We start from the raw sequence: 46,049 nt of genomic DNA, 5'->3' as shown, positions 1-46,049 counted from the left end.
GCGGACGCCGTAGTAGTTCTGCACCCGCTTCTCGGTGGGCAGCCCGTTGTCGTCCCAGCCGATCGGGTAGAAGACGTGGAAGCCTGCCATCCGCTTGTAGCGCGCGATGCAGTCGGTGTGGGTGTAGCTGAAGACGTGCCCCATGTGCAGCGACCCGCTCGCCGTGGGGGGCGGGGTGTCGATCGAGAAGACGGCCGAGCGCGGTCCCGCGAGGGCGGCCTCACGGTCGAACCGGTACGTCTCCTGCTCCTGCCACACCGCGCCCCACTTGTCCTCGAGGCCGTCGAGGGACGGCCGGTCCGGGACGGAGGCAGCGCGCAGCGTGGAGAGGTGCTCGGTCATGCGCGACATCCTCCCATCCCGCGACGGGCGGCCTCACCCGGGTTCACCCCGTCGGACGGCGCCGGAGCAGGCGGACGAGGGCGAGGCCGAGGACGGCGCCCACGCTCGCCACGGCGACCCAGACGACCTGCTGCCGGTCGCCGACGAGCGGGTCGGCGACCGGGGCGATGGCGAGCCGCTCGCTGCCGGGCGTGGCGGAGGGACGTGGCGCGGCGCCGGGGGCCAGGGGACCGGCGACGCTGTCGTCGAGCACCGCGGTGAGGGCCTCGACCGGCTGGACCAGTCCCCAGCCCGCGCGGTCGTCGCGGGCGTCGCGGCGGTCGCGGGCGGCGGTCGCCTCGAGGCGGTGCTTCCACCGGGCCGGTCCGTCGGCGTGGAATCGCTCGGCGACGAGGGCGGCCGCGGCGCTCACGTACGCCGTCGCGTAGCTCGTCGAGGCGCCCTCTTGGCTGAGGTAGCAGTCGCCCCACGCGCCCCAGGAGGTGAGGACGTCGCGGCCGGGGGCGGTGAGGTCGACGTGCTCGCCGTGGACGGAGTCCTCGGTGACGCGGTCGTCCGGGCCGGCGGCGGCCACGGCGACCGCCTCGGGGTAGGCCGCCGGGTAGCGCGGGCCGTCGGTGGGGTCCTCGGCGGTGCGGCGGTTGCCCGCGGACGCCACGACGAGCGCCCCCCGCCCCGTGGCGAACCGCACGGCGGAGCGGAGGCGGGGGTCGTCGGTCGTCGTGCTCAGCGAGACGTTGATGACGTCGGCACCCTCCTCGGCCGCGTACCGGATGCCGCGGGCGAGCGCGGCGACCCCGACCTCGCCGTCCTCCTCCCGCTGGTCGTCGGGGACGACCTTGACGGGCAGGACTCGGGCGCCGCGGGCGAGGCCGACGACACCGGAGCCGTCGACGGGCCGGGCGGCGACGATCCCGGCGACGGCGGTGCCGTGGGTGCGCTCGTCGGAGCGCGCCGAACCGCCGACGAAGGACCGGCCGCCGACGAGCACGCCGTCGGGGAAGTGCCGGTTGCGTTCGGCCACACCGGAGTCGACGACCGCGACGACGACACCGCGCCCCGTCGCCAGCTGCCATGCCCGGTTGGCGCCGAGCCGGGTCAGCGCCGACGGGGTGTCGGCGACGTAGCGCGTGGTGCCCTCGACGCACGCCTCGGGAGCGGCCGCGGAGGCCGGCAGTGGCACGACGACGGCCGCGGCCGCCAGGGCCGCCACGGCACCGGTGCGGCGACCGGCGCGGGGGAGCGGGCTCATGACCGGCCGGAGACGACCGTCTTGGCCGCCGCGGCGCCGAGGACGGGCCCGGGCCGGAGCAGCTCGGCCCAGGCCTGCGGGACCGGCGCGACGTCGGACGGTCGGTAGCCGAGGCGCGCGAGCAGCTCGTCGTCGGCGCCCTCGAGCGCATAGGCGGTGGCCGTCTGGTCGACCGCGAGCACGGGACCGCGGCCGAGGACCTGGCCCGACACGGCCCGGACCAGGGCGCCCTCACCGGTGTCGACGACCGTGCGGCCGCGCTCGCCCTCGGGGACCGGGGTGGAGCGCGTGCCGAGCGCGACCTCGGGCTGGGTGCCCGCCGCCGCGGTGAGGGTGGCGCAGGGCGCCTCGGTGATCGCCGTGGGGATCGCGGTGGGCCAGTCCGGCGGGGCGAACTGCTGCGGGCGCACCTCGAGCTGGCGGATCTGGGCGGCCTGCACCGGCACGTCGCGTCCCGAGGCGCCCGAGCCGAGGCGGTACATCTCGAACGCCACCTCGGGCAGCGCCTCGAGGTCGCCGGTCGGGAGGACGACGTAGCGGCGGTCGCCGTCGAGGGTGAGTACCGACCCGACGGTGGCGCCGGCGGGCAGCCCGGGCAGCGACCTCCCGAGGTCGTCGATGGTCAGCGGCGCCAGGGCGGGGGCCTCGGGGAAGAGGTTGAGCCAGGTGGCCGGGGCGACGATCGGCGGCCGGCCGTCGAGGCGCAGGGCGACGGTGACCGCGGAGACGTCGCGGTCCGCGACCGGGTAGCGGCGGCCGTCGGCCACGACGAACGTCCGCCCGCCGCTGCGGACGACGACCGCGCCGTCCGGCTGCTCGGTGGTGGTGCGGCGGCTGCCGATCGAGGTCGAGACCTCCTCGCCCTCGCCGAGGCACGAGGTCCAGCCGGAGTTGACGAGCCGGTCGGCCGGGGTCAGCGAGTCGGGCGCGCCGAGGATGCCGAGCGTCGGCCCGCGGTCGATGTCGGCGAGCTGGTCGTCCGGGACGGCGAGCACCTTGAACTCGCTCGACGGGATGAGCAGCCGCGCGCTCGTCGTGTTGACGACCGGGTGCAGCGTGCCCCCGAGGGAGACGTACCGGGCCCCGCTGTCCTCGGCGATGATGAGCCGGTTGTTCTCCCAGTCCTGCGGGAGCGCCGAGCGCAGCCAGCCGAACGCCATGCTGCCCAGGACGAGCACCGCGGTGAGCGCCAGCCCGCCGGCCACGGCCCGCAGCGGCCGGTGCGGCTCGACCTCGCGCCCGCCCGGGGCGCCACTGACGAAGGCAGTGGTGAGGCGGCGCCGGCTGAACGACTGCGCGTCGACGAGGTCCTTCTTGGTCGCCACGGGTCAGAGCACCCCGATGGTGGCGGCGGCGAGCGGGAGGAGGGCAACGAGGACGACACCGTCGAGGGTGTCGGCCACCCGGCCCAGCCCGACCCGTGTGCGCGGGGCGAGGACCGCGAGCGAGACGACGACCGCGGCGCCGGCGCCGAGGACCACGGCGAGGGCGGGGCGCCACGTGGGGTGCAGCTGGGCGGCGGCGACGGCCGCGACGGCGAGGCCGAGGATCCCGGAGCCCATGGCGAGCAGGACCGCGGTGCGGGTGCGGCTGTGCCGGGTGCGCAGGAGCGTCGCGACGTGCCCGGCGACGACGAGGGCCGTCCCCGCGAGGCCCGAGGCCACGAGCTGGGGGGTGGTGAGGAGGGCGATCGCTCCGGAGGCGAGCGAGACGGCGACCATGACGTCGTGGCCGCGCGCGACCTGCGCGCGGACCTGGCCGCGGTCGACCTCCGGGGCGTCGGCGGTGATCTCGGCCTCGGTGCGCGGCGCGTGGGACGACAGCCGGCTCGAGGAGATCCCCACCCACGGCAGGACGTTGCCGAGGACGACCGCGACGACGAACACGACCGCGGCGACGGTCGTCATCGGGACGTCGGTGACGGTCGTGACGGCGCCGAGGAGGACCATCGCCGCGCCGAGGACCGAACCGGCCGCGAGGACGAACCGATGGCGCCCCAGCGAGACGGCGGCGAGGGCGCCGACGACCGCGACGGCGGCCCCGGCGTGGAGCAGCCCCTCGCCCCACAGCGGCGCCGACGGCTCGACCGCCGACCCGGCGACCGCGGCGTGCACGAGCGCGGTGCCCGCGAGGGCGACGGCACCGGCCGAGCGCGTCCGGGCGTGGAGGACGGCCGCCGTGCCGACGAGGAGGAGGGCCACCGCACCCGCGACGGCGGCCACGAGCAGGCCCGAGGCGCGGGCGGTGAACAGGGCCCACGCGGCGCACAGGAGGAAGACGGTGGCCGCGCCGAGGGCGGTGCCGGCGCTGTGCCGGGCCGTCCACGGCGCGAACTGGGTCTCGACGACGTCCGCGACGGCCTCGACGACGTCGTCGTAGACCTTCTCGGTCGTGACGTCGACGGTCTCGAGGGAGAGGACGGTCCCGTCGGTGACTCCCTGCGCGGCGAGGCTGCGGTCCGGGTCGAGGAGGACCCCGCCGCGGACGACGAGCCGGTACCCGTGCGAGGCGCTCGTCGTGTCGAGGACGCCCAGCTCGCGGGCGAGCTCGGGGACGAGCTCGACGACCGGGATGCCGCCCGGGACACCCAGGTCGGCGCGGCGGGTGCCGGACGAGACGGACACGCGCACGAGCGACGCGGCGGTGCTGACCTGGCTCACGACTCGACCTCTCCCCTTCGGCGGCGGCGCGGATGACGGCGGCACGGGCTGGTCCCCCCGGCGTCCTCCCGCGGCTCCCCGAGCATAGACGGCTGGCGCGCCGGGGAGTTCTCCCCATTGGGCTGCCCCTTCCCACCCCGTAGTGTCTGTGGGGCGAGACCACGGGAGGGCCGGATCCGGGGTCGGGAGCGGGACCTCCGGTCAGGGGAACACACGGACAGCGCGACGGCGGGACCCGGCGTCGCTCGACGGAAGGAACCAGCATGGCTGACCAGTTCAGCGCCGGCGAAGGCGTGGTCAAGAAGAGCGCCGAGATCGTCAGCACGGCGCGCGCCGACCTGCGCACGCAGATCAACGGCCTGCGCGGCCAGATGGAGCAGGTCAAGGCCCACTGGGAGGGGCAGGGCGCGCGCAGCTTCGACCAGGTCAGCGAGGCCTGGAAGATCCAGACCCAGGACATCGTCGACGTCCTCGACACCTTCGAGGCCAACCTCACCGGCTCGCAGCGCCAGTACGACGCCGACGACGCGTCCGCGGCGTCGAGCCTCTCCAAGTACTCCAGCATGCTCGGCAAGTGAGCGGGAAGGACACCATCATGAGTGGCGGCATCAAGGTCGGCGGGGCCGGCATCGACACCCTCGTCAACGACATGAAGAAGGGCCTGACGGATCTCGAGCAGCGGCTCGAGACCATGAAGGGGGACCTCAAGCCCTACGTCGAGCAGTGGGACGGTTCCGCTCGCCAGGCGTACTCGCAGGCCCAGAAGGACTGGGACCAGCAGATCGAGGACTGCAAGCTGCTCCTCGAGGACGTCCGCCAGGCGGTCATCCGCTCCAAGGAGGACTACCTCGCCGGCGAGCTGCGCAACACCAACATGTGGGGCTGAGCCCCCACCGCACGATGCCCCGTGCCGGTACCCGTGACGCGGGTACCGGCACGACGGGCGTTCCGCGGGGCCACGCCCCGCACCGACGACCTGGGTCAGAGGGAGGAGACGACATGGTCAGGGACGACGGACAGATCAGCTACCCGTCCGTGCTGAGCATCCTCGGCAGGGACCACGAGCAGTCGTGGCGCGAGAAGGCGCACGAGCAGGTGGCCCGCGCGGACAACACCCTCGCCGAGCGGTCGACCTTCGGGGGCAGCGCCGCCGCCCAGACGTTCGCGTCGGTCTACGGCGCCGCGCTCGCCGAGTACACGGCGACGCTGCGCGGTGCGCGGGCCGACCTCGTGACGGCCGCCGAGAACCTCGCGCGGGCCGCCGAGGAGATGCGCAACCACGACGAGAACGCGGGGGCGGCCTTCGTGACCCTCCTCGGGCGCTGGGCCGACCCCGAGGGGTTCCAGAGCACCCGCAACCAGGAGCAGGCACGCGAGACCGAGGCGTCGCAGGAGGGGGCCACGACGATGGCCGGGCTGGCCACCGAGGGCGCCCCCACCGGCACCGGTGGTGAGTCCGGCGGTGAGTCCGGCGCGGAGCCGCGGGCGACGTCCACCGGTGCCACCGAACCATCGACGGCGATGGGCACCGGCCCGGGCGGGTCCGACGGGCCCGCCCCCGCTCCGAACGGCGTGGCCTGAGCGCGATGCCGTCCCGCGTCCTCCCCGCCTCCTCGCGCCTCCCGCGCGGGGGACGCCGCCGCGTCCACGTGCCGGTGCTCGCCGGGGCGTGCGCGGTGGCGGCGCTCGTCGCTGCGGGCCCGGCCGTCGCGACCCCGTCGACCATGGTGCAGGCGCCGGCCTCGGCGCCCGCCGACGGGTTCGGCAAGGGCGGCTGGTGGTGGGACGCGATGGGCATCGACGAGCTGCAGCGCCAGGGCACCGGCAAGGGCGTCACCGTGGCGATCGTCGACACCCCCGTCGACCCCGAGGTCCCCGAGGTGCGTGGGCGCATCGCGGCCTCGTCGAGCCCGTGCCTCGCCGACGGTGGGGGCACGCGCTCGCCGCGGGCCACCGGCCGGGTCGCCGAGCACGGCACGACGATGGCCGCCCTCATCGGGGGCACGGGCAGGGGCAGCGGCCCGGGGGGCACCGGCATCCGCGGCATCGCGCCCGACGCCCGCCTCCTCCACTACGCCGTGAGCTACCCCAACCCCAGGCGAGCCGGCGACATCGCGTGCGGCCTCACCGGACCGGGGTACGACGAGGTGGCCGACGGCGTCGTCGCCTCGATCCGGGCGGCGGTCGCCGCCGGGGCGAAGATCATCAACCTCTCGCTCGTCACCGACTACGACGCCGAGTACGGTGCGGCGCTGCTCGAGGCGTACCGCGCGGGCGTCATCGTCGTCGCGGGCACCGACAACGCCGGACGCGGCGTCATGTGGCCCGCGCTCGGCAACGGGGTCGTGACCGTCAACCCCGTCGACCAGCGCGGGCGGGTCTACGAGCAGTCGGTCAAGGACGACGCGGCCATCGGCCTCGCCGCGCCGGGCAAGGCGGTCAACAGCCTCGGTTTCGAGGACGGCCGCTGGGGGAGCGACTACCTCGCCGACGGCTCGTCCAACGCGACGGCCCTCGTGAGCGGCGGCCTCGCGGCGATGTGGTCGGCCCACCCGGACGCCACCGCGAACCAGCTGCTCCAGGCCGCGAAGGCAGGGGTCGGGCTGCGCCCGCTGTCCGGGGGCGGGGTCGAGACGTGGTTCCGCCGCGAGGGCTCGAACCTCCCGGAGGTCACCGAGCGCAACCGGGCGTACGGCTGGGGGATCTTCGCGCCGGCCGACGCCGTCGCCATCGACCCCACGACCCTGCCCGACGAGAACCCCTTCGTGAGCGCCCTCGGCGGGGCCGAGCCCTCGTCCGAGGACATCGCGGCGCTGACCGCGACCCCGACGGCCACCCCGTCGGCCCCGGCGTCCCCCTCGGCCACCACCTCGGCCTCGGCCGCCCCGCAGGCCGCGGACGACGAGGGCCGCGTGCCCGGGGTCCTCGTGGGTCTCGGCGCGCTCGTGGTCCTCGCGACTGCCGCCCTCGCCCTCGTCCTCGCCCGCCGGCGCACGCGCGGGCCGAGCGCCACGACCACCGGGGGCGACCCCGACGACGACCCAGTGTCCACCGGCGCCAGGGGCGCCCACACCGGCGCACGCGCCGACGGGGAGGAGTGACCGACATGGTTCAGGCACACGACGGCGGCGGGGGCCCGCCCGCCCTCCCGGAGGGAGCCGGGCCGTACGAGCGCGCCCTCCACGAGATCTACGACTTCCAGGCGGGGATCGTCGACCACACGGCCGAGCAGTGGCGCACGACCTCGGAGGAGATGGGCGACCTCGCCGCGGACGTCCGCCGGGTGGTCCGCGAGCTGCAGCGCGCACCCGACGTCGGCGAGGTCTGGGACGGACCCGCCGCCGCGGCGGCCTACGACGCCCTCGGCAAGCTCGCGTCGAACCTCGACCGGCACGCCGAGGACATCAAGGCGATCGAGGGTGGGCTCACCGCTGCGTCCGACGCGGTCGCCGTCGCGCGCACCGCGTACGTGCTCAACGTGCGCCCGATCGACATCGACCTCGACCAGGGCGACTACATGAGGACGCCGGTCCGCCCGCTCGGGGGCTCCTACCCCGACGGGCAGGTTCCCGACACGGAGGCGTACGCGGCGGCGCTCGCCGAGGCGAAGAGGCTGCGGGAGGCGGAGGCCAAGAAGGTCCTCGACGCCTACGAGGGCCAGATGCAGACGGCGACGCGCAAGCTGCCGGTCGAGCCGGCCGAGTCGCCCGTGAACACGAGGACACCCGGTGGCGGGGGCGGCAGCGGGGGCACCCCGGTGGGTGGTGGCTCCAGCGGCGGCACGTACGTCGGTCCGGCGGGCGGGCGCGACGACGGTGGCGGCCGCGGCGGCGAGGTCGAGCCGCCCCCGACCTTCGACCCCCCGACCGTCATCTGCATCGGCCTCCCGGAGGTCCCGGAGCCCGAGCCGGTCGACCCCGACCCGGTCCGTCCCGACCCGGTGGTCGTCGACGGTCCCGGCGGCGGCAGCCTCGGCCCCGCTGGTGGCGGGGCGGTGTCCGGCACGACGGGCCAGGGCGGGTCCGCCGGGCAGTCCGGCCTCGGCAGTGGCGGCATGGCCGCCGGTATCGGTGGCATGGCCGCCGGAGGCGGGGCCGCGGCCCTGCTCGGGCGCGGTGGCCCCGGTGCTGCCGGTGCCGGCCGGCCGGGTGCCGCCGGTGCGGGTCGTCCCGGTGTCATGGGCGTGACGAACAGCGGTGCTGCGGCTCGCGGCTCCGGTGCGGCCGGGCGCGCGGCTGCCGGTGGTGCCGGTGGTGCCGGGCGGTCCACGGTGGTCGCCGCCGGCGGCCAGTCGGCCGCGGGACGAGGCGCAGCCGGAGGCCGTGGCGGCGGTGGCGCCCGCGCGGGCCGCTACGGCGTGCCCCAGCTCGGCGACAGGGGTGGTCGCGGTGGTGTCGTCGCGGCGGCGGGAACCGCGGGCAGCCGTGGCGGCAAGGGGGAGGACCGCGACGAGCACGACCTCGACCGGCTGACGCACGAGGACGAGGAGACCTGGTTCGAGGGCGCCGACGACGCCACCCCACCCGTCTGGGAGTGAGTCCCGATCCCGCAGCGACTCGGTGGTGGGGGAAACCGGGTGATGGCACCGGTTCGTCGCCCCGCCACCTCCGCGCCCCCTTCTGCGGCGGCGCAGAAGGGGACGGCCGGAGGGCGGGGTCAGCCCGAGGTGAGGCGGCGCAGGCCCTCGACGCCCCCTGCGGCCAGCACCCCCAGTGGCAGGACGAGGACGACGGCCAGCGACTCGATGCGGTCCGCGAGCCGCGACATCCGCGTCGAGTGGTAGCCGCCGGAGAGGGCGACGGCCGCGACGAGCGTGGCCGACGCGACCCCCACGGTGCCGAGGACGAGCCACACGACCCACATCGGGTGGGCGGCGAGGACGGCGACGGCCGAGGCGACCGTGAGCGACGCCGAGCCCCCGAGCATCGCGAACCGCGCGACGCGGTCGCGGACCGTGCGGGCCTGGTATCCCAGGGCCACGGCGGCGACGGCGGGCAGGACCCACCGCGACCACGGCGCGATGTCGGACAAGGGGGCCGCGAGGGCGACCACCCAGCCGCCGAGCGCCGCGAGCACGGCGGCGTACCCAGTGCCGGCCGAGACGACGGCCCGGGCCGCGGCAACCCGGTCGCGGACGTCGTGGGCGGTGACCCGGCGGCGGCGCCCGGCGTGGCGCTCTCGGACGGCCCAGATCGTCGTGGACAGGCGGTCGGTGTCGACGAGCTGGGTCGGGTCGACGCTCAGGCTCGTGCTCGGCAGGGCTCGCACGAGGACCGGCGCGGCGCCGACGACGAGGGCGGCGGTCGCCACGGGCGACCAGTCGAGGAGCACCCCGGCCGCGAGGAGCATCCCCACCCCGCCGAGGCACGCCATGGCGGTCCGCTCACCGCGGTCGGTGGTGGGGCCGTCGGTGGAGCCGAGGGCGAGGACGACGACACCGAGCCCGCAGGCGAGCGCACCCTGCACCGCGGTGCCCTGGGGCGACTCGCCGAACGGCGCGAGCAGCCCCGCGGCGACCGCCAGCGCGGGGGCTGCGGCGAGCCGGACCGCGGCCGACCCGGTGCGGTCGCGGGGGACGGCCAAGGTCACGAGGACGGCGCTCGCGAGGAGGAGGAGGGCGCTCGCCCACCGCACGGGCGCCGCCGCGAGCAGCCCGCCGGCGCCGGAGCCGCCGGCACCGGGCCCGCCGGACACCGCGGGCAGGAGGAGGACGAGGACCGACCCGGCGAGGCAGAGCAGCCCGGTGCCGACGACGAGCGCGGGGCCCACGACCTCCGGCCGTGTCGCCGAGCGGGCGCGCCCGCTGCGCGGGACCCTGACACCGGAGCCGGCAGCGGCCCCGGCCCGCAGCGACGCGCGGCTGACGGTGGCCTCGTCCAGGTCGTCGCGGCGCCGGGTGGAGTCGTCGACGACGACGGGGTCGACGGTGGTGGGGCGGGTGCGTCCGCCGCCGGCCCACGCGGGGCCACGCCGGCGTCCTCCGGCGCCGTCGGTGCGGCCACCGGGCGCGGAGGAGGAGCGGTCGATGCTCACGACGTCCCGGGTGACCTGGTGCGTCGTCGTGCGCACGACGGTGAGGACGGACCCGGCGGGGAGGTCCTCGCCGAGCCGGTCGTGCGGTCCGAACACGTGGCCCGCCGACGTGGCGACCGAGCTCGGGTTGGCGCTCGAGGAGATGCCGAGGACCGACAGGACGTCGGTGACCCGGGTGCCCACGGGGACGACGAGGTCGTAGCTGCGCTCGTCGGCGACGAGGGTCAGCTGGTGCATGGGGTCCGCCACGTGTCCTCCCCCCGGGGTGTTCGAGCTGCCCGACCGGCCAGCATCCGCCATGAACAATAGCCACAGGTACGGTGGGGCAGATCGCCCAGTGGGACGTGGGAGGGGAACGGTATGACGGTGGCCACCAGGCGCGGTGTCCGCGAGGAGGCGCCCCGGGTGCCGACCGGGCGGATCGAGCTCCAGCCACCCCCCGAGATCACGCCGTCCGAGGGCGCGAGCGGGCTGCTGCTCCAGGCCGTGCCGATGCTCGGCTCGCTCGGCACCATCGGCTTCGTCGCGATGTCGCAGAGCGGGCCGCGCGCCTGGTTCACCGCCGGGATGTTCCTCGTCGCCTCGGTCGGCTTCGTCCTCGCGAGCGGGGTCCGGCAGCGCCAGCAGCACACCGGCCAGGTGCTCGCCGCCCGCCGGGAGTACCTCGCCTACCTCGCCGAGGTGCGGGGCACCATCCGCGACGCCGCCGGCCGCCAGCGCGAGGCGGCGCTGTGGGACTACCCCGACCCGGCGGCACTTCCGGCGATCGCGGCCGAGGGCACCCGCGTGTGGGAGCGCACGCCCTCCGACGCCGACTTCCTCCAGGTCCGCATGGGCACGACCGCCCAGCCGCTCTGCCTCACCCTCGAGCCGCCGGAGACCGCGCCGCTGGCCCAGCTCGACCCCGTCGCGGCCTCGGCGCTGCACCGGCTCCTGTCGACCCACCAGGTCCAGCCCGGCCTTCCGGCATCGGTGGCGCTGCGGGCCTTCGCGCACGTCGAGGTCACCGGCGACGCCGACCCCGCGCGCGCGCTCGCCCGCTCGCTCGTCCTGTCCGCCGCGATGCAGCACGCTCCCGAGGACCTCGTCGTCGCCGCGCTCGTCTCGCGGGAGGCCCGCTCGGAGTGGGAGTGGCTCAAGTGGCTGCCGCACGCGCTGTCCACCCGCGAGCGCGACGCCGTCGGTCCGGTGCGGCTCGTGGGGGAGTCGGTCCACGACCTGCTCCCGCTGCTGCCCCAGGACCTCGTCGAGCGGCCGCGCTTCGGCCCGAGCGACGCGCCCTCGCTCCCGCACGTCCTCCTCGTCGTCGACGGCGGCGACGTCCCGCCCGGGAACCCCGTGGTCACCCCCGACGGCGTCCTCGGCGTGACGGTGCTCGACCTCCCGGAGCAGTGGGGCGAGCTGACCTCGTCCTCGACGCTGCGCCTGGCGGTCGGCCACGAGGTCGAGCGCGGCCCGCGCGCCGGGACCGTCCCGCTCGAGATCATCACCCTCGCCCGCGGCACCGCGCACGGCGTCGCCGACCAGCTCTCCACCGTCCGGGCCGAGGCCGCCGCGCGCCGCCTGGCCCCCCGCTACCACGCCGACGAGCCCGAGGCACGCGACGCCCTCTCCTCCTCCACCGAGCTCGTCGACCTCCTCGGCACCGGCGACGTCCGCGACTTCGACGCCGACACCGCGTGGCGCCCCCGGCTCCAGCGCGACCGGCTCCGGGTGCCCATCGGCGTCGACGAGGCCGGGACGGTCGTGGCGCTCGACATCAAGGAGTCGGCGCAGCAGGGCATGGGCCCGCACGGCCTCGTCATCGGCGCCACCGGGTCCGGCAAGTCCGAGCTGCTGCGCACCCTCGTCCTCGCGCTGGCGATGACGCACTCGCCCGAGGCCCTCAACTTCGTCCTCGTCGACTTCAAGGGTGGCGCGACGTTCGCGGGCATGGCCGACATGCCGCACGTGTCGGCCGTCATCACCAACCTCGGCCAGGAGCTCACCCTCGTCGAGCGGATGCAGGACGCCCTCCAGGGCGAGATGACCCGCCGCCAGGAGCTCCTCCGCTCGGCCGGCAACTTCGCGAACGTCACCGACTACGAACGCGCCCGCGCCCAGGGGGCCGACCTCGAGCCGCTGCCGGCCCTGCTCATCGTCGCCGACGAGTTCTCCGAGCTGCTGTCCGCCAAGCCGGAGTTCGCCGACCTCTTCGTCGCCATCGGGCGGCTGGGGCGCTCGCTGTCGATGCACCTCCTGCTGTCCTCGCAGCGGCTGGAGGAAGGGCGCCTGCGCGGCCTCGAGTCGCACCTGTCGTACCGGATCGGCCTGCGGACGTTCAGCGCGGGCGAGTCGCGCACCGTCATCGGCGTCCCCGACGCCTACGAGCTGCCGCCGGTGCCGGGCCTGGGCTACCTCAAGCCGGACCAGACGACGCTGACCAAGTTCAAGGCCGCCTACGTGTCCGGGCCGCCGAAGGGCCGCCGGCGCCGGGTCGCCGAGGTCGAGGGCGCGTCGGTCGGGGCCGCCGAGATCATGCCGTTCACCCTGGCGCCGGTCGCGGTCGGGCGTGGTCGCCAGAGCGAGGCCGTGCCCGCGGGTGCCTCGACCGAGCCCGAGGAGACGCGCGCCGTCTTCGACATCGCGGTCTCGCGGATGAAGGGCAGGGGCCGCCCCGCCCACCAGGTCTGGCTGCCGCCGCTCGACGTCCCGAACTCGATGGACCAGCTGCTCGGCGACCTCGCGGCCGACCCGGCCCTGGGTCTGGTGAGCCGGCGCTGGCGCGAGCGCGGCTCGTACGTCATGCCCGTCGGCATCGTCGACCGCCCGCTCGAGCAGCGCCGCGAGCTGTTCGTCCTCCGGCTCGGCGGTGCTGCCGGCCACGTCGCGGTCGTCGGTGGCCCGCGCACGGGTCGCTCGACGATGGCCCGCACGGTCGTGGCGGCGATCGCCCTGACGACGACCCCGCTCGAGAGCCAGGTCTACGTCCTCGACTTCAGCGGCGGCACGTTCACCCCGCTCGCCAAGCTGGCCCACGTGGCGGGTGTGGCGAACCGTTCGGAGCCCGAGGTGGTCCGTCGGCTCGTCGCCGAGATCCGCGGCATCGTCGACCTGCGCGAGCAGTACTTCCGCGCCCACGGCATCGACTCCATCGAGACCTACCGCGCCCGGCGCGCCCAGGGCCGGGTCGACGACGGCTACGGCGACGTCTTCCTCGTCGTCGACGGCTGGATGACGCTGCGCCAGGAGTTCGACGAGCTCGAGCAGCAGATCATGGAGCTCGCCGGGCGCGGCCTGACGTTCGGGGTCCACGTCGTCGTGACGACCTCGCGGTGGATGGACTTCCGCAACCAGATCCGCGACGTCCTCGGCACCCGCATCGAGATGCGCCTCGGCGACCCGAGCGACTCCGAGGTCGACCGGCGCATCGCCGCCAACGTCCCCAAGGGCCGACCCGGCCGGGGCCTGACGATGACGAAGCACCACTTCCTCGGCGGCGTCCCGCGCGTCGACGACCGCGGGAGCGTCGACGACCTCGGCGACGGCGTCGAGGACCTCGTCGCCAAGGTCAACGCGGCGTGGACCGGCCCCCGCGGGCCGAAGCTCCGGCTGCTGCCCGGGCAGGTCACCCTCGACGCCGTCCGCGAGCTCGCGGCCCCCGACGAGAAGCGTCTCCTCCTCGGCCTCGACGAGAGCAACCTCGCCCCGATCGGCCTCGACCTCACCGAGGAGCCGCACGCCTACCTCCTCGGCGACGCCGACTCCGGCAAGTCGGCCTTCCTCCGGTCCTACGCGCACGAGGTCGCCCGGCTGTACGCGCCCGACGAGGCGAAGCTGTTCGTCGTCGACTACCGCCGGGCCCTCCTCGGTGAGCTGCCCGACGACCACGTCGGCGAGTACCTCACCACCGAGGACCAGACCGCGGCAGCCGCCGAGGGGATCGCCGACTTCCTCCGCACCCGCCTGCCCGGCCCCGACGTCACGCCCGAGCAGCTGCGCGCGCGGTCGTGGTGGCAGGGCGCCGAGGTGTTCTTCCTCGTGGACGACTACGACCTCGTCGTCACCTCGGCAGGCAGCCCGCTGCGGCCCCTCGTCCCGCTGCTCGCGCAGGCGGGCGACGTCGGGCTCCACCTCGTGCTGACCCGGCGGATGGGTGGGGCCTCGCGCGCGCTGTTCGAGCCGGTCGTGCAGACGATCCGCGACCTGGGCTCGCCCGGCATCCTGCTGTCGGGCAGCCCCGACGAGGGCATGCTCATCGGGCGGGTCAAGCCGTCGGTGCAGCCGCCCGGGCGGGCGCGCATCGTCTCGCGCGAGCTCGGCGACCAGGTCCTCCAGCTCGCGTGGAAGCCGCCGCGCCTCGGCTGACCAGCGCAGGTCCCCGGGTCCGGTCCCGCTGGCCTAGGGTGGGCGCATGGAGCCCGTGTACCGCCCCGTCATCCACGCGGTGAAGACCTTGTTCTTCCTCCAGGGAGCGCGGTTCACGATCACCGGCGAGGAGAACGTGCCCCGTGAGGGCGGCGCGGTGATGGCGATCAACCACACGAGCTACCTCGACTTCATGTACGCCGGGCTCCCCGCCTGGCCGCACCGCCGGTACGTGCGGTTCATGGCGAAGAAGTCGATCTTCGCCCACAAGGTCTCCGGACCCCTCATGCGCGGGATGGGCCACATCCCGGTCGACCGGCACAACGGCGGGCAGGCCTTCGCCGACGCCATCCGCGCCCTGCGCGCCGGTGAGATCGTCGGCGTCTTCCCCGAGGCCACGATGTCGCGCAGCTTCGAGCTCAAGGAGTTCAAGCCGGGAGCGGTGAAGATGGCCCAGGTGGCCGGCGTCCCCGTGCTGCCCGTGACGATCTGGGGCGGCCACCGCGTGTGGACCAAGGACCTCCCGAAGCACATGGGGCGGGCGAACATCCCGGTGTCCATCACGGTCGGTGCGCCGATCGTGGTCGCACGCCGCGAGAACGTCGCCGAGGCCACTGCGAGGGTCAAGGCGGTCATGCAGGCACAGCTCGACGCGCAGCAGGCCGCCTACCCGGTGCTCTCCGGCAGGGACCTGCGCTGGGTCCCCGCCCGGCTCGGCGGCACCGCGCCGACGCCGGAGGAGTCGCACGAGGCCGACCGGCACGACATGACCCGTACGCGGGACAAGTTCACCGGCTGACCACCCGCGTACCGACATCGTCCAGTGCGTCGATCTCGGTACGCGGTGAGCTGCTGACCGAGGCGCCTCCGGTCGTCCTCAGACGGGGTGGCCGAGGTGGGCGAGCGCCTGGCGCAGCAGCACCCCGTGGCCGCGGTCCATCTCGGCCTGGACACCGGGGTCGAGGCACTGGTCGGGGGTGAGCCAGGTGAGGTCGAGGGCGTCGTTCTGCGGCGAGCAGTCGCCGGCGACGGGTACGACGAACGCGAGCGACACCGCGTGCTGGCGCGGGTCGTGGAAGGGCGTGACCCCGGGGGTGGGGAAGTACTCGGCCACGGTGAACGGCTGGGGGCTCACCGGCACACGGGGCAGCGCCATCGGTCCGAGATCCTTCTCGAGGTGCCGGAGGATGGCGTCGCGGACCCGCTCGTGGTGCAGGACGCGACCCGACACGAGCTCACGCGAGACGCGTCCGTCGGGGCCGAGTCGGAGCAGGACGCCGACGGCCGAGACGGCGCCGCGGTCGTCGACCCGCACCGGGACGGCGTCGACGTAGAGGATCGGCAACCGCTGCCGGGCCGCGTCGAGCTCCTCGCGGCTCAGCCAGGCGGGGTCGCGGTCCAGCTCCAGGGGGCTCATGGCCCCGATCGTGCCACGTCAGGGACGTGCGGCTCCGGGTGCCCCACGGGCGGCGGCCCGGTCGGCTCCGCGAAGGTGACGGGCTCCTCGAAGGCCGCCCGGCGGGCGGCGCGACGCAGCGCCCCGAGGACGGCCCGCCCCGTCACGGCGACGAGGACGCCCGTCGTCACCGCCCGCCCGATGTCCCACCCCAGGCTCGTCGCGAGGGTGAAGACGACGAAGCGGTGGAGGTTGTCGAGGACGGGCGCGTCGGGCACGAACGACAGCCCGCCGGCCATCCCCGTCGCGAACGGCCAGAACGAGAAGTTGAGGACGAGCCCGTAGAACAGCCCGGCGAGCGCCCCGTACGCGACGAGGAGGGCGAGCTCGGCCCGGCCCCGCGCCCGAGGCAGCAGCCCGGCGCCCCAGCCCACCCATGCCGCGCCGAGCATCTGGAACGGCAGCCACGGACCCACCCCACCGGTCACGAGCGCCGACGCGAAGAGGGTCGTCGCGCCGAGCACGAACCCGAAGCCGGCGCCGAACACCCGCCCGCCCAGGACGAGGAGGAAGAAGACGGTCTCCAGCCCCGCGGTCCCGGCCCCGAGCGGGCGCAGCGCGGCGCCGATCGCGGCGAGGACGCCGAGCATGGCGACCGCCTTGACGTCCATCCCGCCCTCGCTCAGCTCGGCGAGGACGACCGCCAGGAGGAGGGGGAGGACGACGGCGAACACGAGCGGGGCGTCGCCCCCGTGGGCGAGGCCGGAGTCGGGCGAGACGAACAGCGGCCAGAGGAACGCGAAGAGCCCGACGAGGCTGACGAGGGCCACCGCTGCCGCCGAGCGGGGGCGCAGCCGGATGACGCGCAGCCGGCCCGGCGACGTGCGCGGCGTGGCCGCGACCGCCGCGCTCACCGGGCCGCCACCTCGTCGAGGGCGCCGCGGACGTCGGCGACGGTGAGCCACGGCCCGGGTGCGGTGACCTTCGAGACCTGCGGGGCGAACGCGGGGGAGGAGACGACGACGTCGGCGGTGGGCCCGTCGGCCACGACCTCACCGGCCGCCATGACGACGACCCGGTCGGCGCTCTCCGCGACGAACTCGACGTCGTGGGTCGACACGACGACGGCCCGGCCGCGGGCGGCGAGGTCGCGCAGGGTGCGGCTCAGCGACGCCTTGGCGGTCGGGTCGAGACCGCGGGTCGGTTCGTCGAGGAGGAGCACGGGCGGGTCGGCGGTCAGCTGGACGGCGAGGACGAGGGCGAGCTTCTGGCCCTCCGACAGGTCCCGAGGGTGCTGCCCCGGCGGGATTCCCGGGGCGATGCCGGCGAGCACGCCCGCACAGGTCCCGACCTCGACCGCGCTCTCGCGGTCGGCCTGGGCGCACTCCCCGCCCACGGTGTCGAGGTAGAGCAGGTCGGCCGCCGACTGGGGCACGAGGCCGACGAGGGCCCGGCGCCGTCCGGCAGGCAGCGACGCCGGGTCGACGGGCTCGGCGCCGTCGGTCCCGGTGGCGCGCACCGTGCCCGAGGTGCGCGTGCCGCTGCCCTGCAGGGCCCACAGCAGCGAGGACTTCCCGGACCCGTTGCGCCCCATGAGGGAGGTGACCTCGCCCGCGCGCAGGTCGACGTCGACGCCGGCGACCGCCACCACGTCGCCCGGGTGCCGGACGACGACCCCCCGCGCGGTGAGCACGGACTCCCCCGCGGACGAGGCTCGACCGAGAGCAGGACGGTCGGACGGTCCTGACCCGGGACCGGCGTCCGCACGGTGACGTTCTGGACGATTCTCGTCCGCGGGCGGGGTCGGGGCGGAGGGGCCCCGGGTGGCGGCGAGGCGGGCCCGCAGGTCGCGGGCGGCCCGGCGGGCGTCGCGCACCGACAGGGGGAGCGGTGACCACCCCGCCCAGCGGCCGAGCTCGACGACGGGCGAGGTGATGTCGGAGTCGACCATGACCTCGGCCGGCGTCCCCGACACGACCTCGCCGGTCGGGGAGACGTGGACGACCGTGTCGGCGTAGTGGAGCACCCGCTCGACCCGGTGCTCGGCAACGACGACGGTCACCGCGAGGTCGTGGACGAGCCGGGTGATGGTGGCCAGCACCTCCTCGGCGCCGGTGGGGTCGAGCGCCGAGGTCGGCTCGTCGAGGAGGATGACGCGCGGGTGCGCCGTGAGCACCGAGCCGATCGCCACGCGCTGCTGCTGACCGCCGGACAGCTCGTGGAGGGCCGCGCCGCGCAGCTCGGCGATCCCCAGCAGGTCGAGGGTCTCCTCGACCCGCTTGCGCATCGTCGCGGGCGGCAGCCCGAGCTGCTCCATCCCGTACGCCAGCTCCTCCTCGACGGTGTCGGTGACGAAGCCCGCGAGGGGGTCCTGGCCGACGACCCCGACGAGGTCGGCGAGGTCGCGGGGCCGGTGCTCGCGGGTGTCGCGGCCGTGGACGCGCACGTGCCCGGCGAGGGTGCCGCCGGTGAAGTGCGGCACCCGCCCGCACATCGCCCCGAGCAGCGTCGACTTGCCCGACCCGGTGCGGCCGACGACGAGCGCCAGCTCGCCCTCGTCGACCGTGAGTGAGACCTCCCGCAGCACGGGCCGGTCGGACCCGGGCAGGGTGATGGTCACGGCCTCGAGCGAGATCGCGTGCGGCTCAGCCACGCCCGGCCTCCTGGGGAACGGGGGCGGCGCCACGGCGGACATCGCGGGACGGTGCGCGCGGCGGCTCGGGAGTGAGGAAGGCCGGCAGCGCCCCCACGAGGATCGCCGCCACCGACGGCAGCGGCAGCCCCGGCACGCCCAGCGGGGAGAGCGGCATCTCGAGGACCATCGGGGTGGTCCGCGAGGTCACGACGAGGACCGCCGCAGCGACGACCCCACAGGCCACGGTCACCCACTCGGGCGCCCGCCACGGGTCCGGCCGGTAGGTGGTGCGCGGGACGTGGCGGCCGCCGAGCCACAGCCCCAGCGCCGACGCGACGAGCCCGAGGAGGAGGGTCGGGGTGCCCATGAGGGCAGGGGTCGAGGTGTCGAGGACCCCGTAGACGCCGACCGCGCTCGCGAGGAGGCCACCGAGCGTCAGGGACCCCACGAGGGCCCGCTCACCGGCCGGCACGGCCACCGCCCGCCCGTACCCGCGCGAGTCCATCGCGGCGGCCAGCAGCAGCGAGCGCTCGAGGGTGTCCTCGAGCACCGGGAGGGCGACGGCCGGGACCGACCGCAGCCCGCGCGCCGTGTCCCCCCGCAGCTGCCGGGCACGACGGACCCGCTGGACGCTCTCGGCCAGCTGCGGGGCCACCGACACGGACACGACGACGGCCGAGCCGATCTCGTGCAGCGCCCCGGGCAGTGCGCGCAGCATCCGCTTGGGGTTGGCCAGCGCGTTCGCCGCACCGACGCAGGCGATGATGACGGCGAGCCGGACCCCTTGGAGCGTCGCGTACAGCAGCCCCTCGAGGTACACGGTGCCACCGAGCTGGATGCCCGCGGCCCACGACGGCAGGGTCGCCTCCGGCAGCGCGACGACCTCGATGTGCCCCACCTTGAGGCCGACGAGGACGTGGAGGACGACGCGCACGACGACGATGGCGAGACCGAGCCAGAGGTAGAGCCGGAAGGCCCGCGCCCACGGCGAGGAGCCGCGACGCGCGGCGACGACGAGCGCGACGACGGCGAGCGCGAGGGCGAGCAGGAGCGGGTTGTTCGTCGTGCTGACGGCGACGGCCAGCCCGATCGCCCACCCCCACCATGCCGCGGGGTGCACCGCGCGGGGGAGGGTGGCGCTCATCGGCCCATCATCGCCCCACGGTCAGGCGGCGCGGCGCCGCCAGGCGGCCCACCCGGCGCCGCCCGCGACCGCGGCCACGAGGGCGCCACCCGCGAGGAGCGTCCCGAGTCCCGGTCCGGACCCGTCGTCGGAGGACGCGGGCGCGGCGGCGCTCGTCGTCGGGTCGTCCGTCGCCGACGCGCTCGCGGAGGGCGACGTGGACGCCGACGCCGAGGCCGACGCGGAGGCGGAGGCGGAGGCGCTCGCCGAGGCGGACGCGCGCGGCGACGCCGTCGCGGTGGGCGCCGTCGACGTCGTGCCCGCCCCCTCCTTCGGGGCGGCCGTGGTCGGCTTCGGGGCGGCCGTGGTCGGCTTGGGCGCGGCCGTCGTCGGCTTCGGGGCCGCCGTCGTGGGCTTCGGCGTGCTCGTCGTCGCCTTCGCCGGCGGTGCGACCCGCGGCTGCTGGCCCGACCCGAAGCGGAAGCCGACGACGGAGCCGGACGGCGGGTCGTAGCTGCGCGCGCCGGTGGTGCTGTACCGCCAGCTGCCGCCCCGCGAGGCGTGGAAGAACGCCCAATAGGCGTCGGACGGAGGCATCCGCACGCAGGGGTCGGACGAGGGGTACCCGTCGATCCGGCAGATCGCGCCCGGGAACTGCTGGACCGGCGTCACCGAGTGCCCGGCTGCCTGGAGCGCGGCCCACGCGGAGTCCGGGTTGCCCGAGGCGCACCGCGTCGAGATCGAGCTGCCGGTGTCGACGACGACGGTGACGCCCGTCGTCCCCGAGCAGGCCGCGGCGCTCGCCGGGCCGGCGGTCGCGACGAGCCCGGTGAGGACCAGGCCCGCCGCGGCGGCGGCACCGGCGAGGCGCGCGAGGAGGCGGTGAGTCGGGCGACCCATCAGGCGTGCGCCCCCCGGCGGCGCGAGGCGGCGACGGCGAGGCCGCCGACGAGCAGGAGGACCAGGCCCGCGGCCACCGGCCACAGCAGGTCCGAGCCGGTCTGGGCGAGGCTGCCGGGACCGGAGGCGACCGGCGTCTGGCCGCCGTCCGACCCCGACCCCTCGGTGGGGTCCACCGTGGCCGTCGGCGTCGTCGTGGTGGGCGGGCCGCTCGTCGTCGGCGTCGGGGCGCAGGTCCGGCCCGTCGTCCCCGCCGCGGAACCTTCGCCGAGGGCGGCCGAGAGGAGTGACTCGCCCGCGAGGCCGACGGTCGCCTGGCCGGTGGCCCGCAGGTCGGAGTCCTCGACCGTGGTCGTCGACCGGGTGCCGGCCGAGAAGGCGATGCCGCCGCGCAGCGCGGCCGCAGCCGCGCAGTCGTACTGGAGGGTCACGAGGAAGGCCTGCGCCTGCGCGAGGTCCGCGTCGCGTCCGCCGGCCGCGAAGGCCTGTGCCGCGACGCCGGTGGTGTTCGCGTTGCGCTCGCCGTCGCTGTTCTCGAGGGAGCCGTCGGTGTTCTGGGCGGCGGCGAGCCAGTCGAGGGCGTCGGCGCCCTCCTCGGCGGCACCCGCCGCGACGAGGGCCTGGGCCGCGAAGGCGGTGGCGTCCGGGTCGGAGACGCAGGTCTGTGCGTCGAGGTTCCCGCGGAAGCCGCCGTCGGCGCACTGCTGGGCGACGAGGAAGTCGACCGACGCGACGCTCAGTGGCTCACCGGCGCGGACCAGGGCGATGATGCCGAGGGCCTGGCCGATCGTGTTCGAGTAGTCGCACGTGGTGTAGCCGCAGTCGACGGGCAGGTCGGAGAAGCGCCCCGGCTCGACCGCGCCCTCGGTCGCCTGCAGCTCGGCGACGAGGTCGAGGCCTCCGGCATCGGTGGGGTCGCCGCCGGCCGCGAGGACGCCGATGACGGCCTTCGCGGTCGGCCCGGCGAAGGTGGAGTCGTAGTCGGCGCCCATGTAGCCGCCGACGTTGGCCTCGAGGTAGTCGAGCGACTGCCCGAGCTGGTCGGCGCCCACGCCGGAGGCCGCCAGGCCGAGCATCGCGTCGATCGTGTTGCCGCCGTCGAAGGCGTCGAAGTCCGGGTACTGGTAGTGGTCGCCGCCGGCGGCGAGGGTCCGCGCGATGAAGTCGGCGGCCCAGCCGGTCTGCGGCGTCGCCTGGCCGGCCGCAGCGGCGAGCTCGGCGGCGCCGAGGCCGCGGACGGTCTCCGGCGCGGCGCTCGGGGTCGCCGCCGGGGCTGCGGGGGTGCCGGACGCGGACGGGCTCGGGGACGCGCTCGCGGAGGGCGTGGGGGTCACCGACGGCTCGGTCGTCGTCGACGGGGCCGGCGACGTGGGCGCGGTGGGCTCGGCGGTCGCCGACGTGCTCACCGAGGGGGTGGGCTGGGCGCCCGGGTCGGCGGACGCGAGGCCGGCCGGGCCGGCGACGAGGGCCGCGGCGACGAGCAGGGTGCCGGCGCGGCGCAGCGCCACGCGGGTGGTGGTGGGGGACATCGGTGCCTCTCCTGGCGGTTCGTGACGACTGCCCGAACCACCGGAGCCCCGGTCGGTCGGGCTCCGTCCCGCATTCCTCGACGGGTGAACTGGAGCCGCTCGCACCTGCTGGGCATTCCGACTCGCCACGATCGCTCGTGACCTACGGCTGCGGGACAGTGCCGGACTTCGACCGGCTTCCCCCTGCAGAGGCGTTGGGTGTGGCCGCCCTCTCGGGCGACGCGCAGACTCTACCCCTCCCGGAACCCGGTGGGGAGACCGCGTCCACCGTGGGTAGGATCACCCCCACAGGCGTTCGAGCCGTCATCAGCGGCGAGCCTCCGGAAGAACGGGACCCGCGACAGCCACGCGACGTCCTCACTAGACCCGGACGTCGGGGTCACGTCACGACCTTCGGCCAGAGCGGCTCCCACCCCGGTGGGGGCAAGCGAGGTGGTACCGCGGTGGACCGCCGCGGCGTCCGGTCCGGGCGCCCGGTGGGGCGTCGTCCTCGTGCACGACACGAGTGGACGACGACCGTAGGAGCCCTTCCCGATGACGTACCCCAAGGTCAGCACGACGGGTGACCACACCGGCGCCGCGTTCGGCGTGCCCGCGAGCCCGCGCTTCCCGCAGGTCGAGGAGGCCGTCCTCGCGCACTGGGCGAAGGACGACACCTTCCGCGCCTCGGTCGAGAACCGTTCTCCGGGGGAGCGCGGGGAGAACGAGTTCGTGTTCTACGACGGGCCGCCGTTCGCGAACGGGCTGCCGCACTACGGCCACCTCCTCACCGGCTACGTCAAGGACGTCGTGCCGCGCTACCAGACGATGCGCGGCCGCCGGGTGGAGCGCCGCTTCGGCTGGGACACCCACGGCCTGCCCGCCGAGCTCGAGGCGATGCGCCTCAACGGCATCAAGACCACCGACGAGATCCTCGAGCTGGGCATCGAGAAGTTCAACGCCGCCTGCCGCGACTCGGTGATGAAGTACACCGGCGAGTGGGAGGACTACGTCACCCGCCAGGCCCGCTGGGTCGACTTCGAGAACGACTACCGGACGATGAACCCCGACTACATGGAGTCGGTCATCTGGGCGTTCAAGAGCCTGTACGACAAGGGGTACGTCTACGAGGGCTTCCGTGTCCTCCCGTACTGCTGGAACGACGAGACGCCGCTGTCGAACCACGAGCTGCGGATGGACGACGAGGTCTACCAGAGCCGTCAGGACCCCGCCGTCACCGTCGGCTACGAGCTGACCACCACCGGGGACGACCCGGTGCTCGACGGCGCCCACGTCCTCGTCTGGACGACGACGCCGTGGACCCTGCCGTCGAACCTCGCGGCCATGGTCGGCTCCGACATCGACTACGTCGTCGTCGAGGCGCCCGTGCCCGGCACCGAGGGCACCGCGCGCTACCTCCTCGCCGAGGCGCGGCTCCCGGCGTACGCGCGCGAGCTGGCCTCCGCCGAGGGCGAGTTCACCGTCCTCGGCCGCTACAAGGGCGCTGACCTGGTGGGTCGCACGTACGAGCCGCCGTTCTCCTACTACGCCGGCCACGCGAACGCCTTCCGCATCGTCGCCGCCGACGACGCCGTGACGACCACCGACGGCACGGGCGTCGTCCACACCGCGGGCGCCTTCGGTGAGGTGGACAAGGAGGTCACCGACCGCGAGGGCATCGAGGCCGTCATGCCGGTGAGCCGGAGCGGACGGTTCACCGTTCCGGTCATCGACTACGAGGACGTCCAGGTCTTCGACGCGAACGCGCTCATCATCGACCACCTGCGCAACGCCACCCGCCGCGAGGGGCCGACCGGCTCGGTCACCGCGGGGACGATCCTGCTGCGGCGCGAGACCTACGACCACAGCTACCCGCACTGCTGGCGCTGCCGCGAGCCCCTCATCTACAAGGGCGTCGAGTCGTGGTTCGTCGAGGTCACGGCGTTCAAGGACCGCATGGTCGAGCTCAACAGGGACATCACCTGGGTGCCGGACCACGTCAAGGACGGCCAGTTCGGCAAGTGGCTCGAGAACGCCCGAGACTGGTCGATCACGCGGAACCGGTTCTGGGGCAGCCCGGTTCCCGTCTGGAAGTCCGATGACCCGGCCTACCCGCGCATCGACGTCTACGGCTCGTTCGCCGAGCTCGAGCGCGACTTCGGTGACCTCCCGCGCGACCGCGAGGGCAACCCCGACCTCCACCGCCCGTTCGTCGACGAGCTGACCCGCCCGAACCCCGACGACCCCACGGGCCGCTCGACCATGCGCCGCGTCGAGGACGTCCTCGACGTCTGGTTCGACTCGGGCTCGATGTCGTACGCCCAGGTGCACTACCCGTTCGAGAACGCCGACTGGTTCGCCGGCACCGAGAGCGAGGACGCGCACTTCCCTGCCGACTTCATCGTCGAGTACATCGGCCAGACCCGCGGCTGGTTCTACACGCTGCACGTGCTGGCGACGGCGCTCTTCGACCGCCCGGCGTTCTCGTCCTGCATCAGCCACGGCATCGTCCTCGGCAACGACGGCCAGAAGATGAGCAAGTCGCTGCGCAACTACCCCGACGTCACCGAGGTCTTCGACCGCGACGGCGCCGACGCGATGCGCTGGTTCCTCATGGCGTCGCCGATCCTGCGCGGCGGCAACCTCGTCGTCACCGAGGAGTCGATCCGCGAGGGCGTCCGGCAGGTGCTCATCCCGCTGTGGAACAGCTGGTACTTCTTCAGCCTCTACGCGAACGCGATGGGCGACGGGGCGGGCTACGACGCCCGCTGGTCGACCGCGTCCACCGACCCGCTCGACCGCTACCTCCTCGCGAAGCTGCAGGTCATGGTCGACACGGTCACCGGCCAGCTCGACGCCTACGACGTGCCGGGTGCCTGCGAGTCGGTGCGCCAGCTCGTCGACGTCCTCACGAACTGGTACATCCGCCGGTCCCGGGAACGGTTCTGGGACACCGGATCCGGCGATGCGTCGGCCGCCCACGCCGCTTTCGACACGCTCTACACCGCGCTGGAGGTCATCACGCGCGTGGCGGCCCCGCTGCTGCCGCTCGTCACCGAGGAGATCTGGCGCGGCCTCACCGGCGGTCGCTCGGTCCACCTCGAGGACTGGCCCGACGCCTCCCTTCTCCCTGCCGACGACGCCCTCGTCGCCGCCATGGACCAGGTCCGGGCGGTGTGCTCCACCGGGTCCAGCCTGCGCAAGGCCGAGCGGCTGCGCGTGCGCCTCCCGCTGGCCGGGCTCACCGTCGTGACGCCCGACCCCGCGGGCCTCGAGCCGTTCGCGGGCATCATCGCCGACGAGCTCAACGTCAAGGCGGTCCGCGTCCTCGACGTGGCCGAAGCCCACGCCGCCGACTTCGGCATCAGCCGGCGGCTCGTCGTCAACGCCCGCGCCGCCGGTCCGCGCCTGGGCAGGGACGTCCAGATGGCGATCAGGGGCTCGAAGTCCGGCGACTGGTCGGTCGCCGACGACGGCACCGTCACGGCGGGCGGCCTCGCCCTCGTCGAGGGGGAGTACGCCCTCGAGACCGTGGTCGAGTCCGGCCGGGCGGGGTCGCACGCCACCGCGATGCTCCCCGGGGGCGGCTTCGTCGTCCTCGACACCGGCGTCACCCCCGAGCTCGAGCTCGAGGGCGCTGCGCGTGACCTCGTGCGGGCCGTGCAGCAGGCCCGGCGCGACGCCGGCCTCGACGTGTCCGACCGGATCTCCCTCGAGGTCGCCGGTGCCGAGTTCGTCTACCGCGCCGTGCTGAACCACCGCGACCTCGTCACCGGTGAGACCTTGGCCGAGCACCTCTCCGTGGGCCCCGACCTCGACGGTCTCGCCGCGGGCGACGACGGCGTCACCGAGGTCGTCGTGGGCGACCGGTACCCCGTCCGACTGCGCGTCGCCCGCCGCTGAGCCTCCACCTTCCCGCCGGGTCCCGGACAGGGCAAGGTGGTACCGGATTCAACGAGGTTGCGGGGATGCGCGCGCTGACCTGCGGGTCTAGGTTGCACAGTGCACGCCCACAGGCGCGCCACACACCAGGGTGACCCCACCGCAGGAGCAGCCGATGAAGTCCCTACCTGTCCACGCTCGACTCCCGATGACGGCCGCGCTGGCCGCAGCGGTGGTCCTCACGGGCGCCGGCCTGTCCGCCGCGACCCCGACGCCGACCCCGCAGAAGGTCCAGCTCGTCCACGTCAACGCACCGTCCCCCGCCGAGCGCTCGAAGGTCAACGCGCTCGGCCTCGACACGACGGAGCACGGCGACGCCACGGGGGTGGAGGTCGTCCTCCACTCCGCCGCCGACGCGAAGAAGCTCGAGGACGCGGGCTTCACCTGGACGGTCGAGGACGCCGACATGGCGGCCACGAACCGCAAGGCCCGCCAGGCCGACGCCGCCTACAGCAAGAGCGTCGCCGCCTCGGCCCTGCCCAGCGGGCGGACCTCCTACCGCACGCTCGACGAGATCAACGCCGAGCTCGACGCGCTGGCCGCCGCCCACCCGAGCCTGGTCAAGCCGATCACCCTCACGCACAAGAGCGTCGAGGGACGCAGCGTGCGGGGCATCGAGATCACGACGAACGCCGCCAACGTCGACGACGGCAAGCCGGTCATGCTGATGATGGGCGCCCACCACGCCCGCGAGTGGCCGTCGGTCGAGCACGCCATGGAGTGGGCCCACGAGCTGCTCGAGGGGTACGCCACCGACGCGCGGACCCGGAACATCGTCCAGAGGTCGCGGACGATCGTCGTGCCGGTCGTCAACGTCGACGGCTTCGTCATCAGCCGCTCCGCGGTGCCGATCGGCGACTTCTCGCTCTTCGACTACGAGATGAAGCGCAAGAACTGCACCGTCTCGGCCAACACTCCGGCGGCCTACCGTGCCGGCACGTGCAGCGCCAACCCGGCCGGCCGGCTGCGCGGCACCGACCCGAACCGCAACTACCCGGGGTTCTGGGGTGGCAACGGGGCCAGCACGAGCTGGAGCAGCGACACCTACCGCGGTGACGGCCCGGGCGACATCCCCGAGGTCGACAACATCAAGCGGCTCATCTCGAGTCGCCAGGTGACGGGTCTCATCACGAACCACACGTACAGCAACCTCGTCCTGCGCCCGCCGTCGCTGCTCTCGACCGGCTACGCCCCGGACGAGCCGCAGTACAAGGCGCTCGGCGCCCGGATGACGGCCGCGAACGAGTACGCCAACTGGGCCTCGTTCCAGCTGTACGACACCTCCGGCTCGACCGAGGACTGGAGCTACTGGCAGACCGGTGGCTACGGGTTCACCTTCGAGATCGGCACCGAGGGCTTCCACCCCGAGTACCAGAACGCGGTCGTCGCCGAGTACCTCGGCCTCGAGCCGGCGGCCGGTGCGGGCAAGGGTGGCAACCGCGAGGCCTACTTCCAGATGGCGGAGTCGGTCATCGACCCGGCGTTCCACTCGACGATCACCGGGACGGCCCCCGCGGGTCGCGTCCTCACGGTGAGCAAGTCGTTCCAGACGCTGACCTCGCCGGTCAACCAGCCCGACGGCTCGGTCGGTGAGCCCGTCCCGTACCAGAACGACCTCGCGAGCTCGCTGCGCACGACGGGCGGCAGGTTCACGTGGGCCGTCAACCCGTCGACCCGCCCGGTCGTGGCCGGTCGCTGGGGCCGTGACCCCGTGGCCCCCGCCCAGCCGACGCAGGCCCTGGCCAACCCGGCCGGCACCCCGGCGACGGGTGGCTCGGAGTACGCGACCTTCACCATCGGCGGGCTGCCGCAGTACGACAACTTCAAGGCCGAGGTCCACGTCGAGTGGCCCGACGCCGCGGTCGACTGGGACGTCTACGTCTACAACTCCGACGGCGAGCTCGTCGGCTCCGCGGCCAGCCTCGCCGACCCGGAGGTGGCGGTCCTCATCGAGCCCGTCCCGGGCGAGTACACCGTCGAGCTCAACAACTACGAGGGCGGCGAGACGAGCGACTGGACCGGTGAGGTCCGCTTCGGCGGCCCCAACCCGAAGGTCGAGACCGGCGTCAAGGAGGCGTGGACCCTCACCTGCTCGACGACGGGCGGTGACGTCGTGTCCCAGCGGATGGTCGTCGTCGACCGTGGCCAGCGCGTGGACGTCGGCAACGCCTGCAAGAAGGCCAAGGACTGAGGAGGAGCTCGGATGTGACGAGGTGGTGCCCGGGTCCCCGCGACCCGGGCACCACCTCGTCTCCCGGCCGGGCGGACGGCTGACCCCGTGCGCCCACCCGACGGGTCCTAGGCGGCCCGCTCCCCGGCGGGCCGGGTCGCGAGGCCGGCGCCCTGCCACGCGGCGAAGCCCCCGACGACGTCGGTCGCCCGGTGCACGCCGACGTCGCGCAGCGCCGCCGCGGCCAGGCTCGACGTGTAGCCCTCCTGGCACAGCACGATGACGCGCAGGTCGTCGTGGGCGACCGGCAGGGCCGAGTCGCTCGTCGCGTCGAACCGCCACTCGAGGACGTTGCGCTCGATGACGAGGGCGCCCGGCACCTCGCCGTGAGCCGCCCGCTGGGCGGCGGGGCGGATGTCGACGAGCACGGCGTCGCGGGTGTCCGAGGCGAGCTCGGCGGCCGCGGCCTCGGCGGAGAGGCGGTCGATCCGGGCCCGTGCCGCGGAGAGGATGAGGTCGATGCGGCTGGTGCTCACCAGTCCGCCCCCACCCGGCGCGCGTCGACGAGCTCGAGGACGCCGTCGCGGTCGGCGTAGTCGTTCATCCGCTCCAGCCGCGGCGCGTAGACGTGGAGCGAGACCGCCGGGTCCGGGCCCTCGTTGGTGACGCGGTGGACGTACTCGGCGCCGAACCCGTGCGAGGCCCCCCGCCGGTGGATGCGCCGCAGGCCGCGGACCAGCCCGTGGGCGGTGCCCTGCTCGACGAGGGCCCCCTGGAGGACGACGAACGCGCCGGCGCTGCCCCCGTGGTCGTGCCACGGGGTGCCCTGGCCGGGCAGCCAGGTGAGCAGCCACACCTCGTGGTCGCCGTCGGCGACGAGGCGCCGGTAGTACCGGGCCGAGGGGTCGAAGTCGACGTGGGGGCGCCACAGGTGGTCCTGCGTCGCGAGGCGGCGGGCGGTCGTCAGCGGGCTGGTCGACGGGTCGGCGGTGGTCGTGGGGACGGTGGGACGGGCGATGACGGTCATGGTGGTCCTTCGAGGTGAGCGGGCGCCGGGCGCGCGAGGGCGCTGCTCCGGCGGGAGCGGGCGGGAGGGTGGTGGTGGGTGCGCGGGCCGGGTGGTCAGGCCGCGACGAGCGAGCGACAGCGACAGCGCGGCGTCGGCAGGGCCGGGCGCTGCGGGCACATTCGCTGCGAGCTCATGCGACCACCGTAGACACATAACCTTTACTTGCGCAACCCATAACCTGATGTTGGTCACCCCCGCTCGGCAGGGTCCGGCGGACGTGGGTGGGGAGCGTCGCCCCACGGACGGCCCCCACCCACGTTCGCCGTGACGGGGCGGGCGGACGACAATGGGGCGGTGAGTCCCGCACCCGACGCCTCCCAACGCGAGGCCGCCCACCAGCTCGAGGTCACCCGCCGGCTGCGCGAGGTCGAGGAGGCCATCCTCTCCCGCGCGCCCGAGCACGACCTCGAGCCCTCCCTCGACCGGATCCGGGCCGTCATGGAGCTCCTCGGCGACCCGCAGCGCACCTTCCCCGTCGTCCACGTCACGGGGACCAACGGCAAGACGAGCACGGCGCGGATCGTCGAGTCCCTGCTGCGTGAGCTCGGCCTGAAGACCGGCCGGTTCACGAGCCCGCACCTGCACTCGATGCTCGAGAGGATCGCCGTCGCCGGCAGCCCGATCGAGGCCGAGCGCTTCCTCGCCGCGTACGACGACGTCATCCCCTTCGTCGAGATCGTCGACGCCCGCTCGATCCTCGAGGGCGGTCCGGCGATGACGTACTTCGAGGTCCTCGTCGCCGTCGCCTACGCCGCGTTCGCCGACCTCCCCGTCGACGTCGCGGTCGTCGAGGTGGGGATGGGCGGCTCCTGGGACGCGACCAACGTCGTCGACGCCCCTGTCTCGGTCGTGACGCCCATCGGCCTCGACCACCGCCACTTCCTCGGCGACACCGTCGAGGCCATCGCGGGCGAGAAGGCCGGCATCATCAAGGAGGACGCGATCACGGTCGTCGGCCTCCAGCCCGAGGTCGAGGCGTTCGAGGTGCTCCGCGAGCGCGCCGAGGAGGTGGGCGCCCGGATCGTCTTCGAGGGCAACGACTTCGGCGTCACCGAGCGCGACGTCGCCGTCGGTGGACAGCAGATCTCCCTCAAGGGCATCGCGTCCGAGTACCCCGACCTCTACCTCCCCCTGCACGGAACGCACCAGGCGCAGAACGCGGCGGTCGCGGTGGCTGCCGTCGAGGCGTTCGTCGGCGGTGGCGAGCAGGCCCTCGACGTCGAGGTCGTCCGCGCCGGGCTCGCCCGGGTCGAGTCCCCGGGCCGGCTCGAGATCGTCCGACGCAGCCCCACCGTCCTCGTCGACGCCGCGCACAACCCGGCCGGCGCGGTGGCCCTGCGCGACGCCCTCGCCGACTCGTTCACCTTCGCGCGGCTCGTCGGCGTCATCGCCGTCATGAAGGACAAGGACGCCGCCGAGATGCTCGAGATCCTCGAGCCGGCGCTCGACGAGGTCGTCGTCACCCGCACGACCTCCCCGCGCGCGATGTCGCCCCGACAGCTCGGCGAGATCGCGTCCGAGATCTTCGGCGAGCACCGCGTCTCCGTCGTCGACGACCTCCCGGACGCGCTCGACCGGGCCGCCGGGCTCGCCGACGAGGGCGGCGGCGTCAGCGGTGGCGTCCTCGCCACCGGCTCGGTTGTCACGGCGGCCGAGGTGCGGATGCTGCTCGGCACGACGACCGTCTGACCACCCGCCGGGGACGGCCGGCCGTCAGTCGTCGAGGTCCTCGCCGGCGAGGGCGCGGGCCGCGAACCGCTCCTCACCCGCCAGGCGCCACACCTCCAGGGCCGCCGACCCGTTGACGACGACGATGGCGGCGCCGAGGACGAGGTCGGGCCACCCCGACCGCGTCAGCACCGTGACCACGCCCATCGCGATGATCGCGAGGTTGACGAGGACGTCGGAGCGGGCCGAGAGGAAGGCCGCGGCGGACAGCGAGCCACCGTGCGAGCGCACGCGCGACAGGATGACCGCGCACGTGCCGTTGACGAGGGCCGCACCACCTGCGGTGAGCACGAGGGGCCAGACCGATGGTGGCGTCGGGTCGCCGAACCGCGACACGACCTGCCACGCGGCCGCGGCCGCGGGCACGAGGATGACGAGTGCCATGACGTGCCCGGCGAGCGCGCGCCGGCTCAGCGACCACCCGAGCGCGAGCGCGATGAGGAGGTTGATCGAGGTGTCCTCGAGGAAGTCGACGGAGTCGGCGAGCAGCGACACCGAGCCGATGACGACCGCCACGGCGGCCTCGACGAAGAAGTAGCCGAGGTTGAGGCCGGCGACGACGAGCACGGTCCGGCGCAGCAGCCGCGGGTCCACGGGGGCGGGAGCGTTCCGAGTCGTCACCCGCCCATCAGACCAGACGCTGGCGACCCCTACCCTTGGCGCATGTCGCCGCTCGTCAAGCTGCTGCTCATCGTGGTGCTCGTCATCGCCGTCTGGTACGTCGTGACGCGCCTCCGGTCCTCCCAGCAGGACGTCACCTTCACCCCGGTCGCGGACCTCCCGGCCGACGTGCGGGCGACCATCGACGCCGCCCTCTCGCGCGGGGAGGGCGTCGCCGCCATCAGGCACTACCGGGCGGCGACCGGCGCCGGCCTCGCGGCCGCCAAGGCGGCCGTGGAGACCCACCGCTGGAAGGGCGGCGCATGAGGCGCCTGCCGCTGTACGGGCGCCAGGGGAAGTTCACCTTCCGGCTCCTCGCGATCGCGCTGCTCGGGCAGTCGGTCATCCTGTCCTTCTTCGCGCTCGTCGCGCGGGGCAACGCCATCGCCTCCGGTGACCCGGAGGGTGGCACGCGGCTGCTCTGGGTGGGTCTCGGCCTCGCCGCGCTCGCCCTCGTCGCCTCCGGACTCATGCGCCGTCCGGTCGGGATCACGCTGGGATGGGTGGTCCAGGTGCTCACCTGGGTCAGCGCCACGGTCGTGACGATCATGCTCGGCGTCGCCCTCGTCTTCACGGCCCTGTGGGTGCTCCTCCTCGTCCAGGGGCTCAAGGTCGACACCCTCGTCGCGCAGCGGGAGGCGGCCGCCGAGGGCGGCTGAGGGCGTGGCTAGGCTGGTCCCCGTGACCACCGAACGCTCACTCGTCCTCGTCAAGCCCGACGGCTTCGCCCGCGGCCTCACCGGGGAGGTGCTGCGCCGGATCGAGGCGAAGGGCTACACGCTCGTCGCGCTCCAGGTGCTCACCCCCGACGTCGAGCGCCTCCACCGCCACTACGCCGAGCACGAGGGCAAGCCCTTCTTCGAGCCGCTCGTCGCGTTCATGTCCTCCGGCCCGGTCGCCGCCGTCGTCATCGAGGGCGAGCGCTGCATCGAGGGTTTCCGCGCCCTCGCCGGCGCCACCGACCCCACCGCCGCCGCGCCCGGCTCCATCCGTGGTGACCTCGGCCGCGACTGGGGCGAGAAGGTGCAGAAGAACATCGTCCACGGGTCCGACTCCCCGGACTCCGCCGCCCGCGAGATCGGCATCTGGTTCCCCGGGCTCTGACCGTCCCACGGCGCGACCTACCGCCTGGTAGGCGTCGTGATCACAGCACTGACCAGGCGGTAGGTCACGCCTCAGCCCCGGGGCGGGTGAGGTCGGCCGATCGGCCACGGTGTGGCACCGCCCCCGCGAGGTCGTGCCCACCTAGCCTGCTCGCATGAGCGGGTGGGACGTCGCGTGGCTGCGAGGCCGTGACCTCGCCATCGACCTCGGGACCGCCAACACCGTCATCTACGCGCGCGGGCGCGGGGTCGTCCTCGACGAGCCCTCCGTCGTGGCCGTCCAGACCGGCACGAGCCACCTCCTCGCCGCCGGCACGAGGGCCAAGGAGATGCTGGGCCGCACCCCCGAGTCGGTCTCGGCCGTCCGCCCGCTGCGCGACGGCGTCATCTCCGACGCCGACGTCACCGAGCGGATGATCCGCTGGTTCGTCGACCAGGTCGCGCCGTCACGGCTCGTCCGTCCGCGCGTCGTCGTCTGCGTCCCCGGTGACATCACCGGTGTCGAGCGCCGCGCCCTCGAGGACGCCACGCTGCGGTCGGGGGCCCGCCGCGTCTACGTCATCGAGGAGACGATGGCGGCCGCGATCGGGGCCGGGCTGCCCGTCGAGGAGACCCGGGCGTCCATGGTCGTCGACGTCGGGGGCGGCACGACCGACGTCGCCGTCATCAGCCTCGGCGGCGTCGTCACCTCACGCACCGTCCGCACCGGCGGTGACGAGATCGACGAGGCCATCGTCAGCCACCTCAAGTCCGAGTACTCCCTGCTGCTCGGCGAGCGCAGCGCCGAGGACCTCAAGGTCGCTGCCGGCTCGGCCTTCCCGCTCGCCGAGGAGCTGACCGGGCGCGTGCGGGGTCGCGACCTCGTCACGGGCCTGCCGAAGACGGTGTCGATCTCGTCGGCCGAGGTGCGCCGCGCCATCGAGACGCCCGTCGCCCAGATCGTCGAGCTGGTCCGCACCGTCCTCGACGTCTGCCCTCCCGAGCTCGCCGGCGACGTCGTCGACCGCGGCATCGCCCTCACCGGGGGCGGGGCGCTGCTCCGCGGGCTCGACGAGCGGCTCTCCCACGAGCTCGGGGTCCCCGTCCGCGCCGCCGACGAGCCGCTGCACGCCGTCGCCCGCGGTGCCGGCCGGTGCGTCGAGGAGTTCGGCGCCCTCGAGCGGGTGCTCGTCGACAACAGGCGGCCCTGACGTGCATGTCCGGCGCACGCCCACCCTGCGTGCGGCCCCGGGCGGTCGGAGGACGTCCGGTCGCCGCCGCCGGCTGCTCGCCACGGCGGTCCTGCTCACCGCCGTCGTCGCGCTCCTCGGCGCGGGCGGTGGCGTGGGGGCCGCCGACCTCCAGGCCGTCCGGTCGGCCGCCGCGAGCGTCCTCGGACCGCTCGAGCGCTGGCTCGGCCCGGACGGGGACGCCCTCACGGCCGAGCGAGCCGCCCGCGCGGAGGCCGAGGCGCGGCTGGCCGCCACGACCCGGGAGGCCGACGGGCGCGCCGAGCTCGCGGCCCTGCTCGCCGACCCGGCCCTGGCCGGCCAGCGGCTCGTCGCGGCCCGGGTGGTCGGCGTCGGGGCCGGCGGGCCGTCCGGTCCGGAGCGCGTGACGATCGACGTCGGGTCGCGAGACGGCGTGGAGGTCGACACCACCGTCGTCGCGCCCGACGGGCTCGTGGGACGGGTCGTCTCGGTCGCCCCCTGGACGGCCGACGTGCTCGTCATCGGTGGGCCCGACCTCTCCGTCGGGGTCCGGGTGGGGGAGCGCGGCGTCCTCGGCGAGGCGTCCGGCGCGGCGGCCGCCGGTGGTGTCCGTCCCGCGGCCGGCGTGCTGTCCCTCGCGCTCGTCGACCGAGGCGCGATGGCGCCCGGCGACGTCGTCACGACCCTCGGCAGCGTCGGTGGTCGCCCGTTCGTCGCGGGCGTGCGGGTCGGCACGGTCCGCACCGTCGACGCCCGGCCCGGTCGCCTCGCGCCCACCGGCACCCTCGCCCCGGCGGTCGACCCGACGACCCTCGACGTCGTGGCGGTCGTCCTCGCGCCGGCCCGGACCCTGCCGCGTCCCGTCGCGACCCCTGCCGGGACGGGCTCGTGACGCTGCTCGCGGTACCCGCCCGCGCCGTCGCGGTCCTCGCGGCCGTCCTCCTCGTCGTCACCCTCGGCGCCCGCGGCCTCTCGCCGGTCCCGGACCTCGCCCTCGTCCTCGTCGTCGCGTGGGCCCTCCTGCGCGGCCCCCTCGTCGGGGCCGCGGCCGGGCTGGCCACCGGGTGGCTCCTCGACCTCGTGCCACCCGGCGCCACCCACCTGGGCATCACGGCCCTCGCCTACGCGACCTCCGGGTACCTCGCCGGGCGCGCCCGGGTCGAGGGACCGGTGGCCGCCCCTCGCGTCGCCGTCGTGGCGCTCGCGGCGGCGGCGCTCGTCGAGGGGGTCGACGTCCTCGGGGCGCTGATGGTGGGGGCGCCCGTGGCACTCGCCGACGTCGCCCTGCGCTGCCTCCTCACCGCGACCGTCGCCGCCGTCGTCGTCCCGCTCGTCGTCGCGGCCGAGCGCGGGCTCGTCCGGCGGGCCCACGGATGACGTCGCGCGGCGTGCGCGCCGGCCGCGGGCGCCGCGACCGCGGGGCCGTTCCCCTCCACGGCCGATTCCTCGCCGTCGTCCTCCTCGTCGTGCTGTGCTTCGGCACCCTCGTCGGGCGCCTCGGCCAGGTGCAGCTCGTCGGGCACACCGACTTCGTCGCCGTGACGGCGCCCGACACCCGCACCATCAGCACCCCGGCCCTCCGCGGCCGCATCCTCGACCGGGAGGGACGAGCGCTCGCCGACAACCGCACGAGCACCGTCGTCACCCTCGAGCGCCGGGTCGTCGCGACCCGCGAGGACCGCGGCGAGGCCGTCGTCCGGGAGGTCGCGGGCGTCCTCGGCCTCGACCCCGAGCCGCTCCTCGCGCGCACCTGGCTGTGCGGTGAGCAGGGTGCGCCGCCGGCCCCGGCATGCTGGGCCGGATCGGCACAGGTGCCGATCCCGCTCGCGGAGGACGTCGACGCCACCCGCGCGCTCACCCTCATCGAGCGCCCCGACCGCTTCCCCGGCGTCGCCGTGACCTCGGAGGCCGTCCGGGTCTACCCGAGACCGTTGGGCGCCAACGCGGCCCACGTCATCGGCTACCTCGGGCCGGCCCGGTCGGAGGAGGTCGGCGACGAGGCCGGCATCACCGCCGACACGCTCCTCGGGCGGGCCGGCCTCGAGCAGCAGTACGACGAGGCGCTGCGCGGCACCCCGGGGCGCACGGTCGTCGAGGTCGACCCGCGCGGGCTCGTCACGCAGGTCCTGTCGCGGACCGACCCGGTGCCCGGGCGCGACGTCGTCACCTCGCTCGACGCGCGGGTGCAGGTCGCGGCCGAGCGGGCCCTCGCCACCGAGATGGCCGCGGCCCGCAAGCGCGGGTGGCCCGCCGACACCGGCGCCGTCGTCGTCATGGAGCCGCGCAGCGGGGCGGTCACCGCCCTGGCGAGCGCACCCACCTACGACCCGAACGTCTGGACCGGCGGGATCTCGGCCGCGGACTACGCACGCCTCACCGACCCCCGCGCCGGGACGCCGCTGCTCTCGCGGGCGGTGGGCGTCGAGCTCGCGCCGGCCAGCACGATCAAGCCGGCGTCGATCGCGGCCACGGTCCGCGCGGGCAACCCGCTCGGCGGCCGCTACGACTGTCCGGCGGTCTACCGCGTCGGCAACCGCGCGTTCCACAACTACGAGACGAGGGCGCACGGCTCGATCAGCCTGCGCACGGCGCTGGCGATCTCCTGCGACACCGTCTTCTACGAGGCCGCCTACGACGCGTGGCGCGCGCAGGGGGGCGGGTCCGCGACAACCGACGCCCGCGACCCCTTCATCACCGTCACGACGGGCCTCGGGCTCGGCCGGCGCACCGGCATCGACCTGCCCGGTGAGGCCACCGGTCGCATCCCCGGTCGCGAGTGGAAGCGCGAGACCTGGGAGGCGACGCGCGAGCGCACCTGCGAGCGGGCCCGCACCGGCTACCCCGAGGTCGCCGACGCCGGGCACCGCGCCTACCTCCACGCCATCGCGAAGGAGAACTGCGTCGACGGGTTCCGGTTCCGCGCGGGCGACGCCGTGAACTTCTCGATCGGCCAGGGCGACGTCTCCGCCACCCCTCTCCAGATGGCCGTGATGTACGCGGCCCTCGCCAACGGCGGCACCGTCCTCACCCCGCGCGTCGCCCAGCGCCTCGTCGACCCCGTCGACGGCCGGTCGGAGGACGTCGCCGCCGGTCCCAGCCGCACGGCGCCGATCCCGGCCGGGGTCGGCCGCTACCTGCGCTCCGCCCTGCGCGAGGTCGCCGTGTCGGGCACCGTCGGCGGGAAGCTGGCCGCCCTCGACCCCGACTGGTCGGTGGCCGGCAAGACCGGCACCGCCGAGGTGCAGGGCCGGCGCGACACCTCGTGGTTCGTCTCGTACGCGCCGGCGTCCTCGCCGCGGTACGTCGTCGCCGCGGTCGTCACCCAGGGCGGCACCGGCGGGTCGACGGCGATGCCCGTCGCACGCTCCGTGCACGAGGTCCTCCGCACCCTGCGCTGACCCGGTCGGCGGGGTGACGGTGCGGCCCCGGGGCGGCGCGGCACGCCCGGGCCGTTCGGGTCATGGACGACCGGCGGCCGCGCTGTCACACTCACGGCAGGGAGGGTCGCGATGAACGGGTGGGCACCGAGGGCACTGGTGCTGTGGTGGTCGGTGCGGCGCGCCCTCCTCGCGCTCGCCGGCCTCGTCGTCGTCGGCGCCCTCGCCTGGCTCGTCCGCTCGCTCACCGGGTCGTGGCGGGGCACCGCGGGCCTGTGGGACCTCGTCGCCATCGCATCCTCGGCAGCCCCGGTCCTGCTCGGCATGGCCGTGGTGGTGGGGGTCGTCGAGGGCGTGGCGCTGCGGCGCGCAGGGCACGTCGTCGTCGCGGCGCTGCTCACCGGCGCGCTGGGGGCCGGCCTCGGTGCGGCCGCGACCGCGGGCTGGGAGTACGACGCGACGCTCGTTGCCCTGGGCGCCGCCGTCCTGGCGACGCTGTGCGGGGCCGTGTGCGCCCTTGGCACGCTGCGCGACTCGCGCCGGCTCCACGCTGCCCGCCTCGGGGCCGTCGTCTAGGGCGTCTCTGGGGGGTCTCCCCCAGAGACGCCCTCACGGTCCTCGATAGGGTGGCCCCATGGCTGACTTCGACGTCGTGGTGCTCGGTGCTGGTCCTGGTGGGTACGTCGCGGCGATCCGCGCGTCGCAGCTGGGGAAGAAGGTCGCCGTCGTCGAGAAGCAGTACTGGGGTGGCGTCTGCCTCAACGTCGGCTGCATCCCGAGCAAGGCGCTCATCAAGAACGCCGAGCTCGCCCACACCCTCCAGCACGACAAGGCCAAGTACGGCATCGAGGGCGACGCCACGATGACGTACGGCGTCACCCACGCCCGCTCGCGCCAGGTGTCGGCCGGCATCGTCAAGGGCGTCCACTTCCTCATGAAGAAGAACAAGATCGAGGAGGTCGACGGCTGGGGGACGCTGACGAGCCCCACCTCGATGGACGTCGCGCTCAACGACGGCTCGACCCGCCGGATCACCTTCGACCACCTCATCCTCGCCACGGGCGCGGTGACCCGGATGCTGCCCGGCGTCGAGGTGTCGAAGAACGTCGTCACCTACGAGGAGCAGATCCTCGACGAGAACCTGCCCGGCTCGATCATCATCGCCGGGTCGGGCGCCATCGGTGTCGAGTTCGCCTACGTCATGAAGAACTTCGGGGTCGACGTCACGATCGTGGAGTTCCTCGACCGGATGGTCCCCACCGAGGACGCCGACGTCTCCAAGGAGCTCCTCAAGCACTACAAGAAGCTCGGCGTGAAGGTCCTGCTCGGCACCAAGGTCGAAGGCGTCGAGGACACCGGTTCCGGTGTGCGCGTCACCGTCTCGCCCGCTTCGGGCGGCGACCAGCAGGTGCTCGAGGCCGACAAGCTGCTCTCCGCGATCGGGTTCGCGCCGCGCACCGAGGGCTTCGGCCTCGAGGCCACCGGGGTCGCGCTCACCGACCGCGGCGCCATCGCCATCGACGAGTACTGCCGCACGAACGTCCCCAACGTCTACGCGATCGGTGACTGCACGGCCAAGCTCATGCTCGCCCACGTCGCCGAGGCGCAGGGCGTCGTCGCGGCCGAGACCCTGGCCGGTGCCGAGACGATGCCGGTCGACTACGACTTCGTCCCGCGAGCCACCTACTGCCACCCGCAGATCGGGTCCTTCGGCTACTCCGAGGCTCAGGCGAAGGAGAAGGGCTACGACGTCAAGACGGCGAGCTTCCCGTTCAGTGCCAACGGCAAGGCCATGGGCCTCGGCGACGCGGTCGGCTTCGTCAAGGTGGTCGCGGACGCGACGCACAACGAGATCCTCGGCGCCCACATGATCGGCCCCGACGTCACCGAGCTGCTGCCCGTGCTCACGCTCGCCCAGAAGTGGGACCTCACCGCCGACGAGGTGTCGCGCAACGTCTTCGCGCACCCGACGCTGTCCGAGGCGGTCAAGGAAGCCGTCGAGGGCATCGCCGGTCACATGATCAACCTCTGAGCCCGGCGCGGACGACCCGCCGGCCGGCCGTTGACCGCCGGCCCGGCGGGCTGCTTGACTCCTCCCACCGGGGGGCGGGTCCTCGCCCCCTCGACGATCGGGGGATCAGATGCGGGTTCGGCACGTGGTGGGGATGGTGGCCGCGACGCTCGTGGCGCTGCCGTTGGGGATGACGGGGGCCGGGGCGGCGGGGCAGGGCGCTCCCGACGACCGGGCCGGCGCAGCGGCCGCCGTGTCGGTGTTGTCGGGGGTGCAGCGCGCCGACCTGGAGGCGATGGCGGCCGACGCCGGGGTGGGGCTCGACGAGGCCGTCGCACGGTTCGCCTGGCAGGACGCGTTCTCCGTCGCGGCGACGGCGGTGCAGGAGGCCTACCCGGACTCGTTCGCGACCTCGGAGATCACGAGCGAGGACCCGGCGGTCGGGACGATCCGGTTCACGGGCACGGTGCCGGCGGGGGCGCGAGCGCTCGTCGCCGCCCTGCCCCGGTCGGTCGAGGTGCGACTCGTCGGGGGTGAGTCCCTCAGCGCGGCGGACGTCGACCGTGCCGTCATCGCCGCCCACCGCGCGGTCCGCGCGACAGGTCGCGTGGGGGACGCCGTCTCCTCGTACGACCGGGCCGCGGGACTCGTGCGCGTGGCCGCGGCCCCCGCGCGCCTGCTGCCGCCGACCTCGCGGGCCGCCGAGGCGCGGGCCATCCGGGACGCCCTGCCCGCCTCCGCCGGACGCGTCGAGGTCGTCCTCGTCGACGAGGTGGCCGGCCGGGAGGAGGCCCGCAACGGCGGCGGGAGGCTCGAGGGCGACGGCTCGAGCGGCCTGGCGTGCACGTCGGGCTTCAACGTCGTCAACTCCGCGGGGACGACGGGGATCGCCACGGCAGGTCACTGCCCGAACGGGATGACCCACGAGAACATGAGCGGGGAGACCGAGGTCGACCTCACCTTCCGGTCCGGCCACGTCGGCCAGTGGGGCGACTTCCAGTGGCACACCTCGACCGACACCGAGCCCGACAACTTCTACTGGGACTCCGGCGATCTGCGGGACGTGTCGGCGCGCGCGAACCCGTCCGACGACCAGACGATCTGCCGCTACGGGCGCACCACGGCGCGCGAGTGCGACACGGTCGACGACCTCAGCACGTGCGTCACCGTCGACGGCGTCGAGGCCTGCCGGCTCGTGCGGATGAACTCGGACGAGGCCGAGGGCGGTGACAGCGGTGGGCCCTGGTACTCGGGCAACACCGCGTACGGCTTCCACAAGGGCCAGACGAGCTGCGGCTTCCTCTGGGCGTCGACGTGCGACGTGTGGTCTCGCGTCACCTACATCGACGACGCCCTCGGCGTGACGGTGCGCACCTCGTAGGCGGGCCGGTTCCGCTGCGGCACGCCCGAGCAGTGACGCCTGCCATCATCGGAGGATGGCCGTCGAGCTGCGGGAGATCACCGACGACAACCGTGATGCCGTGCTGGCGGTCCGGCTGGCGCCGGGCCAGGACCGGTTCGTCACCTCGGTCCTCGACTCGATCGACGAGGCGGAGGACAACCAGGAGGGCAAGCCCTGGTACCGCGCCGTCTACGTCGGCGACGAGCCGGTCGGCTTCGTCATGCTCAGCTGGGACCTGGACCCCTGCCCACCCGACATGAACGGTCCCTGGTTCCTCTGGAAGCTCATCGTCGACGAGCGGCACCAGCGGCGCGGCATCGGCCGGGAGGTCGTCGCGCGGGTCGTCGAGATCGTGCGCGCCGAGGGCGGCACCGAGCTCCTCACCAGCCACGTCGTGGGGGAGGGCGGACCCGCCGGGTTCTACGCGCGGCTGGGGTTCGTGCCGCGTGGCGACCTCGACCCCGACGGTGAGGTGATCCTCCGCCTGCCCCTGCAGGACGCGCTGCCGGACGCGGGATGACCGGTCTCGCCGCCCCGCCGTCGTCGGTGGGCGCGGCGAGACTGGGGCCATGGACCGAGCGAACGCACCCATCCAGGTCGTCATCGACGCCGCCGACCCCGGCGCCCTCGCGCAGTTCTGGGCCGCCGTCCTGGCCCCGCGCGGCTATGCCGTCCGGGCGCCGCCGGGCGACTTCCCCGACTGGCCGGCCTTCCTGCGCGCCCAGGGCGTGCCCGAGGAGCGGTTCAACGACGCGTCGGCGCTCGAGGCGCCGGGCCAGCCGCGGATCTTCTTCCAGCGGGTCCCCGAACCCAGGACGGGCAAGAACCGCGTCCACATCGACCTCCTCGGAGGAGGCGGGCCGTCCGTCGCGCTCGAGGAGCAGCGCCGCCGCGTGGCCGCCGAGGTCGCGCGCCTGGAGGCGCTCGGGGCCACCCGCGTCGACGAGCACACCGAGCTCGGCACCCACTGGGTCACGATGCGCGACCCCGAGGGCAACGAGTTCTGCGTGTGAGCCCGTCGACGCCGGGAGGTGGTCAGCCCGGGTTGGCCGCGAGGAAGCCGTCGATCTGGTTGATCGAGCTGCGTGCGCCCTCCTCCATCCCCATGTCCAGCACGGTCTGCAGCGCCTCGGCCGAGGCGTAGGTGCTCGTGAAGACGGCCTTGGTGCCACCGCCCTCGGTCGCGAACGTGTAGACGTTCTCCGAGACCGGGAGGGTGTCGTTGGGGGAGAGGTCCTCGTTGGCGAACCCGTCCTTGAACGTGAACCGCGACGTCGGCTCCACGCCGGTGATGTCCCAGTACCCCGCGAACTTCTCGCCCTCGGGGGAGGTCATGTAGTAGGTGGTGCGGCTGCCGGCACGCAGCTCGTGGTCGACGAACGTCGCCGGGTACTCCGGCGGGCCCCACACCTGCTCGAGCTGGCGCGGGTCCTCGTAGAGCGCCCAGACCCGCTCGACCGGAGCGGCGAACTCGGCCGTGATGGTCAGCGTGCGGGCGTCGACGTCCTTGGTGATGTCGGTGACGGGCATGTCAGTCCTCCTGGGTGAGTAGTGCGTCGATTCGGCCGATCCGCCCCCGCCAGACGTCCTCGAGCTCGTCGAGCATCGAGGCGACGGACCGGATGGCCTCCACGTCGCCGCTGGCCAGCTGCTCACGCCCGTTGCGGCGCTTGGTCAGCAGGCCGGCCCTCTCGAGGACGGCGACGTGTTTCTGGACGGCGGCGAAGCTCATGTCGTAGCTCGCCGCCAGGGCCGTGACCGAGTGCTCCCCGGCGAGGACGCGGCGCAGGATGTCGCGGCGCGTCCGGTCGGAGAGCGCGTGGAACAGGGCGTCCGCCCGGTCCTCGCTCGTCTCGTTCACGGACCTAACGTACAACCATATGGTTGTACGTTGTCAAGTGGGCACGACGAAGGAACCTGCGACTCGGGGGAGGAGCGGCCCGGCAGGCCAGGGGTGGGTGGGGCTCAGCCCATCCCGGTCTCGACGTTGAGGATGTTGCCGTCGGGGTCGTTGAACCACGCACTCCTGTACTGGCCGTCGTCGCCCATCGTCGCGACGCCGTCGTCCCACTCCAGGCCGGGGGCGTCGAAGGTCGAGAAGGTGATGCCCTTCTCGCGCAGTGCGGCAACCTCGGCGTCGAAGGCGTCGCCGGGGACCTGGATCGACATCGCGGTCGCCTGGTTCGTCCCGGCGAACGCGGAGCGGTAGACGAAGAACGCGCCCGACCCCGCGCCGTAGAGGATGCCCTCCTCGTTCTCCATCTTCGGGCTGAAGCCCAAGGTGCCCTCGTAGTACTCGCGAGCCGTCGCGAGGTCCTTGACCGCCAGGGTCGGCATGGCGTCGTGGTCGCCGAGCATCGTTCCTCCACGGCGGACCGCGCGACCGTCGCCCGGTCGGCCTCCTCGGAGGGTATGGACGCCCGAATCCCGAGGTCAATGGACCGAAGTGACTAGGGCGCGACAGGTCGTGACCGGGGTGTCGCGTCGGCCGAGGTGCTGTCGCCCAGTACGGTCGGGACGACCGAGAGGGGTTGGACCGATGGGGCGTCGTCCCGTGCCGCACGTCCTCGCCGCCGTGGCGGGGCTGCTCGTCCTCGCCGCGTGCACCGCGACGCCGCCGAACGTCGCGACCTACGAGTCGGACGGCAGCGGGGAGGACGCGCTGATGTCCGGGACGCTCCGGGTCGACGACGCGTGTGTGACCCTCGTCGGTGAGGACGGCACCGTCACCGTGCCGGTCTTCCCCCGCGGTCAGGTCGCCCTCGACGGCACCGACCTCGAGCTCGCCGGGCACACGTGGGCCGACGGCGAGCGCATCGAGCTCGGCGGCGGCGAAGGGGCGTCGGCCGAGCGCTTCACCGTCCCGGAGGGGTGCCCGGACGGCCCGTTCTGGGTCGTCGCACCGCGCTGAGGACGCAGCGCCACACCGCTGCCCGTCCCCACGATCCCGCCTGGTGCCGGGGGGTCGAGGATCGCGCCACGACCTTCCGGGTGCCGTGCTCGACGTTTCCGTGCGATGCCTCGGCGGCTCGACCGTCGTGATCCATCTCGCACCGTCGCCGGTGGGGACCGCGGTGGCAGCCCCTCGACATCCGCTCGCTGACCTGCGACGACACCGTGTCGACGCCTGTCAAACCGGCCCGGCGACGACCTCGTCGACCGATTTGGGCCGGTGCGCCACGCGCTGGCAGCGTCGAGTCGATGACCACGACGACCCTGCCGCGGCCGCTGCCACCGCGCGCGCCCGGCGACCCGTCATCCGCACGCCGCCCAGCCCTCCCGGCGCTGACCGGTCTGCGCGCGGTCGCCGCCGTCTGGGTCGTCCTCTTCCACTACCGCGACGACCTGCTCGCGCTCCAGCCGGCGCTGGCCCCCCTCGACACGTTCATGCGCGGCGGCTACCTCGGGGTCGACCTGTTCTTCGCCCTCAGCGGCTTCATCCTCGCCTACACCTACGCCGACGCGATGGCGGCGTTCTCGTGGCGCGGCAGCCGCGACTTCGTGCGCAACCGGTTCGCGCGGGTGTGGCCGGTGCACGTCGTGACCCTGCACGTCGACCTCGCCCTCGCCGCGCTCGTCGGCACCCTCGGCGTCACCGAGGGTGGCCACCGACGCACGGCAGACGCCTACGTCGCCAACCTCGGCATGGTCCACCACTGGGTCAGCGACCGACCCAGCTTCAACGCGCCCGCGTGGTCGATCAGCGCCGAGTGGTTCGCCTACCTCCTCGCCCCGCTCCTCTTCCTGCTCGTCGGGCGCGTGCGCCGCGCCGGGACGGCGCTGTTCCTCGCCGGGCTGTCCTACGGCGCGATGCTCCTCGTCTTCGCGACGATGGCGCTCCCGAACGGCAACCTCGAGGGCATGTTCTACGTCCGCATCCTCGGCGAGTTCGTCGGCGGGGTGATGCTCTGCCTCGCGTGGGTGCGTGGCCGCGCCCGCCTCGGGCGGTTGGCGCTCGTCCTGCCGCTGGCCCTGGTCGTCGTCGCGCTCGTCCCGGCCGTGGCGCACGGCCGCTACTGGATGGCGCCCGTCCTCGGCCTCGGCATCGCCGGGCTCGCCGCGTCGTCCGGGTGGCTCGTGCAGCTCCTCTCGCGGCCGGCTCTCGTCGCGGCCGGGGAGGCGTCGTTCGCGCTGTACATGGTCCACCTGCTCATCGAACCGGCCGTGCACGCCGGACGGGTGTGGGCGGAGGGGAACGCCCGGCTCTCGGCCCTCGTCGTCGTCGCGTTCGTCGCGGTGCTCGCCGTGCTGTCCTGGCTCGTCCTCACGACGGTCGAGCGTCCGGCTCGTCGGTGGCTGACGCGCCGGTCCCGGTCCCGGCGACCCGATGAGGACGGGTCCGCCCCTGTGCCCGGCGCCGCGGTCCAGCCGGTCGTGGGCGACCACCGGCTCGTCCGGGCCTGACGGGGCCGTCGATGCGCTGTACGGTCACGAGGTGGGCATCGCCGCGGACCTCGACTACGCGATCCCGGTGCGTGCCAACGTCCTCCAGCGGTCGGTGCGGGTCGTCGCCTCGAGCCGCCCGGGGGCGTGGGCCCTGGCCCGCACCCTGCCGGCGCTCGACCGGTTCGTGTCGCGGCTGACCCGAGGCCGCACCACCCTCAGCGAGGAGCTGTCGGCGCTCCCCGTGCTCGTCGTCACCACGACCGGTCGCCGCAGCGGGCTGCCGAGGCCGGCCCAGCTCATCGGCATCCCCGTCGGCGACACGCTCGCCCTCGTCGGGACGAACTTCGGCCAGGCGTCGACCCCGACGTGGGTCCTCAACCTCGAGGCCGACGCCCACGCCACCGTCACCCACCGAGGAAGGACGCTCGACGTCCTCGCGCGGCCGGCCACCCCCGCCGAGCGCGCGGACGTCCTCGCTCGTGCGCCCGAGGTCTACGTCGGCTACGCGAAGTACCGGACGCGGATCAGCGGACGCCGCGTCAGGGTGTTCGTCCTCGACCCGGTGGCTCGGCACGGTTGACCGTCGGGCGGTGGGAGAGCCGGTCAGAAGGGTGGTTCGTCGGGGAACCTGTCATTGCGGCCGCGAGGTCGTCTGCAGGGGCGGTGGGGGTCGAGGACGGTGATGGTGTCGGCGGGGCGGATGACGCTGACTCGGACCCCGCTCCCGTTCGTGGTGCCGCGGGTCCGGGCGGGCAGGGTGGTCAGGTCGGCGCCGAGGAGGTGCTCCAGCGCGTACTCGAGGTGGCTGAACCGGT

The 46,049-nt window shown here is 74.5% G+C and carries 43 protein-coding genes and 1 riboswitch; of the genes, 25 read left to right on the top strand and 18 right to left on the bottom strand.

Translation table 11 applies throughout. The annotated features are described in order from the left end of the window. The 4 genes from ACK8HX_RS17340 to eccD all read right to left on the bottom strand — a co-directional run. A partial coding sequence (locus ACK8HX_RS17340) for a class I tRNA ligase family protein (RefSeq protein ID WP_411941972.1) occupies nucleotides 1–342 on the bottom strand: 342 nt, incomplete at its 3' end. Nucleotides 343–385: 43 nt separating this feature from the next. Further along, nucleotides 386–1,594, bottom strand: coding sequence for a S8 family serine peptidase (locus tag ACK8HX_RS17335; protein ID WP_411941971.1), 1,209 nt, complete (start codon nucleotides 1,592–1,594; stop codon nucleotides 386–388). Beyond that, nucleotides 1,591–2,919, bottom strand: a complete 1,329-nt coding sequence (gene eccB / locus ACK8HX_RS17330; RefSeq protein WP_411941970.1) for a type VII secretion protein EccB — start codon at nucleotides 2,917–2,919, stop codon at nucleotides 1,591–1,593. Before eccB ends, ACK8HX_RS17335 begins: the two co-directional genes overlap by 4 nt. 3 nt (nucleotides 2,920–2,922) lie before the next feature. Beyond that, nucleotides 2,923–4,254 (bottom strand): type VII secretion integral membrane protein EccD, encoded by a 1,332-nt coding sequence (eccD, locus tag ACK8HX_RS17325; RefSeq protein ID WP_411941969.1) that lies wholly within the window; start codon nucleotides 4,252–4,254, stop codon nucleotides 2,923–2,925. Between the two features lie 263 nt (nucleotides 4,255–4,517). Here eccD and ACK8HX_RS17320 point away from each other — a divergent pair, with 263 nt between their 5' ends. The 5 genes from ACK8HX_RS17320 to ACK8HX_RS17300 all read left to right on the top strand — a co-directional run bounded on the left by ACK8HX_RS17320 (nucleotide 4,518) and on the right by ACK8HX_RS17300 (nucleotide 8,791). Then, nucleotides 4,518–4,832, top strand: coding sequence for a WXG100 family type VII secretion target (locus ACK8HX_RS17320; protein WP_411941968.1), 315 nt, complete (start codon nucleotides 4,518–4,520; stop codon nucleotides 4,830–4,832). After that, nucleotides 4,829–5,140, top strand: coding sequence for a WXG100 family type VII secretion target (locus tag ACK8HX_RS17315; RefSeq protein WP_411941967.1), 312 nt, complete (start codon nucleotides 4,829–4,831; stop codon nucleotides 5,138–5,140). The genes ACK8HX_RS17320 and ACK8HX_RS17315 overlap by 4 nt, the downstream gene beginning before the upstream one ends. Before the next feature lie 113 nt (nucleotides 5,141–5,253). Next, nucleotides 5,254–5,835: a hypothetical protein gene (locus tag ACK8HX_RS17310; RefSeq protein ID WP_411941966.1), complete on the top strand. Its 582-nt coding sequence runs from the start codon at nucleotides 5,254–5,256 to the stop codon at nucleotides 5,833–5,835. Nucleotides 5,836–5,840: 5 nt separating this feature from the next. Then, nucleotides 5,841–7,355, top strand: a complete 1,515-nt coding sequence (locus ACK8HX_RS17305) for a S8 family peptidase (RefSeq protein WP_411941965.1) — start codon at nucleotides 5,841–5,843, stop codon at nucleotides 7,353–7,355. 5 nt (nucleotides 7,356–7,360) lie between these two features. After that, nucleotides 7,361–8,791 carry a PPE domain-containing protein gene (locus ACK8HX_RS17300; RefSeq protein ID WP_411941964.1) on the top strand — a complete coding sequence of 477 codons (1,431 nt, stop codon included), beginning with the start codon at nucleotides 7,361–7,363 and terminating at the stop codon, nucleotides 8,789–8,791. A 119-nt stretch (nucleotides 8,792–8,910) separates the two neighbouring features. On the opposite strand, the gene ACK8HX_RS17295 is transcribed toward ACK8HX_RS17300, so the two are convergent. Then, a complete protein-coding gene (locus tag ACK8HX_RS17295; protein ID WP_411941963.1) occupies nucleotides 8,911–10,524 on the bottom strand; it encodes a hypothetical protein in 1,614 nt (537 codons plus the stop codon). A 123-nt stretch (nucleotides 10,525–10,647) separates the two neighbouring features. Here ACK8HX_RS17295 and eccCa point away from each other — a divergent pair, with 123 nt between their 5' ends. After that, nucleotides 10,648–14,634 (top strand): type VII secretion protein EccCa, encoded by a 3,987-nt coding sequence (eccCa, locus tag ACK8HX_RS17290; protein WP_411941962.1) that lies wholly within the window; start codon nucleotides 10,648–10,650, stop codon nucleotides 14,632–14,634. A gap of 46 nt (nucleotides 14,635–14,680) precedes the next feature. Continuing rightward, nucleotides 14,681–15,433, top strand: a complete 753-nt coding sequence (locus ACK8HX_RS17285; RefSeq protein WP_411941961.1) for a lysophospholipid acyltransferase family protein — start codon at nucleotides 14,681–14,683, stop codon at nucleotides 15,431–15,433. Between the two features lie 78 nt (nucleotides 15,434–15,511). Here ACK8HX_RS17285 and ACK8HX_RS17280 read toward each other — a convergent pair whose 3' ends face one another. Genes ACK8HX_RS17280 through ACK8HX_RS17255 form a run of 6 tightly spaced genes read right to left on the bottom strand, consistent with a single transcriptional unit; the run spans nucleotide 15,512 to nucleotide 22,217 of the window. After that, nucleotides 15,512–16,051 (bottom strand): NUDIX hydrolase family protein, encoded by a 540-nt coding sequence (locus tag ACK8HX_RS17280; RefSeq protein WP_411941960.1) that lies wholly within the window; start codon nucleotides 16,049–16,051, stop codon nucleotides 15,512–15,514. Then, on the bottom strand, nucleotides 16,048–16,944 hold the full coding sequence (locus ACK8HX_RS17275) for an ECF transporter S component (protein ID WP_411941959.1): 897 nt from the start codon (nucleotides 16,942–16,944) through the stop codon (nucleotides 16,048–16,050). The genes ACK8HX_RS17280 and ACK8HX_RS17275 overlap by 4 nt, the downstream gene beginning before the upstream one ends. Next, entirely contained in the window at nucleotides 16,941–18,683 is a 1,743-nt protein-coding gene (locus ACK8HX_RS17270) for an ABC transporter ATP-binding protein (protein ID WP_411941958.1), read from the bottom strand. Before ACK8HX_RS17270 ends, ACK8HX_RS17275 begins: the two co-directional genes overlap by 4 nt. After that, nucleotides 18,676–19,809, bottom strand: coding sequence for an energy-coupling factor transporter transmembrane component T (locus tag ACK8HX_RS17265; RefSeq protein WP_411941957.1), 1,134 nt, complete (start codon nucleotides 19,807–19,809; stop codon nucleotides 18,676–18,678). The genes ACK8HX_RS17270 and ACK8HX_RS17265 overlap by 8 nt, the downstream gene beginning before the upstream one ends. 21 nt (nucleotides 19,810–19,830) lie before the next feature. Continuing rightward, nucleotides 19,831–20,688 carry a hypothetical protein gene (locus ACK8HX_RS17260; protein WP_411941956.1) on the bottom strand — a complete coding sequence of 286 codons (858 nt, stop codon included), beginning with the start codon at nucleotides 20,686–20,688 and terminating at the stop codon, nucleotides 19,831–19,833. Then, a complete protein-coding gene (locus tag ACK8HX_RS17255; RefSeq protein ID WP_411941955.1) occupies nucleotides 20,688–22,217 on the bottom strand; it encodes an LPXTG cell wall anchor domain-containing protein in 1,530 nt (509 codons plus the stop codon). The genes ACK8HX_RS17260 and ACK8HX_RS17255 overlap by 1 nt, the downstream gene beginning before the upstream one ends. 110 nt (nucleotides 22,218–22,327) lie before the next feature. Next, nucleotides 22,328–22,400, bottom strand: a riboswitch (cobalamin riboswitch). A 351-nt stretch (nucleotides 22,401–22,751) separates the two neighbouring features. On the opposite strand from ACK8HX_RS17255, the gene ileS reads away from it, so the two are divergent. Both ileS and ACK8HX_RS17245 read left to right on the top strand, forming a co-directional pair. Further along, on the top strand, nucleotides 22,752–26,099 hold the full coding sequence (gene ileS / locus ACK8HX_RS17250; protein ID WP_411941954.1) for an isoleucine--tRNA ligase: 3,348 nt from the start codon (nucleotides 22,752–22,754) through the stop codon (nucleotides 26,097–26,099). A gap of 154 nt (nucleotides 26,100–26,253) precedes the next feature. After that, a complete protein-coding gene (locus tag ACK8HX_RS17245; RefSeq protein ID WP_411941953.1) occupies nucleotides 26,254–28,329 on the top strand; it encodes a M14 family metallopeptidase in 2,076 nt (691 codons plus the stop codon). Between the two features lie 107 nt (nucleotides 28,330–28,436). Here the strand turns inward: ACK8HX_RS17245 and ACK8HX_RS17240 are convergent, their stop codons facing one another. Both ACK8HX_RS17240 and ACK8HX_RS17235 read right to left on the bottom strand, forming a co-directional pair. Continuing rightward, the gene (locus ACK8HX_RS17240) at nucleotides 28,437–28,844 is read right to left on the bottom strand and encodes a rhodanese-like domain-containing protein (protein WP_411941952.1); all 408 of its coding nucleotides are present in this window, start codon (nucleotides 28,842–28,844) and stop codon (nucleotides 28,437–28,439) included. Further along, nucleotides 28,841–29,335 carry a cysteine dioxygenase gene (locus ACK8HX_RS17235; RefSeq protein WP_411941951.1) on the bottom strand — a complete coding sequence of 165 codons (495 nt, stop codon included), beginning with the start codon at nucleotides 29,333–29,335 and terminating at the stop codon, nucleotides 28,841–28,843. The genes ACK8HX_RS17240 and ACK8HX_RS17235 overlap by 4 nt, the downstream gene beginning before the upstream one ends. Before the next feature lie 336 nt (nucleotides 29,336–29,671). Here ACK8HX_RS17235 and ACK8HX_RS17230 point away from each other — a divergent pair, with 336 nt between their 5' ends. Beyond that, complete coding sequence (locus ACK8HX_RS17230) at nucleotides 29,672–31,066, top strand: bifunctional folylpolyglutamate synthase/dihydrofolate synthase (protein ID WP_411941950.1); 1,395 nt, start codon at nucleotides 29,672–29,674, stop codon at nucleotides 31,064–31,066. 24 nt (nucleotides 31,067–31,090) lie between these two features. On the opposite strand, the gene ACK8HX_RS17225 is transcribed toward ACK8HX_RS17230, so the two are convergent. Beyond that, the gene (locus ACK8HX_RS17225; RefSeq protein ID WP_411941949.1) at nucleotides 31,091–31,726 is read right to left on the bottom strand and encodes a cation transporter; all 636 of its coding nucleotides are present in this window, start codon (nucleotides 31,724–31,726) and stop codon (nucleotides 31,091–31,093) included. A 42-nt stretch (nucleotides 31,727–31,768) separates the two neighbouring features. On the opposite strand from ACK8HX_RS17225, the gene ACK8HX_RS17220 reads away from it, so the two are divergent. The 12 genes from ACK8HX_RS17220 (at nucleotide 31,769) to ACK8HX_RS17165 (ending at nucleotide 41,861) form a co-directional block, all read left to right on the top strand. Continuing rightward, entirely contained in the window at nucleotides 31,769–32,032 is a 264-nt protein-coding gene (locus ACK8HX_RS17220) for a hypothetical protein (RefSeq protein ID WP_411941948.1), read from the top strand. Continuing rightward, nucleotides 32,029–32,424 (top strand): DUF4233 domain-containing protein, encoded by a 396-nt coding sequence (locus ACK8HX_RS17215; protein ID WP_411941947.1) that lies wholly within the window; start codon nucleotides 32,029–32,031, stop codon nucleotides 32,422–32,424. The genes ACK8HX_RS17220 and ACK8HX_RS17215 overlap by 4 nt, the downstream gene beginning before the upstream one ends. 22 nt (nucleotides 32,425–32,446) lie before the next feature. Continuing rightward, the gene (gene ndk, locus ACK8HX_RS17210; protein ID WP_411941946.1) at nucleotides 32,447–32,869 is read left to right on the top strand and encodes a nucleoside-diphosphate kinase; all 423 of its coding nucleotides are present in this window, start codon (nucleotides 32,447–32,449) and stop codon (nucleotides 32,867–32,869) included. Between the two features lie 154 nt (nucleotides 32,870–33,023). Continuing rightward, nucleotides 33,024–34,058, top strand: a complete 1,035-nt coding sequence (mreB, locus tag ACK8HX_RS17205) for a rod shape-determining protein (RefSeq protein WP_411941945.1) — start codon at nucleotides 33,024–33,026, stop codon at nucleotides 34,056–34,058. Nucleotide 34,059: 1 nt separating this feature from the next. Then, the gene (mreC, locus tag ACK8HX_RS17200; protein WP_411941944.1) at nucleotides 34,060–34,950 is read left to right on the top strand and encodes a rod shape-determining protein MreC; all 891 of its coding nucleotides are present in this window, start codon (nucleotides 34,060–34,062) and stop codon (nucleotides 34,948–34,950) included. Then, on the top strand, nucleotides 34,947–35,435 hold the full coding sequence (gene mreD / locus ACK8HX_RS17195) for a rod shape-determining protein MreD (RefSeq protein ID WP_411941943.1): 489 nt from the start codon (nucleotides 34,947–34,949) through the stop codon (nucleotides 35,433–35,435). The genes mreC and mreD overlap by 4 nt, the downstream gene beginning before the upstream one ends. Then, nucleotides 35,432–37,456, top strand: a complete 2,025-nt coding sequence (gene mrdA / locus ACK8HX_RS17190; RefSeq protein ID WP_411941942.1) for a penicillin-binding protein 2 — start codon at nucleotides 35,432–35,434, stop codon at nucleotides 37,454–37,456. The genes mreD and mrdA overlap by 4 nt, the downstream gene beginning before the upstream one ends. A 111-nt stretch (nucleotides 37,457–37,567) precedes the next feature. Continuing rightward, a complete protein-coding gene (locus ACK8HX_RS17185; RefSeq protein WP_411941941.1) occupies nucleotides 37,568–38,011 on the top strand; it encodes a hypothetical protein in 444 nt (147 codons plus the stop codon). Between the two features lie 58 nt (nucleotides 38,012–38,069). Continuing rightward, on the top strand, nucleotides 38,070–39,467 hold the full coding sequence (gene lpdA, locus ACK8HX_RS17180) for a dihydrolipoyl dehydrogenase (protein ID WP_411941940.1): 1,398 nt from the start codon (nucleotides 38,070–38,072) through the stop codon (nucleotides 39,465–39,467). A gap of 109 nt (nucleotides 39,468–39,576) precedes the next feature. Continuing rightward, on the top strand, nucleotides 39,577–40,827 hold the full coding sequence (locus tag ACK8HX_RS17175; protein ID WP_411941939.1) for a S1 family peptidase: 1,251 nt from the start codon (nucleotides 39,577–39,579) through the stop codon (nucleotides 40,825–40,827). 55 nt (nucleotides 40,828–40,882) lie between these two features. Beyond that, nucleotides 40,883–41,368: a GNAT family N-acetyltransferase gene (locus tag ACK8HX_RS17170; protein WP_411941938.1), complete on the top strand. Its 486-nt coding sequence runs from the start codon at nucleotides 40,883–40,885 to the stop codon at nucleotides 41,366–41,368. 49 nt (nucleotides 41,369–41,417) lie between these two features. Continuing rightward, nucleotides 41,418–41,861, top strand: a complete 444-nt coding sequence (locus ACK8HX_RS17165; RefSeq protein WP_411941937.1) for a VOC family protein — start codon at nucleotides 41,418–41,420, stop codon at nucleotides 41,859–41,861. A gap of 22 nt (nucleotides 41,862–41,883) precedes the next feature. Here ACK8HX_RS17165 and ACK8HX_RS17160 read toward each other — a convergent pair whose 3' ends face one another. From ACK8HX_RS17160 to ACK8HX_RS17150, 3 genes are all read right to left on the bottom strand, one after another. Next, a complete protein-coding gene (locus ACK8HX_RS17160; RefSeq protein WP_411941936.1) occupies nucleotides 41,884–42,378 on the bottom strand; it encodes an SRPBCC family protein in 495 nt (164 codons plus the stop codon). 1 nt (nucleotide 42,379) lies between these two features. After that, nucleotides 42,380–42,709, bottom strand: a complete 330-nt coding sequence (locus ACK8HX_RS17155; protein WP_411941935.1) for an ArsR/SmtB family transcription factor — start codon at nucleotides 42,707–42,709, stop codon at nucleotides 42,380–42,382. Between the two features lie 104 nt (nucleotides 42,710–42,813). Next, a complete protein-coding gene (locus tag ACK8HX_RS17150) occupies nucleotides 42,814–43,206 on the bottom strand; it encodes a VOC family protein (RefSeq protein ID WP_411941934.1) in 393 nt (130 codons plus the stop codon). A 181-nt stretch (nucleotides 43,207–43,387) separates the two neighbouring features. On the opposite strand from ACK8HX_RS17150, the gene ACK8HX_RS17145 reads away from it, so the two are divergent. From ACK8HX_RS17145 to ACK8HX_RS17135, 3 genes are all read left to right on the top strand, one after another. Continuing rightward, on the top strand, nucleotides 43,388–43,759 hold the full coding sequence (locus tag ACK8HX_RS17145) for a dihydrolipoamide dehydrogenase (protein ID WP_411941933.1): 372 nt from the start codon (nucleotides 43,388–43,390) through the stop codon (nucleotides 43,757–43,759). Nucleotides 43,760–44,049: 290 nt separating this feature from the next. Then, complete coding sequence (locus tag ACK8HX_RS17140; RefSeq protein WP_411941932.1) at nucleotides 44,050–45,252, top strand: acyltransferase family protein; 1,203 nt, start codon at nucleotides 44,050–44,052, stop codon at nucleotides 45,250–45,252. A gap of 31 nt (nucleotides 45,253–45,283) precedes the next feature. After that, nucleotides 45,284–45,814 carry a nitroreductase family deazaflavin-dependent oxidoreductase gene (locus tag ACK8HX_RS17135; RefSeq protein ID WP_411941931.1) on the top strand — a complete coding sequence of 177 codons (531 nt, stop codon included), beginning with the start codon at nucleotides 45,284–45,286 and terminating at the stop codon, nucleotides 45,812–45,814. Nucleotides 45,815–45,837: 23 nt separating this feature from the next. On the opposite strand, the gene ACK8HX_RS17130 is transcribed toward ACK8HX_RS17135, so the two are convergent. Further along, nucleotides 45,838–46,049, bottom strand: a 212-nt coding sequence (locus tag ACK8HX_RS17130; RefSeq protein WP_411941930.1) for a hypothetical protein, incomplete at its 5' end; no start/stop codon positions are given.

The sequence above is a fragment of the Oryzobacter faecalis genome, assembly GCF_046764005.1.
Classification (GTDB): Bacteria; Actinomycetota; Actinomycetes; order Actinomycetales; family Dermatophilaceae; genus Oryzobacter; species Oryzobacter faecalis.
This window is presented reverse-complemented; position numbering and strand designations above follow the sequence as displayed.

Bases quoted from the DNA above. Each gene is read 5' to 3' on its own strand.
- ACK8HX_RS17335 (WP_411941971.1), bottom strand. From the start codon at position 1,594: ATGAGCCCGCTCCCCCGCGCCGGTCGCCGCACCGGTGCCGTGGCGGCC.
- ACK8HX_RS17320 (WP_411941968.1), top strand. From the start codon at position 4,518: ATGGCTGACCAGTTCAGCGCCGGCGAAGGCGTGGTCAAGAAGAGCGCC.
- ACK8HX_RS17310 (WP_411941966.1), top strand. From the start codon at position 5,254: ATGGTCAGGGACGACGGACAGATCAGCTACCCGTCCGTGCTGAGCATC.
- ACK8HX_RS17305 (WP_411941965.1), top strand. From the start codon at position 5,841: ATGCCGTCCCGCGTCCTCCCCGCCTCCTCGCGCCTCCCGCGCGGGGGA.
- ACK8HX_RS17300 (WP_411941964.1), top strand. From the start codon at position 7,361: ATGGTTCAGGCACACGACGGCGGCGGGGGCCCGCCCGCCCTCCCGGAG.
- ACK8HX_RS17295 (WP_411941963.1), bottom strand. From the start codon at position 10,524: ATGCACCAGCTGACCCTCGTCGCCGACGAGCGCAGCTACGACCTCGTC.
- eccCa (WP_411941962.1), top strand. From the start codon at position 10,648: ATGACGGTGGCCACCAGGCGCGGTGTCCGCGAGGAGGCGCCCCGGGTG.
- ACK8HX_RS17285 (WP_411941961.1), top strand. From the start codon at position 14,681: ATGGAGCCCGTGTACCGCCCCGTCATCCACGCGGTGAAGACCTTGTTC.
- ACK8HX_RS17280 (WP_411941960.1), bottom strand. From the start codon at position 16,051: ATGAGCCCCCTGGAGCTGGACCGCGACCCCGCCTGGCTGAGCCGCGAG.
- ACK8HX_RS17265 (WP_411941957.1), bottom strand. From the start codon at position 19,809: ATGAGCGCCACCCTCCCCCGCGCGGTGCACCCCGCGGCATGGTGGGGG.
- ACK8HX_RS17260 (WP_411941956.1), bottom strand. From the start codon at position 20,688: ATGGGTCGCCCGACTCACCGCCTCCTCGCGCGCCTCGCCGGTGCCGCC.
- ACK8HX_RS17255 (WP_411941955.1), bottom strand. From the start codon at position 22,217: ATGTCCCCCACCACCACCCGCGTGGCGCTGCGCCGCGCCGGCACCCTG.
- ileS (WP_411941954.1), top strand. From the start codon at position 22,752: ATGACGTACCCCAAGGTCAGCACGACGGGTGACCACACCGGCGCCGCG.
- ACK8HX_RS17245 (WP_411941953.1), top strand. From the start codon at position 26,254: ATGAAGTCCCTACCTGTCCACGCTCGACTCCCGATGACGGCCGCGCTG.
- ACK8HX_RS17235 (WP_411941951.1), bottom strand. From the start codon at position 29,335: ATGACCGTCATCGCCCGTCCCACCGTCCCCACGACCACCGCCGACCCG.
- ACK8HX_RS17220 (WP_411941948.1), top strand. From the start codon at position 31,769: ATGTCGCCGCTCGTCAAGCTGCTGCTCATCGTGGTGCTCGTCATCGCC.
- ACK8HX_RS17215 (WP_411941947.1), top strand. From the start codon at position 32,029: ATGAGGCGCCTGCCGCTGTACGGGCGCCAGGGGAAGTTCACCTTCCGG.
- mreB (WP_411941945.1), top strand. From the start codon at position 33,024: ATGAGCGGGTGGGACGTCGCGTGGCTGCGAGGCCGTGACCTCGCCATC.
- mrdA (WP_411941942.1), top strand. From the start codon at position 35,432: ATGACGTCGCGCGGCGTGCGCGCCGGCCGCGGGCGCCGCGACCGCGGG.
- ACK8HX_RS17185 (WP_411941941.1), top strand. From the start codon at position 37,568: ATGAACGGGTGGGCACCGAGGGCACTGGTGCTGTGGTGGTCGGTGCGG.
- lpdA (WP_411941940.1), top strand. From the start codon at position 38,070: ATGGCTGACTTCGACGTCGTGGTGCTCGGTGCTGGTCCTGGTGGGTAC.
- ACK8HX_RS17175 (WP_411941939.1), top strand. From the start codon at position 39,577: ATGCGGGTTCGGCACGTGGTGGGGATGGTGGCCGCGACGCTCGTGGCG.
- ACK8HX_RS17170 (WP_411941938.1), top strand. From the start codon at position 40,883: ATGGCCGTCGAGCTGCGGGAGATCACCGACGACAACCGTGATGCCGTG.
- ACK8HX_RS17165 (WP_411941937.1), top strand. From the start codon at position 41,418: ATGGACCGAGCGAACGCACCCATCCAGGTCGTCATCGACGCCGCCGAC.
- ACK8HX_RS17160 (WP_411941936.1), bottom strand. From the start codon at position 42,378: ATGCCCGTCACCGACATCACCAAGGACGTCGACGCCCGCACGCTGACC.
- ACK8HX_RS17150 (WP_411941934.1), bottom strand. From the start codon at position 43,206: ATGCTCGGCGACCACGACGCCATGCCGACCCTGGCGGTCAAGGACCTC.
- ACK8HX_RS17145 (WP_411941933.1), top strand. From the start codon at position 43,388: ATGGGGCGTCGTCCCGTGCCGCACGTCCTCGCCGCCGTGGCGGGGCTG.
- ACK8HX_RS17140 (WP_411941932.1), top strand. From the start codon at position 44,050: ATGACCACGACGACCCTGCCGCGGCCGCTGCCACCGCGCGCGCCCGGC.